Raw genomic sequence first — 55,135 nt, forward strand, 5'->3', positions numbered from 1 at the left:
TTCCTGCGGGTGAACCCGGACGCATGCGGATGGAACTAGCGGCGCAAACTGGCCCAGACGCCACCCAAAATCAGCAAACCGCCGAGAAGATGGATCAGCTGCGGCGGTTCGCCGAGGATGGCGAAAGACAATAGCGCGCTGGCGATCGGCCCAAGATAGAGCACGAGCGAGGTCCGCACCGAGCCGAACTTGCCGCCGAGCCAGGCAAAGCCGGCATAGGCGAGCAGGCCGGGAACGATCCCGGCGAAGACATAGGCCGACAGCGCCTTGGTGCTGAAGACCTCCCCCGGCGTCGCCCACATCTCCATGGCCGCGAGCGGCAGCGAGAACAGGGCGCCGGCGCCCGAGAACAGGCTGATGCGTGCCAGCAGCGACGCCTTTGGCGCGGCGCGCGATTGCAGCAGCGTGTAGCCGGACCAACCGAGCATCGCGATCACGACGAGGCCGTCGCCCGCTGCAGTCTGAAGTTCGATCAGTGTCTGGGGATGGCCGCCGGAGATGATGAGCAGCGCGCCGGCGAGCGCCAGCGCCGTGCCGAGCCATTGCAAGGGGCCGACATGCTCCATGCCGCGCAGGGCCGAGATCAGCAGCACCGTGATCGGCGACAGCGCCATGATCAGCGCGATGTGGATCGCCGTCGTCGAGACGCCCGCGGCGTAGACCGGACCGCCGCACAGGAACATGCCCATGAAGCCGGCGGCGAGGATCGACCAGATGTTCCCGGCCAGCGGCACGCGGCCATCGAGAATCTCCTTGAGCGCGATCGGCGCGAGCCCGATTGCGACGATGCTCCAGCGGAAGAAGGCGAGCGCGAAGGGCGGGACGGAGCCGGCCAGTCCGCGCGCCAGAATCTGATTGGAGGCCTGCGCGGTCGCCACCAGGATGAAGCCGACCAGCGCAATCACGCCGAGCCAGACATTCGTGGACGGCGATACGCCGGTCACCGCATCATGACCGCCGTCAGAGGTTTCCTTGCCCGTTTCCTTGCCCATGGATCAATCGGATATCCGATGACGGCCGCGGTGAGAACCCCGACGACGGCTCACTGGCATGCATATGCGGCACGCGCAGCATTCCGGGAGGCGCGGCGATGCTCGCGAGCAGCACCGGCACGACAGGGGTGCGGCTGAGCGAGACCGAGAACACCGCCAGCAGCGCGCACAGCATGCAGAGCCTCATCCGCACCGTCCGGCGATCGGTGATCGGCAGAAAGAGGAAGAACAACATCGCCAGGATCAGCAGCGCATCGACCAGAAACATGGGGCTCTCCTTCAAGACTGGAGAGAGCATGACGCGACGGCACCGGTCGGTATGTGGAGGGCGTCACACCCCCATGGCTGACGCGGGTCACGCTGGGAGAGGACGAAGCGGCGCGCGCTCGTGACCCGTTAACGCGCCGGACTGCGGCCCGGGAACCTCGATCTTTCACGCGTCCGTCGGTTGTATTCAGGAGCGTGGAGTCCTATGCGTAGGCGCCATGGACACCCAGATGATCACCGCCGTAAAGCCGCTGATGGCCCGGGCGCAGCCGCGCAAGCCTGCACCGTTCCTCCCGATGAGCCGCGCCGAGATGGATGCGCTCGGCTGGGACGCCTGCGACATCGTGCTGGTGACCGGGGACGCCTATGTCGACCATCCGAGCTTCGGCATGGCCATCATCGGCCGGCTGCTGGAGGCGCAAGGCTTCCGGGTCGGCATCATCTCGCAGCCCGACTGGCATTCGGCCGAGCCGTTCAGGGCATTAGGCAAGCCAAAAGTGTTCTTCGGCGTCACCGGCGGCAACATGGATTCCATGGTGAACCGCTACACCGCGGACCGCCGCCTGCGCAGCGACGACGCCTATACGGCGGGCGGCGAAGGCGGCAAGCGGCCGGACCGCTGCACGGTCGTCTATGCGCAACGCTGCCGCGAGGCGTTCAAGGACGTGCCGATCGTGCTCGGCGGCATCGAGGCCTCGCTGCGCCGGATCGCGCATTACGATTACTGGTCGGACAAGGTGCGTCGCTCGGTGCTGGCCGACGCCAAGGCGGACCTGCTCCTCTACGGCAATGCCGAGCGTGCGGTGGTCGAGGTGGCGCAGCGGCTCGCCGCGGGCGAAGCGCCGCGCGCGCTCGACGACATCAGGGGCGTCGCGCTGTTCCGCAAGGTGCCCGAGGACTACACCGAGCTGCACGCCGACGATCTCGATTCCGCCGACGAGGGCGCGACGCGCCAGAAGGGTGCGACCGTGATCCGGCTGCCGGCGCTCGAGCAGGTCGAACAGGACAAGGAAGCCTATGCCCGCGCATCGCGCGTGCTGCACCGGGAGAGCAATCCCGGCAATGCGCGGCCGCTGGTGCAGCGTCACGGCGATCGCGACCTCTGGCTCAACCCGCCGCCGATCCCGCTGACCAGCGAAGAGATGGACGCGGTCTACGACCTCCCCTACGCGCGCGCGCCGCATCCGTCCTACGGCGAAGCAAAAATCCCCGCCTGGGACATGATCAAGTTCTCGGTGACGATCATGCGCGGCTGCTTTGGCGGCTGCACCTTCTGCTCCATCACCGAGCACGAAGGCCGCATCATCCAGAACCGCTCGGAAGGCTCGATCCTGCGCGAGATCGAAAAGATCCGCGACAAGACCCCGGGCTTCACCGGCGTGATCTCCGACATCGGCGGCCCCACCGCCAACATGTACCGGATGGCCTGCAAGGACCCGAAGGTCGAAGCGGCGTGCCGGCGGCCGTCCTGCGTCTTCCCCGAGATCTGCCCGAACCTCAACACCTCGCATGACGACCTGATCCGGCTCTATCGCAAGGTGCGCGAGACCAAGGGCATCAAGAAGGTGATGGTCGCATCCGGCGTGCGCTACGACCTTGCGGTCGAGAGCCCGGAATACATCAAGGAGCTCGTCACCCATCACGTCGGCGGCTACTTGAAGATCGCCCCCGAGCATACCGAGCGCGGTCCGCTCGACAAGATGATGAAGCCGGGCATCGGCGCCTACAACAAGTTCAAGCGGATGTTCGACGAAGCGGCCGAACGGGCCGGCAAGAAATATTACCTGATCCCCTATTTCATCGCGGCGCATCCGGGCACGACCGACGAGGACATGATGAACCTCGCGCTGTGGCTCAAGAAGAACCGCTATCGCGCCGATCAGGTGCAGACCTTCCTGCCCTCGCCGATGGCGACCGCGACCGCGATGTACCACACCGGCGTCAACCCGCTGCGCGGCGTCCGCCACGGCGGCAGCGACAAGGTCGAGGCGATCAAGGGCCTGCGCCAGCGCCGCCTGCACAAGGCGTTCCTGCGCTACCACGATCCCGACAATTGGCCGGTGCTGCGCGAGGCTTTGATCGAGATGGGCCGCCGCGACCTGATCGGCTCGCAGCCGCACCAGCTCGTCCCCGCGCACCAGCCGCCCGGCACCGGCAAGGCCGCCGGCACGCGGCGCCCGGTCCGGCCGGGCGAGAAGACGCAGCGCTTCACGACCAAGGGCCTGCGGGTGATGAAGTAGCGGGCGCCGCTTGCCTGCTACAGCGCGAGCACCACTGCCCCTGACACGGCATCAGTCACACCGCGTCCGTTGCCCTGGTCTTCGAGCACCGACCTGAAACTGTCGAGCGTCTTGATCATCGCCGATCGCGCCCCGGCCAGCGCGTCCTGACTGGCCCATGTGCCGATGAGGCAGAAGGTCTGCTCGCCGGTCTTGAGGATAACGCCGTGCTCCAGCCCCGGCCATTTCGCCTTGCCGTTCCGGTGCGCGTCGAGGAAGGCGGCTTCCTCACCCGGCTTCACCTTGAACCTGACCACATTATAGACGTGCATGATGCGCCTCCAAAAATGGACTGATGAAAAACGGCGCCGCGCGAGGGACGGGACGAAAAATCCTACGGTCGCCCGGGCCAGATGGTGCTCCTCGCGCGCAGGGGCGTCACCGTGACAAATCGGCATGGCGACCTCGGTTGTTTGGGACTGCCAGAGCAAAAATGTCGAAAACAACCCCATGCACAGTAGACGGCATGAGCGGGATCAATGGCTTAGGAGACGTGCAAACGCTCGATGTGCGGAGCAAGGACAGGTTGCTCCGTCGGGCAAAACAGGGGCATGGCGGGATCATCGGGGAGCTACGTGCGTCGGCGTCAGCAGAGTCGCTTGACCTTTTCGTCATCACGTAACATATAAAGTTACATGAAACGAGATTCCCGACTCTCCGGCGTGCTGCACGTGCTGCTGCACATGGCGCAGCAGCCTGGGCCGTTCACGTCCGAGACCCTGGCCAAGGCCATGGACACCAACCCGGTGGTGATCCGCCGCATCATGGCGGGCCTGCGGGAGATCGGTTACGTGCGCTCCGAGAAGGGGCATGGCGGCGGCTGGACCATCGCCTGCGACCTGTCGAAGGTGACGCTGCGCGACGTCTACGCCGCGCTCGGCAATCCTCCGCTTCTGGCGATGGGCAACCGGACCGAGGCGCCCGGCTGCCTGGTCGAGCAGGCCGTCAATGCCGCGCTCGATCAGGCCTTTGACGATGCCGAGGCGCTGCTGCTGGCGCGGCTCGGCGAGGTGACGCTGGCGATGCTGGGCGAGGACCTGCGCAAGCGGATCGGGTCTCGAAAGATCCACGACATCAGCGCGCATCGCGCCTGAACGGCTCCATTCACGGGGACAACATCATGACCGACATTCAAGCCGCATTCTCTGATCCGCAATTCGTGGCGAGATACACCGAGGGGCCGCGGCGCTTCGTGCCGGGCTATGACGCCATGCAGTCCATGACGGCGATTCTGCTCGCCGAAAGCGTCCCCAGCGATGGGCAGGTGCTCGTCCTCGGCGCGGGTGGCGGCCTGGAGCTCAAAGCGTTTGCGCAAGCGCATCCCGGTTGGCGCTTCGACGGCGTCGATCCGTCCGCGGCGATGCTGGCGCTGGCCGGGCAAACCCTGGGATCGCTGGCACCACGTGCACGCCTTCATCAAGGCTATGTCGACGATGCGCCGGAGGGACCGTTCGACGGTGCCACCTGCCTGCTGACCCTGCACTTCGTCGATGTCGCCGAGCGGCGCCGCATCGCCTCGGAGGTCCGCCGCCGGCTCAAGCCGCGCGCACCGTTCGTGGTCGCGCATCTGAGCGCGCCCGACGGCGAGCAGGAGCGCCCGCTGTGGCTGTCGCGCTACTCCGCGTTCCTGGCTGCGTCCGGCGTCGAGCCCGAGCAGGCGGCAGCCGCGCGGAACGCCGTCACCAACCATCTGGAGATTCTCGCACCCGCACAGGATGAGGTGATCCTGCTCGAGGCCGGCTTCACCGATCCCACGCTGTTCTACACCGGCTTCGCCTTCCGCGGCTGGGTGGCCTACGCGTGAGGTCGCAATTCGTCGTTCGGCACCACGGGATGCTTCAACCGCGCTTGGCTCTCGATACGTAACCGGCGGTGACCTCATCTTTGTGGCTGGCGAACGCAGCCAGCACTTCGGTCTTCTCGCGCTTCGGGACCTTGGCGAAGTCAAGTGTCCGCCCGAGTTCAGCAGCGACCTCGTCGAATTCCGCCGGGGAGATCCGCAAGGCCCGGTGCGCCTCCTCAAGGCCAAGGGGCGTCGTCCCCGGCCTGGTGGCCTTGAACTGGAACGGCCCACCCGAAACGTCACAGACCCAAAGTGTTCGCATGAACTTGAGACCAGGCAAGCGTTTCAGATTTTTGGTGTGCCATTCCCTCAACTGCGGATTTTTTGACTTCTGACCGACGACGGCGTTCTTTACGACAGCGTCGCTGAAGTGATCCACGACCGCTGCAATGGCGAAGACGCCGCCAAGTCGTTCATACAGGCTTTGATCCGGAGTGGTTTGCTGGGCCTGCGCACGCGCTTGATTGGCTCCAGCCAAAGCGACGGGGGCGGCTGTCAGCGCCAGTCCTGCGACCACACTTCGTCTGCTGATGGAAGTCGAACGAGGCCTTGCCATGGGTACCTCCTTACATCGGTTTCCTGAGGCATTGCAGCCAACATCCCGCGCAACTGCCGCCGTGCGCGCGTTGCCGTCCGGAGGCGCTGCCGGTGATTGCGGCGCTCCCGTTGGATGGGTCGGAACGGAAATGGTTCCCGGAAATTTTGAGCTAGACGCAGACCCATGCGCACCAAACTGCGAAGAACTTGGTATGAGCAAATCTAGTCCGCCATGCCCCTGAGAGCTGACGTCGAGCCAAGCGTCGAACGCGGACGAAAAGGGCCAGGAGCAGACTCATGCACCGCAGCGAACGGCATCTCTATTCGATGACGTGGTCGGCGCGAACGCGCAACGAGGGCGGCACGGTGAGGCCGAGCGCCTTTGCCGTCTTCAAGTTGATCACCAGCGCGAATTTTGTCGGCTGTTCTACCGGCAGATCGGCGGGCTTGGCGCCTCTGAGGATTTTATCGACATATCCGGTTGCACGGCGGTACAGATCGACAAAGTCGGGGCCGTAGACGATCAACCCCCCGAGGTCGGCGCATCGTCGGAACAAGTAGCTTGTCGGCAGATGATACTTCGCGGCGAGCGCGACCACTCGGGGAGCTTGGAAAAAGGTCAGACTGTCACCCATATCCAGCACGGCGTCGGCATGTTGGGCGGCGGCCGACGCAAATCCAACGTCAAGTTCGTCGGGCGCCGTAGCCTCAACTGTCAGCAAAGTGACACCGAGCCTCTGGGCGGTGCGAGCCAAAAATTCTCCGAAGTTAAGTCTGTGCATCGGGTTGTTCGGGTTGATCAAGATAGCAATTTTCGAGGCACTGGGGACGAGCTCGCGGAGGATTTCGAGGCGTTTCGCGCCGAAGTCATCGGGAACCATGGTCGCAACACCCGTGATGTTGCCGCCTGGTCGCGCAAGGCTTTGCACGAGGCCCAGCCCCAGGGGATCGGCGACAGCCACGAAAACAATCGGAATGGTGGAGGTTACTGATTTCAGGACTTGCACTGCCAGCGGCCCAGGGGCGACGAGCACATCGGGAGTTAAGCCGACCAGCTCGGCGGCTAAAGCTGGCAAACGATCCGGGGCGTAACGATATTCTACAAGCAGGTTCTTGCCCTCGATCCAACCCTTCTCCCGCAACCCGCTGAGCCATGCGGCGTGAATGGGGTCGCGAGTCGGATCATCCGCCCAGAGGCCAAGGAAACCCATCCGCCGAGGCTTCCCTTGCGCGTGCAAATGTCCCGGCTGAACGAGCAGCGCCCCAGTGCCCGCCAGGAACTCTAGCCGCTTCATTCAATCCTCATCGCAGATTGAGGACGACGGGACGCAGAGTATCACGTCTCGATGGTTGTTGCACTTGCAGGGGATCGATTAGGCGGTATGGGCGCAGGTCCGCTAATGGGATGGTCCGGCCGTGCTCCTGCCCCGCCAGCGATAAGCTGGCCAGGGGCGCCAAGACAAGGAGCACGCCATGTCCCAGACACCCAGTACTGCGATCGCCGTGATCGGCATCGATATCGGCAAAAACTCGTTCCACGTCGTGGGCCACGATACGCGCGGCGCCATCGTGCTGCGGCAAAAGTGGTCGCGTGGCCAGGTGGAGGCGCGGCTCGCCAATATGCAGCCTTGCCTGATCGGCATGGAAGCCTGCGTCGGCGCACATCATTTGAGCCGCAAACTCGCATCGCTAGGTCACGATGCCAGGTTGATGCCGGCCAAATATGTCCGCCCTTATAGCAAAGGACCGAAGAACGACTTCAATGATGCCGAAGCGATTGCCGAAGCCGTGCAACGCCCGACGATGAAGTTCGTGGCGACCAAGACCGCGGAGCAACTGGATCTGCAGGCGCTGCATCGGGTGCGCGAGCGGCTGGTGTCGCAACGCACCGGCATCATCAACCAGATTCGCGCCTTCATGCTGGAACGCGGGATCGCGGTGCGCCAGGGTATCGGCTTCCTGCGCACAGAACTGCCCACCATCCTTGCCACGCGCACCGATGCCCTGTCGCCACGCATGTTGCGTGTCATCGAGGAGTTGGCAGGCGACTGGCGCCGGCTGGATCAGCGCATCGATAGCCTCTCCGGCGAGATCGAAGCACTGGCCCGTCAAGATCAGGCATGTTCGCGCCTGATGACGGTGCCTGGCATCGGGCCGATCATTTCGAGCGCCATGGTAGCCGCGATCGGCACTGGAGACGTCTTCTCCAAAGGCCGTGACTTCGGCGCCTGGCTCGGACTGGTGCCCAAGCAGATCTCGACGGGAGACCGCACGATCCTCGGCAAAATCTCAAGGCGCGGCAATCGCTACCTGCGCGTTCTGTTCGTGCAGGCGGCATGGGTGGTGCTGGTCAGGATCAAGAACTGGGAACGTTACGGACTCAGATCCTGGATCGAAGCCGCCAAGAAGCGATTGCACCACAACGTGCTAGCGATCGCACTCGCCAACAAGCTTGCCCGCATCGCCTGGGCGGTGCTGGCTAAAGGACGCGCCTTCGAGCTGACAAGGACCAACGATGCAGACGTCCAATCCGCTTGATCGTCGCGCCGTGCTCGGGGCGGTCAAGGCGCGGCCTGGCAACGCCGGAGCCAGCCGCAAGCAAAGCGCAACGGCCGGCCTTGACCGCCCGTGCGCGCGACGCGACGCACGTCCTGCGGGCCGGGACGAAGGAACGGCCCCCGGCTCGAACACAGGAACTGCGAGGTAGGAGGAGCAAGCGATGACGTAACCCCATCAACAGGTTCCAGCCAAGGTCTGCGAGAGGATGAGACGAGATGGAGGTTCGGTCTTCCCGGCGCATGCGAACACTGGTGACCCAAATGGCCCAATCGAGGCCTGTCCGCTAATGAGAACGCACGCGCGCTGATATCCATGATGGCCCGGAGAGAATGCTCCAATCAAAGGCCGGATACATTGATGCAAGACCACTCACCACCTGATCGACGAACCTCTTGCTACGCACGGCCGGACCATACATTAGGGTCAAAACGCGAAGAACTCAGGTTGAGCAAATCTGGTCCGCTCTGGCTCAACGAGCGGACTACCGACCGCCGAGGCGCAACTTCGCCGATGGGCCATCACCGGAAGTCGCAGGTCTTCGCCTTTCACGTGAGTTCCTCGAGCAGGGCCTTCGCTTCCTTCAAATCGCGGGTATCGAAGCCTTCGGTGAACCAGTCGTAGATCGGCGCGAGCAGTTCGCGAGCCTCGTTTCGCTTGCCTCGATCGCGCCAGAGCCGCGCCATGCTCATAGCGACGCGCAGCTCGAACGATCTTCCCCGCTGCTTGCGGGCGAGTTCGAGAGCTTGAACAAGGATTGCTTCCGCTTCCATGGATGCTCCGAAAAGCAATCGGAGTTCGCCTTCAATTCTGAGCACGTCGGCCTGCCAGAGATATTCGCCTGTGTCGGCTATCAGCTCGGTGGCTTTTCTGATCGCGCTCAGGCTACCCTGCATATCTCCTGCGCGTGCTTGCAGGACCGCAAGGAGTGAATGGTAGTGCGGAGAATGAAACCGAACCTGTTGTTCGGCGGCATGTATTCCGTGTTTCATTAGAGCAATGCCGTCTTCCAGCCGCTCTGCACACCCGATTGCCCAACCGCTCAGTATTTGACCGCAACTAATGGCCCAGAGCGGCACGCGCGATCCAAGTTGTGCGTTCAGGTTTTCAACGTAGTTCTTGACGTCGGCCATCTTGCCGAGCAACACGGACAACTGTGCGCCAGCATAGATGCCAACGATACCGCTCGTATTCGCGTGGTTTGCGTCAAGGGCATGTTTAATTGCCTTCTGGCGTGCTGCGACTGCCTGGTCGGGGTATCCCAAGGCCCATAGGCTCAGTGCCAGATAGGCAAGGCCTGACGAGTGCGGATCCGCGAGGTAAAGCACCGAAAGAGCTTGGTCCATTTCGATCCTGTCGATTGCAAGGATCTGTTCCAGCTGTGCTTTCGCGGCCTCGAACTCGCCCATTTCAAGCAGCGACGCGCCCATGGCGCGGTGCGCGATCAGTCGCGCCGCGCGGTCACCGGTGTGCGCGGCCAGCGATTGGCAGCGCTGCGAATACTCAAGTGCCTTCGGGATCCTGCCGCTCGCTATGCAATAGGCATACTGCCCGTAGAGGCTCGGCAACAGGTGCTCCGTGTCGCCCAACTTTTCACACAAGGCGATCGCGCGATCGCGTGCAGCCCCCACGAGTGGGTTGCCATAGCCATGCTGAGCCGCCAAGGGCGTGCCCAAGGCGAGCTGGAATTCGAGTTCCTGCTGATCCTTCTGTGTCGAATGCGGCAGCATCATTAACATCTCCAGGCCCCGTCTGAGATGACGCACGGCCTCCTCGTCGGCGGAGCGCCCCGCCGCACGCCGCCCGGCCTTCAACCAATATGAAATCGCGATCTCTGCCTCTCCGGCCTCCGTGAAATGGTGCGCCAGCAGCTCGGGTTCGATGCTGCCAAGCTCAGGAAAGAGCTGTTCGAGCGCTTTGCCAATCCGTGCATGCAGCTTGTGACGGGCTCCGCGCAGCAATGTGCTATAGGCCGCATCCTGCACTAAGGCGTGCTTAAAGCTGTATTCCGCGTCTGGTGGCATTCCGCGCCGGAAAATCAATTCGGCAGATACCAGCTGATGTAGCGCTTTATCCAGTTCAGCTGAGTTCCGCTGCGCTACGGCCTGTAATAGTTCGTAGGAGAACTCTCGACCGATGGCAGCACTCACCTGCGCCACCTCTTTCACGGGTGATCCGAGTCGATCAAGGCGCGCCATCAGCGAGGCGTGCAGAGTGGCCGGAATTGCAAGCGCCGTCGCTGAAACACGCGAGAGTGCGGTTTTGGCGCCGCGGTCATCTGCCTCCAGCACCGCCTTCGTCAGCTCCTCGAGAAATAGCGGCACCCCATCCGTGCGCGCGACAATCTCCGAAACGACATCACTCGTTAGCGTCCCTTCGCCGATGAGCTGCTGAACCAACGCAGCGCCCTCGCGCCGGTCGAGCCGGTCGAGGGACAGCATTGTGACGTGCGCCTGCCCCGCCCAGATGCGCTCGAACTCGGGACGGAATGTAATAACCAGCAACACCGGTAGATGCTGGACCCGCTCGACTACAAGGTCGAGCAGTTCGCGCGAGCTGGGATCGATCCAGTGCACGTCCTCAAAGAGCATCAACACCGGTCGTTGCAGCGCTAGACCATGGAGCTGCCGAAGCAGCGCCTCGAAAGTTTTTTCCTTTTTGCCCCTAGGCGTTAACTGGAAAGGCAGAAAACGGCCTTTGAACGGGATCGATAGCAGCTCAGCCAGCAAGGCCTGATCCTCTTGCGGAGGTGAGGCCGGCGCTAACAGCGCCGCCAATTTGTCAAGCTGCTCCTCCGGCGTATGTTCGCGCAAAAATCCGGCAGCGCGCTCCAGCTGTGTAACGATCGGATAGAACGCACTGTCGACGCGCTGCGGTGAGCAAAAGTACCTAAGGCTGGTGTGCAGCTCGATTTGAAGGCGCTCCTGAAGCGCCGCTATCAATCGCGACTTGCCGATACCTGGCTCACCAGCAAGCAGTACGACCTGACCTTCACCGCTCGCCGCCCGCCGCCATCGCCGTAGCAGAAAATCGAGTTCTTCTTGCCGTCCGACTAGCTCGGTCAGCCCACTTCCGTGGAACGCCTCGAAACGGCTTTCCACCGAACTCACTTGTAGCACTGCCCAGGCTCGCGTCGGCGCATCGATGCCCTTGAGATCGTGCAATCCGAGGTCCGCCAAATCGAACAGGTTCCCTAGCAGTCTCCGCGTGCTCTCAGCTATGACCACCGCGTTCGCTTTGGCGACGCTCTGAAGCCGTGCAGCAAGATTTGGGGTCTCGCCGACGATCGCCCGCTCCTGTGCCGATCCCGTGCCGATCAAGTCGCCGACGACGACCAGGCCCGTCGCGATACCGATGCGGGTTTGCAGCGGAACTGAAAACTCGAGCGCACCAACCGCGCCAATCGCTTCCAATCCTGCGCGAACGGCTCGCTCAGCGTCGTCCTCGTGAGCCTGCGGGTAGCCGAAATAGATCAGCACGCCGTCGCCCATATACTTCGCAACGAAGCCCCCGAAGCGGCGTACCGTATCGGCGATGCACGTTTGATACGCCGAAATGATCTCGCGCAGGTCCTCTGGGTCCATACGTGCGGAGAGCGACGTCGAACCGACTAGGTCCGAGAACATCACGGTGACTTGGCGGCGCTCGGCGGTGTCCTTAGTGGTTTTACAGGTTGCCGAAGAAGCGTCGGATAGGGGCGCCCGTGCGCCCGCTTCAGCACGCAAGGCGGCGATGGCGTCGAGCAGCTTGCGGCGATGCCCGACAATTCCGACACCAAGGTCCTTCAAGTCCTCCGCCGTCAGGTTCGGCAGGACCGTATCGTCGATCTCATTCTCGCGGAATGCCGCCTCATATTGTTCGAGGCCAAGCCTCCGTAGCCAACCTCCCAGGTCCATGACGGCGGCCCCAGTTCGCCTAGAGCTCCATCATTCCCCCGGCGAGGCAGCCTGTCTAGGGAAATGACCGGTTTGGGTCAAACTGCGAAGAACTCTGGCCGAGCAAATCCCGTCCGCTGTGCCAACATGAACTGACCTCAGCGCCCAGCGGCGTCACTTCGCTTTCAGGGTCAAAGCTACCATCGGACCACCATGGCCCATCGGTCCAGTCTGACTCGGGAAGCGGACCCCCGCGCGCTGGGCTGAAGTCATGCACTGGCCACTTCCGGACGCCCGCATCGCAAAAGGAAACCCTATGCGGTCCTCAGCGGTGCGGCGAGCGCCAGCGCAGCCACGGCATCCGCTATTCCCGGCGAATCTGCATAGGTAACCATGTGACCGGCATCCTCGACCAGATGTAGCAAGGAGCGGGGCAACGCCTCGTGCAGGCGGCGCGACTGGTCGGCCTCGATGAGCCGGTCACCCTTTCCGTGCAGGATCCTAACGGGACACCGGATGCCCTGATACTGAAGCTGCAATTGCGCGGCAGCAGGAATAAGGAACGCGCTCTCCTCGGCGGCCGCCCTCAACTGCTTGGGCCGGAGAGCCAACGAGATCGGAAATTCATTCTTGAATTTCGGCGGAATGGCACGCGGCGCGAACAGCGTGCGCATCAGCTTCGGCGCAATAGCCCACGATATGATCGGCGAGATCGTGTAGCGCATCAGATCCCCGAGCAGCGGCAGTGCCGGACCTGACATGAGCCAAAAGTCCATCCGTGAGGTTGGAAAATAGTAGCCGGACACAAGCACGAGCCCACTCACGGCATAACCGCTTCGCAGCGCCAGCGCGATTGCCACCAGCGTTCCCCAGGAGTGGCCGAGCACCACGGGATTGCGCACTCCAAGCTGATCAAGAGCCTTCGCGAACAAGGAAGCTTGCGTCGTAGGCGTCCAGATGCGCGTGCGCGGACGGTCGCTGTAGCCAAACCCTGGCCGGTCGAAGCAAACGACGCGATGGTCGTGGGCCAGGCGGTCGACCAAACCGCTCAGGACGAGATCCTGAATCATGGTGCCGTTCCCGTGAAACAGGACCACGCAAGGCGCAGCGGCATCGCCCCGTTCGATATAGTGAAGGCGCACTCCGTCGCAATCGGTAAAGACGCCGATAGGCGGATTCTTTCGCTCCGCTGTCACCTGAAACGCGATGTTGCCGAGGATCAGAACGACAAGTCCCGCCAAAACGATCAGCAGAACGGCTTCTGTTGTGGACATCGTGTCAACCTACATTCCTGATCGCGGGTCCCTCGGATCGGCGGCACCGAGCCCGCTCTGGGTTGTTGTGAGCCGCGCTCCCCAGCCGAAAGCAAGCAACCGTGATCGGCGCGTGCGTGATTCGCGTTTGCGTCCATCCTTTGCCGCAGCGGGTACGGCTTGCAGTTATCGTCCCGGCAGAGCCGCGAGCTCTGGGGCCGGCTTGATGCGCCAGAACGGATATGCCGCCAATTCTTTCGAATGCTGCCCGAACATCTCGGCCCGTCTGCTTGTAAACTCGGTAATGACGGCGAAAAATTCAGTTGGTGACCCGATCGTCGCAAGTCTCAGGCCGAAATCAAAAGTGAACTGCACGTTGGCCTGGGCTATCTCAAGAAGCTTTGCTTGGTACGCCTGCATGTTTGCCGTGGCTAAAGCGAAGCCTTTCATTGGATCGCTGCCGATCATTCTCTGACTGAGGTCACCTGGCAAGGCATCCACCCGAGGCTCAATGACAGGAACCTCGTGTCCAGGATCATCATGAAGCTTAAGAGGCGGTTCAATTGAGGCTGCCGCAGCAGAGCGAAGAAATTCCTCTTTCGGGCTTCTAACAATGGCCTGCTTGTTCCGTTGGGCCCGCGCGGCCATTTTCGGATTGCGGGCGCGCTTTGACGCTGGTGCCGGTTTGCGTTTGCTCATCTGGCGCTCCAAGAACATGAGGGTGCGACCACAACGGTCATTTCTGAACGGACAACAGGCTTCGTGATGTGGCGTTCCAAACCCGCGCATTGTTGGAGACCCGCATGAACTGAGATCAATCGCACGTTCTGCGACTGGACGATGATTTCAGGTAGCAACTCCAACCAACAAACGTCTAGCTGGCGATCTTCCAGACCTATGCTCGACGGGCGTTGGCCTGAGAACAATTAGCTCTTCGCTCGTTGTGCTCTCCAAAGACCGCTTTAAGTTGCGGCAACTACGCAAGCAGTCATGCCTTGATCGCGAGACTTCCTCGAAGCGAGCCTTCGGAGGTCAGCATCGGCCCTTGATAGACCGCATCGCTGGAGCAATTTGAATGCTCTGGTCACAGCAGTTCGTGGTGAAGGCGAGAGGAAGGGCACGACGTCATCCGTGTGACTGACGGCGAGGGCATGGTGCGCGCGGCGAGTCGCCGACGTCTCATCACGGACCTCAAGCTAAACGGGGCATTGACGGATGGCAGATCGCCGAACGTTGCCGGGAGGATGATCCCAAACTCCCGGTGATCGTTGAGACCGATTTCTCGCCCGTCGCGCCCCGCCCGGTACCCCCTGATGTTGCAGCAGCCCTATCGTCCGGAGGACGTTGTCGGTGCCGGTAGCTTCGGATCGGGCGATGAAGCCAGATTACCCACCGAGCGAATGCTCGAGGAAGAAGCGCAGCATTTCCCTCGTCGCATCCGGCCCTTGCGGATCAGTGTAGGTCCCGGCGGGACTGCCGCCTGACCACGCGTGTCCAGCGCCATCGATGTTCCAGTGTTCGGAGATCGCCCGACCGGCCCCGTCGATCAGGACGGTGCGAGTATAGGCATGGCCGTTGGGTACGCGTCCGCGAAGTACCTTCGTCGTCGGCCTCGTTGCCCTGGTGGACTGCTCGATTATCTGATCGCCATTCTTTGGATGCACCGTGGTGTCGCGATCGCCATGGAAAACGATGGTCGGCACAGAAGTTTTACCGTCCGCAATTGCCTTGGAGCCGCCTCCCTGCCGCATGGCGAGGAACGCGGAGGGAAGATCGCTCGCGGCTCCGCACGCGAGGCCTGAATGAATACCGACCGCCGCGTACAGGTCGCTATACGTTGCGCCCATGATGGCGGCGGCGGCCCCGCCGGCCGACAGACCCGCGACGTATACGCGCTTCGGATCGATCGCATGGTCGCGCATGATCTGGCGGGTAATGCCCGCGATCATCGAGGGCTCGCCCCCGCCGCGGCGCTGGTCGCCCGCGCGAAACCAGTTCCAGCACTTCGATGGGTTGGCTCCGTTCGGTTGCTCAGGATAGACCACGAAGCAATTCTGCTCTTCCGCCAGGAAGTTCATCCGGGTGCCGGCCGCGAAATCGTCGGGCGACTGGGTGCATCCATGAAGCATGACGATCAGCGGAAGCCGTCGTCCCTCACAGCGGCTTGGGATGAACAGCTTGTAGGTCCGGCTTCCCGCGGCGTTACTGAAGGTACCGGCGATAAACCGTGTGCCCTCGGGCACCATGTCCGACGGGGACAGAGGAGCGCGTGCGATCGGACTTCGCAGGCCGAGCCCGGAAAAATCCCGCATGCCGTCGAGCGGTGAGGAGCGCCTGCGTCGCTGATCAGAGCGGGCCGGCGAGATCTGCGGAGCTTCCCGCTCCTCGACGACGTCGGCCGTAGCGTCGATGGTAAGCGGATCGAGCCGCGGGAGCCGAGCCTGAGCGGCGTTGCGATGCTCTGGTTTTGGAGCGCTACCGCCGTGGAGCATGCGCTGCAGGAGCGCGGTGGCCTCGACCAGTTGGCCGGCACGCGTGAGGCGGGTTGCTTCGCGGATTATGACTTGATTCAGCATCGTTCACCTCGTTCTGTCGGCGAGAGCGGCCTTGACCGCGGGAGTGGCGTGAAGGGCCCCCAGCACCGAGACCGACGCGATTGTGGCGCGAGCCAACTCGGGAGTGACGTCCTGGGCGATGGTGGCTAGGCCTAAAACATTGATCTGCAGCATTTCGCCGGCGCGCCGCGCCGCTTCGAGATCCTCGCGAGTGTAGTTGCGCAGCCCGAGGTCCAGGTTCTTCCGGGCCGTGGATCGTCTGACGACCTCTCCGTGGCGCTCGAGCTGGTTCCGGATTGCTGTCCGGATAAAATCGGTCCGGTTCGAATAGAACCCTTCCTGCACCATGAGATCGACATGACCGAGGTCGACATAGCCAAGGTTGATCGTGATCTTCTCGGTGTCGGGGACCTTGGGTCGCAGCTCATGCACATTATCGGCCATGGGTACATCCATTGTTACCATCCCCCTGGATGGTATATGGACGTTATCTAGATGCTCCCGGGCGCCTTTCAAGGGCGTGGCGAAGGACCGCTTTGGGTCACAAGCAGCGCCCGCCTATTCGGTCAGGCGGCGTCCGGCTTCCCTCAAACAGGAGACATGACGATGGCTCTCTTTGTGCTCAGGTCGCGGCCGCGAACACACCATTTTCCGACGACGACGTACGGTCTGCAGAAGCAGCACCGACGTTAACCCTGTCGGCAAATGATTCGCCGTAGGTCGGCAATCGCCGACAAGTTGCCTTATTGCAGGGGAGAATTTTCAGCGGCACTAACCCCGGGTTAGAGGCGCTTTATGCTGAAAATGGCGTTGTTGGGCCTCCTCATCCTGTTGAGTGCAGGGGTGCTGTCCGCAATGGAGCTGAGCGCTCCACCGCGTCGCGCCGTCGCGATCGCCCCGCCCCTTGCCGAGCAGAGCGCAACCGTCTCTGCGTCACCTGACGCGTTGCCGAAGGCCGATCGCCTCGAGGTTGCCGCTGTGAGCAGCGCGATGCCGACACAAATTGCTCCGGTCGAGAACCCCGTTGCTCCGCAAGACATCCAAGTCGATTCGACCGCGCCGAAACCGATCGTCCGTCATCGGCGCGATGCGAAGACGATCGCGACCGACGAACGTCCCAAGCCGAAGCCAAAGGCAATTGTTGCCAAGCGAGCTGCCAATGCTCAGCGTGCAAAGGCCGCCAGCGAGACCGAGCCCTGTCGACTGAAGGCGTTCGGTGGCCTACTCAAGGCATTGAATTTGACCGGTTGCGAAATCTGAGGCCGCTTCCGGGCACGTCAGATCAAAGTCGAACGACCTGACGTCGTGGTGCGAACCCGGGCCTGCTTCCTCCCAGCACTTACGGCCACACGCCTCGCCGCCATTTTTCCCTCGGGCCAACGTCTCGCAAATTCTTCCGGTCATGCATACCTAGCCCTCATGAAGAAAATCGGCTTTCTCTCCTTCGGACACTGGACCCCCTCGTCGCAATCGCAGACCCGCTCGGCCGCAGACACCCTGCTGCAATCGATCGAGCTTGCGGTCGCGGCCGAGCAACTGGGCGCGGACGGCGCCTATTTCCGGGTGCATCATTTCGCGCGCCAGCTCGCCTCGCCCTTTCCGCTGCTCGCGGCGGTCGGCGCCAGGACGAGCAGGATCGAGATCGGCACGGCCGTGATCGACATGCGCTATGAGAACCCGCTCTACATGGTGGAGGACGCAGGCAGCGCCGATCTCATCGCCGGCGGCCGGCTGCAGCTCGGCATCAGCCGCGGCTCGCCCGAGCAGGTGATCGACGGATGGCGCTACTTCGGCTATCGGCCCGCTGACGGCCAGAGCGATGCCGACATGGGCCGGCGCCACGCGGAAGTCTTTCTCGACCTGCTCCGTGGTGAAGGCTTTGCCGAGCCCAATCCGCAGCCGATGTTTCCCAACCCGCCGGGGCTCTTGCGGATCGAGCCGCATGCGCAACGCCTGCGCGAGCGGATCTGGTGGGGCGCCGGCTCCAACGCCACCGCGGTGTGGGCGGCGAAGCTCGGCATGAATCTGCAGAGCTCGACGCTGAAGAACGACGAGACCGGCGAGGCCTTTCACGTGCAGCAGGCCGCGCAGATTCGCGCCTATCGCGCGGCGTGGAAGGAGGCCGGCCACACCCGTGAGCCCCGCGTCTCCGTCAGCCGCAGCATCTTTGCGCTGATGGACGATCGCGATCGTGCCTATTTTGGCCGGGGCGGCGAAGGCGAGGACCAGATCGGCTTCATCGACCCGCAGACCCGGGCGATCTTCGGCCGGAGTTATGCTGCCGAGCCCGATGCGCTGATCGAGCAGCTGCGCCAGGACGAGGCGATCGCGGAGGCAGACACGCTGCTGTTGACGATCCCGAACCAGTTAGGGGTCGATTACTGCGCGCATGCGATCGAGGCGATCCTGAAACATGTCGCACCGGCGCTGGGGTGGCGGTGAGTCGGGCGGCAGTCTAACCATCAGGACGATTCACAAGAGCCGGGCCGATCAGAGCGCGTCAAGCTGGCGCCTCGTGACTTGGGCACGAGCTCGTTTCGGGCAGCTCTTTTCCAGATGAGTTCAACCGCCGCTGAGGCTGTGGCTGATCCGCGTGACAACGCGGTCCCATTGCCGCTTTTCGGCCGCGGGATAATTGATCAGCACGCAGTGCACATAGCCGCGCGAAAAGTTGCAGCGGTCGTACCAGATCTTGTCGCGCTTGATGCTGGAGACGACGAAGAAATTCGGGGCGACACGCTTGTAGATGATGCCGGACGGCGGACTCTTCGTGGCCAGGAATGCAGCCGGCGAAAGACCCTGGCTGTTGGAAACGGCCTGTACGGTGAGATCAGCTCTGCCGTCGGAGGTGCGAAATTGCTGGCCGAAGCCGTCGGGCTTGCCTGCCAACTCCGTGAAGAGCGAAACGGGAATGTCCACCGATGTTCCGGACTCGGCGATGCGGTAGGCCGTCCAGCTCTCTGCCTGGGCGGCAGACAGCGTGGCAAGGAGCGCTGCGACAGCTGCGAATGTCGTCTTCATGTCCACCTCATCACTCGCGCGGCACCAGTTGCAGCTCCATCAAGGCGATCCTTTGCAGGTTGGCGACGTTGCGCTCGCCCGCGGCGGCCGTGCGCAGGATGGATTCGGCGAGCATGTTGACGTGCGAAGCTTGCACGGGCTCCGGCAGGCTCGCAACCGCGGCTTCCAGGGCGCCCGTCATGATCGCGATCACCTCGGGTGAAAATTCAGCGTTGGAGAAGTTCTTCATCGTGCGGAGCCGGCCGTTTGTGCGACCCGCGAGACCAACGCCGGGAAAAAGTGGAAGTTCCTGCGTCGGAGCGTTCAGGTGTGCGCGCCTGACGCTGAGCTACGCCACGGACTGGTAGCCGGTGAGCTGCTCGACTGCCGCATCCTCGCGGCGACGGCCTGCATTCTCACATGGCTGCCGATGACGAGGCCCGTGAGCGAGAGCATGAGCCCGAGCGCGAGTGGCGCGAACAAGGCCTCTTCCTGGAACAATCCGTTGAGCAGCACGACCATGACGCCGAAGCCGGCGAGCCCCTGCGTCAGATAGCCCGATGAGGCGTAGAGGCGCCATGCCCTAAGCGCCATCGCGAAATAGAAGGCCAGCAGCACGAAGGCGCCAACGCCCATCTGGTACAACAGCACGCCGATCGCGCTCTCGACCGCGCCGTCGATCGTCCCGGCGGCCTGTGCGGCACTCCAGTCGATGGAAAAGTAGCTCTCCGACAAATTGCCACCAATGCCGAGGCCCCGGCCGAAAGGTCTCTGCACGAATCCATCCAGACCACCCATCAGTCCAATGACGTGATAGTCGCCGATCTGCAGCCCGAGGCGGATCGCCAGAACCGCGAAGGCGGCCATGCCGAGGAGGCCAAGCAACAACGTCACCACGGCGCCGATCAGACGGGTCGCGATCCAGGCCGCGACCACGAAGATCACCACGATGAGCGCGCCCTTCACGCTGCAAAAGATCAGCAGCGGCAATGCTGCGAGGGCCAGCAGCGGCCGTCCCACCGAGAACAGGAACAGGGCGAGAAAGCCGACGCCGTAAGCGAAGCTGATCGGGTGCATGTTCGGACCGTTGATGCGCAGCATCTTCGACAGGCCGAACCCTTCGAGCAAGGGCGTGTTCAGAAAATCGAAGCTGAAGCGGTCCTTGAGGTCGACGGGCACGTTGCCGGTGGCCCGCATCTGGGCTTCCCAGACACCCGAATGGGTCGCCTTGAGCTCGTCGAACCCCCAGAACGTATAGCTGTTGGTGATGGCCAGCCAGAGATCGCGGAAGACGAGTTCGACATACCCGCACAGCAGAAGGATGACCGCGAGCGTCACCAGGAACGGCGTGATGCGCACCTCATAGGTCGCGGCGGTCAGAAGCGAGAGCTGGAACAGGAACAGCGGCAGCACGATATTGCGCAGATAGACCGCAGCCGGCTGTCCGTCCTGGATGAAGCCGATCGCGAAATACAGCGACACCACGGCGAGGGTGACGACACCCCAGCGCATGATCTGGTTCACCTCAGCCGAATGATTCCTCTGGCCCAGCACGTAAAGGCCGAACGTCGCCAGCCACATCACGGAGCAAACGAGGAAATTGTAGCCCTTGATGAAGTCGAGATCGGACGGCAGCGGGACCAGCGGCGACAGGATCGAGACGAACAGGTTCTGGAAGAACAGGACGAAGATGGCGATGGCCGGCGCGTAGGTCGGGACCGCCAGCACGATGGCGATACCGATGAGGACCTCGACCACGATGGCCAGGGCCGGATAGGCCAAATGCAGGACCGGAGCAAAGCCGATCGCCGCCACGGCGATACAGAGTGTCGGAACCAGCTCGCGCCAGGCCGGCGGCGATGGCTCGGCCGGCACGGTCTGAACCTGGGTTAAGTCACCGGCCCCCATCAATCGTCCTTTGGCAGCGCGCGTCGAGCACGATAGCGGGGCGATGTGAAAGGATTCCTTAACGATAGCGAACCGGTGCGATGTCAGCGCCGGCCGGGCCGGGGCGCGCCGAGCAGCGCCCGCATCACGTCGGGATCGGGCCTGCCGGTGCTGCGATCGACGAGGCCAAAGCCCTGCGCCAGCTCCCAATGCGTCCAGCCCCAGCAATGCTCCCTGGCATAAGCGGTGACGTCCGCCAGCCAGCGCAGCCGGCTTTGTCTCGGCGCGCCGGCTTTCAGCACGCCGAACTCGTTGACGATGATCGGCCGCTTGAACTGCTGCTGCCATGCGAGCGCCGGTGTGAGCCAGCGATCGGCCTGCGGCTTGTCCTTGGCGGCGGCGATTGCGACGTCGAGCATGCCGAGCGCCTTGGTCGCGCCCCTCGCCTGCAGATCCTGGCGCAGCGTTTGCACTTTGGGATCGCCGGCGTTGATCGGATAAGGCAGGTCCATGATGTCGTGCAGCGGATCCTGCGCATCCCAGTGGGCCTGATGGGTGAACACCATGGGATCATAGAAGTGGATGGCATAGACGATGTCGGGATCGTCCAGCGGACGAAACCGCGGCAGCGAATCCGCGCGCTGCCAGTTGACGGGGCCGACGACGAGGGTCGTGGCAGGAAGCAATTTGCGGACGAAGCCGGCGAGCGTCTCGACCTGCCTTTGCCATGTGTCGGCGTCGATATCGGGCTCGTTGAGCAGCTCGGCGAAGACGCGGTCGGCCGGATAGGAGCGAATGACCTCTGCAAGACCGCTCCAGGCGTCCTGCATCTCGCGCAGCGCCGCGTCCGGATCCTGCTTGTGCAGGCGATTGAAGCGCTCGCCGGGATGAAGATCGACTGACGTAGCATAGCCGAGTGCGGTGAGCTGCTTCAGCGCCTTGTCGAGCACACGCAGCGTCTCGTCGCGCTCGGCCTTTGCAGCGAAACGAGGCATCACGCGCTCGGCCGGCACCGGCAACCGGACGTGAGTCATTCCAGCGCGGCGCAATTGCTGCAGCAATTCGCGGCTTGGCACCTCACCGTTGATCCAGCCGTCGGCATTGAAGCCGCGCGACAATGCGGCGAGCCTCGCCGGCGCGACCGTCTGCGGCACGGGCACGCAAGTGTCGGCGAAGGCCGGCGCTCCGAATGAGATCGACAGCAGCATCGCAGCAGTCAGCCAACGACGGCGCGACGCTGTCATCGTCAAACCGCAAGACCCAATGCGGCGCCCTCGGGGTGCGGCGCCTGCGAACCCGCAGGCGCGTGATTGACGACCAGACCCGTCGGCACGGCCTCATACCGCGACAACGCCGCGGTCACCCGGCGCATCGCCGCCGAACCGAGCTCGCCGGCGCGCGCCACGAGGACGATCAGGTCCGCATGCGCCGCCAGCGCGATGGCGTCGGGCTGCAAGGCGAGATTGCCGGCATGGACGATGATCAGATCGAACTCCGAACGAATATCGTCCTCGGGCCTCGCGTCTGCCTTTCGGCCGGCACTGAGAAGCTCGTCGATCGACTGAAGTCCCGCCGTGGTCGAGCCGTCGTTCCATTCGGTCACCGGCGGCTGGTGACCTGCGAATTCCGGCTGCAGCCGGATCAATACGCTCATCATGCCGCGGTTCACGGCGGCGCGATTGAGCGAGCGCGCAACGGTGTTGCCGCCGGCACTCTTGCCGACCGACAGCACGAGGGCGACCTTGCAACCGCGCACCGGCACGCGATCGATCCGCTCGAGCAGCGGCCGCAGATAGGCGCCGAGATCGAGCTCGACCGAGGCGGCGATCGGTCTTTGCCAGACGGTGTTGGTCGCAGTCCCGGACGCCAGATCAGGAATGCGGGCCCAGACGGGAAGGCGCGGCATCGCCTCGGGCCGGGGCGCGGCAGCGGCGGAAGGCTGGACTTGAGTTTGGGCTTGCTGCTGGACTTGCGTGTCCTGCGCCCCCGCATGCACGGCGGCCTCGGCAGGCCCAGGCCCGCCGGACATGCTCGTCATCGCCGCTGTGGCGGCGGTCGATGTCAGCAGCGAGCCGATCCCCAGCGCCGCCAGCAGCAAAGCGAGCGGCGGACGGGTCGAGCGCAACGGCGGAATGGCGGGCGAAGCGATCTTGGTCTGGGAGTTTTGCAGCTGACGCTGCTCATTGGTCGTCTTGAACCGCGACAGGAACTGTTCGTAAATGTTCCTGTTGGCATCGGCGTCCCGCTGCAGCTCCTGCAGCTTCACCAGCGCCTGGCCGTCGACCAGCATCTGCGTCTCGACCGCCTTGAGCTGCTTTTCCAGCGCGTTCTGCTGCTCCAGCTGAGCCTCATATTCGGACTTGGCGGTGTCGATGTTCTTCTTCCGCTCGACCTCGATCTGCCGGTTGATATCGGCCAGCTGGCTGTAGGAGATCGCGAGGTCGGGATGGCGCTCGCCGTACACCGCCTTCTTCTGCGCGATCTGGTCATTTAGGGTCGAGCGCTGCGCGCGCAGCATGCTCAGCAGGTCCTGCTTCACGGGACCTTCGACATTGGCCTTGAGATCGCGTTGCACCTGCTCGTAGCGCGCCTTGGCTTCCTCGGTGCGAAGACGGGCGGCGGAGACCTGCTGATTGAGATCGGTCACCCGCAATTGCTGCGTGGTTGAATCCTTGCCGGCATTGAGGATCTTGTGCTCGAGCCTGAAGGCGGCGACGGCGTCTTCCGATGCGCGCAGCCGCTCGTTCAGCGTCTTCAGCCGGTCCTTGAGCCAATCGGCCGCCTCGTCCGTGGCCTCGGTGCGGACGCGGCCCTGGCTGGCAACGAACGCCGCGGCGATGGCGTTGGCGTAGTAAGCGGCCCGCTCGGAGCGGTTCGAGGTGAAGGAAATGGCAATGACGTAAGTGAGCCCGCGCCGCGTGATCTCGAGGCGGTTACGGAATTTCTCGAGCAGGCGCGTCATGTCGGTATGACCGCCCGCGATGTCATCGTCATCGGCGATCTTGAGCTGCTCGATCAGGGGGCGGAGAAAGCCGTCCGATTTGGCGATCTCGATCTGGCTCTGAAGCGCCGCGGCGTCCTGGCCGATGCCCGGCAGCACCTCCTGATCCGAGGTCACGCGCAGCTCCCGGGGATCGAGCACGACCAGGGCGGTCGCGGCGTACCGGACCGGCAGAATCATCAGAACGACGACGCCGAGGGCGAACAGCGCCACCGCCAGCGTCAGAATGCGCCGGCCGTTCTCGCGCAGGAAAGACAGCACACCGGTGACGGTCAGCGATCCCTTGATCAGCGCCGGCGCGGCGCCGTCAGGTTTCATCCGCGCAGCCCGCGGCGCTTCCCACGAAGCCGCAGGCTCCGTCGGGGCGATGCTTCGCGGAGTTGCGCGGCTACCGAACGCCATGGGCTCGACTCGAAATCAACTGACAGTCACAGTTCAGAGGCTTTCGACACCGTAAATATCCATGGTTAACCGGCGGTTACGGCCGGCGCGCGAAGCCGTCATGGCAAATGCCTGCGAACCGGCCCGTTCAGGCGGAAAAGAACGGCTTGGATGGTCTGCGTGCCGGGCCTGCCGCACTGGCAGCCAGCGGCGCCCTCGGCGCGGCCGGCCGCGCGCGCTCGACATCGCCAAGCAGGCAGGACCGCAAGGTTTCGATCTCCGGACAATCGGCAGTGCCAAGCGGCCCGATCAGGAAGCCGCTCTGCAGGGGCTCGCACCTGTAGCCGGGACAGCGCTGCACCCTGTCCGCAATCACGACGTCGACCTTGCCTTCGAGCAGCTCGTGCAGCCCCGCCGGCTGGCTGATGCGAATGGCGAGCTGGGGCTCGGCCCGGCGGAACTGCGCCAGGCGCGTCCGCAACGCATCGATCGCAAAACTGGCGTGGAGGCCGATATGCAGCAGGCTTGTGACGCCCTCGGGCTTGAGCTCGGCGGTGGCCTCGGCAAGACAGCGAAACGCCTCCCGGACCCGCGCCAGATAGGTTTCGCCGGCAGCGGTCAGAATGATCTGCCGTGTCCGTCGCTCGAACAGCTGCACCCCCAGCCGCTCCTCCAAGAGGCGGACTTGCTGGCTGACGGCACCGGCCGTGACGTGCAGCTCGTGAGCGGCCTGCTTGAAGCTGAGATGGCGGGCGGCGGCCTCGAAGGCGCGCAGGGCATTGAGTGGCGGCAGCAGATACGTCATGGCCGGCTCCGGGCGATGCGGGAAGCCGGCAGGATGCATGAGTTTCGCTCGCTCGACAAAAGAGAAATCCTGCTTTGTCGCCGCTGACGGCGAGCGATACCCCAGGGCCGATCCTAGCCCAGCCCGAGGAAACCTGTCGCAGTGCCACCCGAAACGCCGTCGATCGAAAACTTCTATTCCTGGATTCGCCTCACCGTCTCCATGGCACTCACCACCCTCGGCTGCGTCGGCATGTGGTCGCTGGTCGTGGCATTGCCGGCGGTGCAGGCCGATTTCAACGCGCCCCGCGCCGAGGCAACGCTGCCCTACACGCTCGCCATCATCGGCTTCATGATCGGCGGCATCGTCATCGGCCGCCTGACAGATCGCTTCGGCATCCTGCCGCCGCTGGCCGGGGGCACGGTCCTGATGAGTCTCGGCTACGTCCTCACCGCCTTCGCGCCAAGCCTGTTCGTGTTCGCGCTGATCTCAGGTCTCACGATCGGCCTCGGCGGCGCGGCCAGCTTCGCGCCTTTGGTCGCCGACGTCTCGCTGTGGTTCGACAAGCACCGCGGCCTTGCCATTTCCCTGGCGATGGCCGGCAGCTCTCTGGCCGGCGTGGTCTGGCCACCGATCGTCCAGCACGCCATCGCCGCGTATGGCTGGCGGCAGACCCATATCGGCATCGGCCTGTTCTGCCTGGCGACCATGCTGCCGCTGTCACTGGTTTTGCTGCGGCGACCCGTCGTCCGCATGGCCGCACGCGAAGCGGCGGGCAGCGGCAGCACGATGCAGACCATCGGCCTGCCCCCTTCCGTCACCCAGGGCCTGCTGGCGTTAGCCGGCATCTGCTGCTGCGTCGCCATGGCGATGCCGCAGGTCCATCTGGTCGCCTATTGCGGCGACCTCGGCTACGGCTCTGCGCGCGGCGCCGAAATGCTGGCGGTCATGCTCGGCTTCAGCGTGGCGAGCCGCTTTGTTTTCGGCTGGCTGTTGAACCGCATCGGCGGCCTGCCGACCTTGCTGCTGGGCTCGGCGATGCAGGCCATGGCACTCGCGCTCTATCTGCCGTTCAACGGGCTGGTCTCACTCTACGTCGTATCCGCCATTTTCGGCCTGGCGCAGGGCGGCATCGTGCCGAGCTATGCGGTGATCGTCCGCGAGCTGTTCCCGGCGCGGGAAGCCGGCTTCCGCGTCAGCCTCGCCATCTCGGTCACGCTCGCCGGCATGGCGCTGGGGGCCTGGATGGCCGGGGCGACCTACGACTGGACCGGCTCCTACGCTTCGGCGCTGGTCAATGGCATCGCCTGGAACATCGTGAACATGGCGATAGCAGCCTGGCTGCTGCAGCGCCAGCGTCGGCATGTTGTCGGCGTCGTCGCCGCCGCGCTCAGCTGATGTTCAGCAGGATCCGCCCCGATGTGCCGCTGCGCATCAAATCCAGCGCGTCGTTGACGTCGTCGAGCGCGAACTCGTGGGTCACGATCCCGCGGTAGCTCACCTTGCCGGCGTCGCTCAGGCGAACGAGACGCGGGATGTCGCGCGCGGGCTGGCACTGCCCGCCTTCCGAGCCCTTCAGCACCTTCTCGAAATGTAACGGCAGCGTGTAGATCTCGGCCTTCTCGCGGGGAACGCCGACCAGGATACAACGGCCTTTCTTGGCCGTGATCTCGTAGGCGAGCTCGATCAGATTCTTGACGCCCGTCGTCTCTACCACCTTGTCGGGCCCGTCCGAACCGGTGATGGCGCGAACCGCGGCAGCGACATCCTTGACCGCTTCGGAGTTGATGGTGTGGGTGGCGCCGAAATCCTTCGCCATCGCCAGCTTGTTGTCGAGGCGGTCGATCGCAATGACCGGATAGGCGCCGACCATCGCGGCGAATTGCACGATGTTCAACCCGACGCCGCCGACGCCGAACACGACGACGGCTTCGCCGATGGCGATCTGCGCGTCGTTGTTGACGACGCCGAGTGCGGTCGTCACCGCGCAGCCGAGCAGCGGCGCGCTGGTGCGGTCGATCGAGGCGGGAACGGGCGTGACACGGTTCTCCGAGACCACGGCATATTCATTGAAGGTGGTGACCCAGCCCGCATTGAGGCGCTTGCCGCGCCAGGAATAGGCCGGCGTATTGGACTGGATGCCCTTGCCGGGCCGCCAATGCATGACGACGGTGTCGCCCTGCTTGCAGGAGACCACGCCGGGTCCGGTTTCGACGATCGTGGCGAGCGCTTCGTGTCCCAAAAGATGCGGCAGGAACTTGTCGACGCCTTTGACGGCGTCGATCTCGTTGATCTGCGCGCCGCAGATGCTCGACGTGTGCACGTGCGCGAGCACCTGGCCGTGTTCGAGCCTGTCGGGCAAGGTGAACTCGTCGACGATCAGCGGCTTGCCGGATTCGACGAGAATGGCCGCCTTGGCAGTCTTGATGTCCATGAGAGCGCCCGATCACTCGAAATAGATGAATTCGTAATCGCCGGTGTAACCGAGCTTGCCGTAGAGCCAGATCCATTCCGACGTATGCAGGATCGACTCCGCCGTCAGCGCCCAGCATTCGAGGTTGTGCAATTCGGCGACGTTCCGGTAGCCCTCGACCATGACGTATTTGTTCTTGCCGACCCGCTCGACCTCCTTGAGCGCCGCTTCGAGCTCGTACAGCCGAAGATTGTGCAGGGTGCCGAGCGAGATGACGAGATCGAAACTGTCGTCGCCATAGGGGTAGATGTCCTGGGCGCGATAGTTGAAGAGGTAGGGCTTCACCTGCTCGTGTGCATTTTCGAGGCCGTGCTTGGAGATATCGAAGCCGACGACCTTCAAACCCGGCAGGATCTTCTGCATCTCGTACAGCAGAAAGCCCTTGCCGCAGCCGACGTCGAGCACGCTGGAGCCGTTCTTCAGGCCATAGGTCTCGATCAGCGCCTTGGCGACCGGCGCCCAGCGCCCCTCGATGAAGCGGTAGCCGCCATAGCCGAAGCGGCGGTCGCCGTCCCAATAGTCGGCCTCGTATTCCCGCGCTTTCAGCGAGCAGCCGATCTTGTCGTCGTTCATGCGGCCCATGTAGTCGCGCTTCGTCGCCGTATGCAGCGGCGTCACGATATTCAGTAGTCGTCCCATTGAGCCCTCAGATTCCAACACGCGCTGCGATTGCCGCGACTGGCCGGGGAGCCCTGAGTCGCGACTTGCGAGTCATTCTAGCATTGGTGGTCGAGATCATCATTGCTTCAGATCAATGATGGGGAATCCTGAGACGAGACCGTCAGCCGCCGGCGGAGGTTCCGTTGCTGGCAGCAGAGCCGTGGACTCTGAAGCTCGCATCGCCGCCAAATCCAAATCATAGACTGCCGGCGACGGTTCGATCGCTCGCGACTGTGCGGTTTCGCCGCAATGGTCGCCGTGAAATGAATCACTATAGTCAGGATGTCATGGCATATGTCGTCGACATAGATGCGCGCACCGCGCGCTTTGGTCTTCACGCCGGCCGCCTCCAAGCAGGCGGTTAGCCGGACGGTGCTTGCGCCGTCCGGGCTCTTTTCCAGCTTTCGTGACCTCGCCCTGAGAGGTCGTCTTGAAGCAGAAGGAGTGTGCCGTGCTGCCTCTTCCAAAAATCGCGCTCACCGCATCGGACTATCCGCGACTCGAACGGCTTGCCCGCCTTGCCGCCCAAAAAGGCGACCTGGACGGGATATTCCTCATCAGTGAGATCAACCGCGCCGACATCGTGCCGAACGATTGGGACGATCTCCGTTCGCGCGTGACCGTGGGATCATGGGTCACCTGTTGCACGAACTGGGGCGTTCCGCGTCGCATCGTGCAATTGGCCTGGCCCGAGGAGTGTTGGTCGGATCCCGCCCGCATTTCGGTCCTGACACCATTGGGGGCAGCCTTGATCGGCCTGCAGGTCGGCGACCAAATGCCATACATCCTCGCCGGCTGCCTGAACGTCGTCAGGGTTCAGAACGTCACCCAATCAAGCCCCAACGTCGTCCCGCTCTTCCGGGCTCATCGGCGCAGCAAGCCGCGCGATGACGATCCCGGACCAACTGCAGCATAGGAGACATCAAATGCACAACTTCGAAACCGAGATTCGGCGAGACCAGCCGGCGTTGCCGCCGATCAAGATCACGGAAGACGAATCGCGACGTCTCAGCTCGCTGGCGAATTCGACCATGGATCTGTTTCCCCGTGTCGCGCAGTTTCTGGCGCGCGAACTGGAGCGCGCGTCGGTCGCCGCAGAGAACGATTTGCGCGGCGTAGTCAGGATGGGCTCCAAAGTAACCTATCGCGATGACGAGAAAGGTGCCAGCCGGGAGATCGTGCTGGTCTATCCGCACGAGGCGAACATCGAACTCAACCGGGTCTCGATTCTGACGCCTGTTGGCGCGGCCCTGATCGGCCTCTCGGTGGGGCAGCGGATCGAGTTCGAGACGCCGGACAAGCGCACCAGGGGGCTGACCGTTCTGGCCGTCTCCGAATGAGGGCTGTCATCCGACCGAGCAGAACACTCTAGCGAGGCCAGATAGAAGCGGAGCGTGCTTGCGCAATGTTTCGCAATGCGCAGGCACCCTCCTGCTGTCCTACTGCACCTCGATGTTGGCATCCTTGATCAGCTTGCGCCAGCGTTCCTCCTCCTGCGCGACATAGCGATCGAGCTGTTCCGGAGCGCCGCCGACCATGATGAGGCCTTCGTTGGCCTCCAGCTTCTTGAAAGCGCCGGACTGAACCGCCTTTGCGATGGCCTGATTGAGACGCGCAATCACCGGAGCGGGCGTCTTGGCCGGAGCGTACAATCCGTACCAGGATTCGGCGGCGTAGCCGGGCACTCCGGCCTCGGCGACAGCAGGCAATTGCGGAAATGCCGCCGAACGTTCGGCTGACGTGACAGCCAGCGCCCGGAGCTGGCCTGTAGCTACCAGCGACGCCGCGCTCGCCACCGTGGTGAACATCACGTCGATCTGTCCGCCTAAGAGATCGCTGATCGCAGGCGCCGCGCCCTTGTAGGGCACCGCCGTCATCTTGACCTTCGCCATCGCATTGAACAGCTCGCCCGCGAGATGGGCCGAGGTGCCGGTGCCGAACGTCCCGAAATTGAGCTTGCCGGGATTGGCCTTGGCTTCAGTGATCAAATCGGAGATCGAGTTGATCTTGGATGCGGGGTTGACGACGACGATATTGAAGGATCGCGCGATCAGCGAGACCGCCGCGAAATCCTTGTGCGGATCGAACGGCAGCTTCTTGTACAGGCTCGGATTGACCGCGTGCGCGAAGGTCGCCATCAGCAGCGAATAGCCGTCGGGCTCGCTGGTCGCCACCGTCTGGGTCCCGATGATGGTCCCGGCGCCCGGCTTGTTCTCGATGATGACGGACTTGCCGAGATCCGTCTGGATTTCCTGCGCCGTCGTTCGCGCCATGATGTCGGTCCCGCCGCCGGCTGCGAAGGGCACCACGATCTTGATGATCTTGTCGGGATATTCCGCGCGCGCCGGCGAGGCGCCCAGCCCGGCGACCGCCAGCACGACGGCACAAGCGAGGATGGCGAGGTTCAGCCAGCGCCGCACGGCGAAGCCTTTCCTGCGCGCGCCGTCGTGATTGATGATTCCGCCGCTGGCCATCTGGAGCTCCATCCGATTTTGTTCAGACATCGAGAACAACCAATCCGTCTGCTGCCTTCACGCCCCGGCCCGCCGGCAGCACGAAGACCGGGTTGATTTCGGCCTCGACGAGGTGATCGCCGAATTGCGCAACCATGCGCGAGAAAGCGACGACCGCTTCCGCGAGCGCTTCGACATCGCATTTCGGCCGGCCGCGAAAACCGTCCAGCAATGGCCATGTGACGAGATCGCGCGCCATCGCGAGGGCGTCGGCATGGCTGAGGCCGGCACCCGTTGGCAGCAGGCGCATCGTCGTGTCCTTGAACAGTTCGGCGGTGACGCCGCCCATTCCGAGGAGGATGGCCGTTCCCAGGGGATCGCGATGCATTCCGAGAATGATCTCGACGCCGCCTGAAATCATCTCCTGAACCAGGAATTGGGCGGGCCGCGTCCCGACCTTGGCCTCGACCTCGTCCGCCATCTTCATCAGGCGGCTGCCGATGGCTTCGGCGGTCAGGTTGACCGCGACGCCGCCGAGATCGCTCTTGTGCGCGATCTCGCGCGAGAGGATCTTGAGCACGACCCGGCCGCCGAGGTCGCGCGCCGCCTGCTCGGCTTCGCGCGCCGTCGCGACCACTTTCTCTGCCACGACCGGAACACCAAAGCGGGCGAACAGCGCTTTGGCCTGTGCTTCGTCGAGCGATCCCGCCGGGAAGTCGCTGACATCGACCGCCGTCAGGGGCGAGGTGGGTGTCTGGACCTGCTCCGGCGCTCCGGCCCGCAAGAGCCCGTCGAGCGCAGCCGTGCAGCTCTCGGCGGAGGTGTAGGCCGGGACGCCTCGGCGGGTGAGGACGGAAACCACCTTGGGCGCGTAGGGGCTCACATAGGCAATGACGGGCTTGTCGCTGAGCGGCAGGCAGTCGTGGATGGCATCGGCCATCAGGCCCGGCGATCCCACCGCTGACGAGCCGGCAATGACGACCAGCGCATCGTAGGAGGGACTTGCGAGCAGGATGCGGATCGCGGCACGAAGCAGATCCGGCTGCAGACCGGCCAAGGTCACATCGATCGGATTGCGATCGAGATTGGCTTGCGGTCCCGACTGCAGGGCGCGCAATTGCGCGGCAGTCTCAGGGTCGGGGGCGGGCGTTGCAAAGCCGGCGACGCCGAGACTGTCTGATACGATCGTGCCGGCGCCGCCGGTCGAGGTGAGAATCGCAACACGCCGGCCGGACAGCTTCCGTCCCGCACCAAGGGCTGCGGGAATGTCGAGCAGGTCTTCGAAGGTTTTGGCGCGGATCACGCCGAGTTGCCTGAACAAGGCGTCATACATGCGGTCCGAGCCGGCAAGCGCGCCGGTGTGCGAGACGGCCGCTTGTGCGCCTGCCTCCGATCGACCGATCTTGAAAGCGACGATTGGCTTGCCGGCGCGTCGCGCTTTCAGAACCGACTCGCGAAAGCGAGATGGATTGCGGATCGCCTCGACATAGAGCGCAATGACGCTGGTTGCGCTGTCGCCGGCGAGAAAGTCGATGAAATCAGCGAGTTCGAGATCGGCTTCGTTGCTGGTCGACACCAGCTTCGACAGCCCGACCCCGCGCGCCGCAGCGCGCGACAGCAAGGCTCCGAGAATGCCCCCGCTCTGCGAGATCAACCCGATGGATCCCGCCGGGAAGTCATCCATCGCCAGCGCGCCCGACGCCGACAGCACGATATTGTCGGTGAGGTTGACGAGGCCGATCGTGTTCGGCCCGAGGATCCGCATGGAGCCGGCGGCTTGCATGAGCTGTTGCTGGCGCGCGGCGCCTTCCGCCCCGGCTTCGGTGAAACCGCTGGCGAGAACGATCGCGGCGGCAGCCCCCCGCTCGGACAATTCGCGCACCGCGATGTGCGCGCGCTCGGCGCCAAGCAGGACAAGACCGACATCAGGCACATCGGGCAGCGAGGCGACGTCGGGGTAGCAGGTCAGACCGCCGATGTTCTCGACCTTCGGATTGACGGGATAGATCGCACCCGCAAAGCCATGCTTCCGGAGATAGGACACCGGGCGCCCCGACGTCTTGCTCGGGTCCGCCGATGCACCGATGACAGCGACGCTACGCGGCCGGATCAGGCGTTCGATCGCATCCATGGCTCAATCCTTCGACGCGGATTGCGCAAGGAACGCCGTCACGGCGTCGCGATGCTCCGCGCTGGTGTAGCAGATGGCCTGCGCCTGGCTGCCGAGACTGAAAATGTCGTGCGCGGAATGCTCGAACGTCTCGTTCAGAATCTTCTTGCCCAACGCCAACGCGGTGGGAGAGCCCTGAGCCAGTTCGACCGCCCAGGCCTGCGCGGCCGACAGGAGCTCGCTCGAGGTCACCTTGCGATCGACGATGCCGAGCGCGAGCGCTTCGTCGGCCTCGACGACGCGTCCAGTGAAGATCAGCTCCTTCGCCTTGGGAAGCCCGACCCGGCGCGGCAGAAAATACAGGCCGCCGCCGTCGGGGATCAAACCGCGCTTGATGTAGGACCAGGTGAACTTCGATCGCTCCGTGCCCATGACGAAGTCGCAGGCCAGCGCGGTGTCCGCACCGAGGCCCGCCGCAGCGCCGTTGACGGCGGCGATCGTCGGCTTCGGCAGCCCGAGCAGGAACGATTGCACGTGATGCACGCCCTGCTGACGGCTCCATCCGTTGAATGCAACTTCGCCCTGCGGCGCCGCGAGCCGGCGCTTCATTCCGCTGATATCGCCGCCGGCGCAGAACGCACTGCCGCGCCCCGTCAGCACCAGAGCCTTGATGGCCCTCTCGCGAGCCACGGTTTCGAGCGCAGCGACGAACTCGGCGCGCATGTCGTCGCTCATGGCGTTGCGCCGGTCCGGCCGGTTGAATGCAATCGTCGCGACACCGGCCTCGACGGAAAATTCGATGAGCTGATAGGACATGGCAAGCTCCCTGGCTGGAGTCGGATCGATCGCCGCGACGCATTGCGGATGTCGAATGCCGATTTCAGGCCGTGCCGTTTCCTCGTTGAGCCCCAGCACGGCCGGGCGTTCTTCTTCGCTGGGCTGATAGCGGCTTGCGCCCGCCGTAACATCCCCCTAATTCCACTTAGTGGAAACGCTGAGCGGAGGCTGATGTGCCGCAGGTACGCAGATATGCGGGCGGGGTTGACGGCAACCGGTCGCTCGAACGGGGCATCGAGATCCTCCGGTCGTTCCGGCCCGGCGTCGACACGCTTGGCAACGGCGAGATTTCGGAGCGAACAGGATTGCCGCGATCGACGGTCAGCCGGCTGACGCGAACGCTGGTCAATTCCGGGATGCTCGACGAGGTCCGTAACCAGCGGACCTACCGGCTTGCCGCATCCGTCATCAGCATCGGTCACGCGATGCGGACGGGATCACCGGTGCTCAACGCGATCGGACCGATGATGCGGGCCGAATCGGCCAAGCGCCGGCTCAACGTCGGGCTCGCGACCGCGGATCGCACCATGATGGTTTACCTGGAGTCGATCCGCTACAGCCCGCGCGCGGCACTGCGCAACGTCGTCGCCGGCCAGCAGGTCCCGATGGAGTTAACGTCGCTCGGTCGCGCTTATCTCGCCGGCATTGCCGAGGCCGAGCGCGAGCGATTGCTGAAACTGTTCAAGCGGCGCAGCACTGCGGCCACGAAGGCGCTGCTTGCGGACGTCAGGACATCGATACGCTCGGTCGAACGCAACGGCTATTGCGCGGTGTCGTGGCAACCCGGCGTTCTCGCCGTTGCCACGCCCATCGTGCTGGCCGGGCTTCCGGTCTACGCGCTCAACATGAGCCTGCAGAATGTCGATCGGTCCGAGGCGCTGGCCAGCGAGATCGGCGCCTACCTCAACGCCTTCGCGGCCAAGTGCAAGGAGGTGCTGGCGGGCGGTTGAAGCCGGCCGGCGCCGTTACAATTTCCCGTAGACCCGCCCGGCGACCGCCTTCAGGCGCTCGACCGAGCCGGACTCCGGATGCGGCTTGACCGGCGCGAACAGGATCGAAGCCTGCCTGCCGTTCTTCCAGACATAGATGGTGACGGCGTTGCCGTTGCCCTTGGTGCAGGAATACTCGCCGAACGCTTCACTGCCGAGCTCTTGTATCGCCGTGTGCTTGCAGGGGCCTGCGCGTTTCATCATGCCGATGGCGGTGTCGCGCGAGGTCGCGATCACCGCGACGGTCATGGTGTTGGCCTCGCGATCGAACATCATGCAGCTGCCCGCGCCGGTCCGCTGCACCGTCAGCGTGCCCGTGTCGAGAAAGCCGTCGGCATCCGCGGCCGTGAGCCACTCGCAATTGCCGAACCGTTCGCTGCTCTTGCTCACGCTGCCTATGGCCACGCGCGCGGCTTCGGTGACCGGCCCGAGCAGCGCTTCATCAGCGCGCCGGCCGATCGGATAGACGGTGATCTGCAGAATGTAATCGCCGGACAAGGCGACGACCGAGGCTTCCTGGCGCTCGGCGCCGGCCGCGCTCGTTCCGCCCTGGCCTTCGTCGCCGATCCCCGCGACTGCGTTGAGCGGCATGCGCTCGCCAAGCGTCTTGACGAAGGTCGCGTACAATTCCCTGGCGCGGTCCTTGTCGGGATTGCGGAACACGGAGAGCATCATCGTGTCGCCGCGCCCGGCCTGGTAGATGCAGCCGCGGCCGTCCTGATTTGAAATCAGTGACCATTTGAGCGCCGGCATCGCACGGGCGAGCTCCTGGGCGCTGATGAACGGGCAGGTTTCGGCCGCGCGCGCGGGAAGCACCGGGACGGCTGCGATTGCAAGGAACAGAACGAGGCAGGAGAACAGACGACCGATGGTACGCATGGGACGTACTTACTACCGAAACGCCGCGCCCGGAACAATTCGAACGTCCGCCCCTCAGATCCGTCGCCTGATGCTCTATCGAGCCGATGGCCCGGCCAAGTCAGCGCAGGGCCGTCGTCACTGCCCGTTATATTCGGCCCAGCAATCCGCCGTTTCATAGACCCGGACCGCCGACAGCTGTCGAAGGCTCGGCTTCAACCGGTCCCAGATCCAGATCGCGATATTCTCGGCGGTGGGGTTCTCGAGGCCTTTGACCTCGTTCAGGCAGTGGTGATCCAGCGCGCCCAGGATGTCGGCGAAGCATTTTTCGATGTCGAAGAAATCCGCGACGAAGCCGGTGTGCGGATCGACCGGCCCGTCCAGCTGGACCTCGACCCGGTAGGAATGACCGTGCAGCCGGCGGCATCGGTGGGTCTCGGGCACGTTCGGCAGCCGATGCGCCGCCTCGAACTTGAACGCCTGCGATATCTTCATTCCGCTCCTCACACGGCATCGCCATCCGGTCTCGGGCCCGTCTGGCGACCAGATGCTGCTAGGTCCTGACCTTTCGGCGAAGAATGGCGCGCCCGGAACGATTCGAACGTCCGACCCTCAGATTCGTAGTCTGATGCTCTATCCAGCTGAGCTACGGGCGCGTTTTTCGCGAACAGTGCGGACCTAAGCCCGCAGGCAGCCTCCGGACAGCGCCGGAGGGGTGCGAAAGAGCGCTCTGACTAACCGCTCTTGCCCCGATTGGCAAGGTCCGGGATGGGGAGATTTTGCAAGGAAATGACGGGGTCGGTGTCATTCCGGGATGGCCCAATGGGCCAGACCCGAAATCCATAACCCCCGCTGGTGGCTATGGATTTCCGGGCTCGCGACGTCGTCGCGCCCGGGAATGACGGATAGATGAGTGCTCCAGACCCTGCAATGACGGAAGAACTCGGCCTTGGGCCGACTTACGCCCTCTGCCGCTCGTTGCGGATGGAGAGGAGCTCGACGGGGCGGTCGGGGATGACGATACGGAAAGTGGCGCCGATGGTGCCTTCGACCAGGTGGATGTCGCCGCCATGGGCGCGGACCAGCTCGGCGGCGATGGCGAGGCCAAGGCCGCTGCCGCCGGGGCGGCCGGAGGTCTGGAACGCCTCGAACAGGTGCTCCCGGGTCTTCTGGGGGACACCGGGGCCGGTGTCGGAAACCTCGAGAATTGCGACAGCGCCCTCGCGTTTTCCCGTGATCCGGATCTGCTGCACCCCACCCTCGCCGGAGGCGTGACTTTCCAGCGCCTGGGCGGCGTTGCGGACGAGGTTGAGCAGCACCCGGAACAGCTGATCGGGATCGGCATCGACCGCAAGCCCGCGATCGATCGCGGCGACCCAGGCGATCGAGGCGTCGGAGGCGAGGCCCGCGGTCTCCCGCACCTCCAGCACCACAGGCTCGATCAGGATCATGCGACGGTCCGGTGCGGCCTCCTGGGCGCGGCCGTAGGACAGCGTCGACTGGCAGAAGGCGATGGCACGCTCGAGCGAGCGCACCAGCTTTGGCGCAAAGCGCTGCACCCGCGGATCCGGCACGCTGGCGAGCTGATCCGACAGCAGCTGGGCCGAGGCCAGCAGATTGCGCAGATCGTGGTTGATCTTGGACACGGCGAGGCCAAGGGCGGCGAGCCGGCTTTTCTGATGCAGCATCGACATCAAATCGCGCTGCATGTCCGACAATTCGCGCTCGGCGACCCCGATCTCGTCGCTGCGCTGGCTCGGCACGATGATCCCCGCCGAGCTTTCGGGGTTCTCGTGGAAGCCGACCAGGCTCGCGGTCAGCCGCCGCATCGGGCGGACGAAGAGATAATGAAGCGCCAGATAGACGAGGCCCGCGGTCAGCGCGGCGATGATCAGCGCGACCACCACGACGTTGCGGGAGAACCGGTACATCTGCTGCCGCAGCGGCAACTCGTCGGTCACGATCTCGATGAACTGGGCCGTGCCGACGCCGGGGCCGACGATGCGGATGGCCTGGTTGCCGGTCTCCAGCATCATCCGGAACGAGCCGGTGATCGCGTCCCAGGCCGTCATGTCGCGCAGGTCGATGTCATGCTCGATGGCGGCCGGAATGTTGTCGCTGGCGAGCAATCGGCGCTGCTGGCCCATCTTGATGGCGACGGCGCGGGCATTGATGCTTTTCAGGATCTGGCGCGACAGCGAATCGGGAACCATGCCGAGCGGCGCCGCATCCAGCACCAGCGCCGCCGTGTTGGCGGCGGCGACGCGGTCGTTGAGCCGGTTGACCCAGAAGTTGGCAATGGCGGGCACATAGAGCAGCACGGCCGCGATCATCACCAGGGGGACGGTGAGCAGCAACAACTTGCCTGACAGCCCGAGCCCGCGCGTCCCACGGGGGCGCATCGCCGGCGGGTCCGGCTGATCCTGATCCTGGACCGGCTGGAGGTCTGTCGTTGCCACGAAAGTCGCCCTCGCCTTTGGCGGATGAAGGATTGGCAGTATGAAGATGCGGCCCGACCTCGGTCCGGTCAAATTACGGATCGCTAATCTGCCGAGGTGGGATGTAAGCGCTGATATCGCGAGTCGCCACCTCAAGGGTTAAAAACCCCGCACAAACAGCGATATTCACCGGAATCGTGCGCTTGTGCGGCGTTGACGAAAACAAGGCGCTCGCTTATAAGCCGGCCAAATTGTCCGCGATGACCCGGTGCGACACCGGGAGCGGCTCTCTTGGGGCCGGAAACGGCCCGTTTTGGGCCGCATCTTCGGGACTTTACCATCAATTCTACAGGCAAATTGCCCGGTCAGCGGAGAAAAACCCGTGAAGCGGACTTATCAACCCAGCAAACTGGTGCGCAAGCGCCGTCACGGCTTCCGTGCCCGTCTCGCCACTGCCGGCGGCCGCAAGGTTCTCGCCGCCCGCCGCGCTCGCGGCCGCAAGCGTCTGAGCGCCTGAGCCGGACCCCCTTTTCCGGGATTTCATCATGGATCGGCTGAGGCAGCGGGCGGATTTCCTCGCCGTTGCCAATGGCGCGCGGGTGAACAGTCCCGCGTTCGTCCTGCAAAGCCGCCCCCGCGATGACGGCGGCCCGATCCGTATCGGCTTCACCGTTACCAAAAAGAACGGCAACGCCCCCGCGCGCAATCGTATCCGGCGCCGGCTTCGCGAACTGGTGAAGCGGCTCGATCCGGTGTCGATGCAGCCCCATCATGATTATGTCCTGGTCGGACGAAGCGGCGCGCTCTCGCGCGACTTCGCCACCATGCTCGACGATCTGCGCATGGCGTTCACGAAGCCGGCGCGGCATACGGCCAAGGGACCTGCGAATGGACGCAGCCCGAGGACTGACCGTACCGGGCCCCGCCCCGCTCCTGCTGCCAGCCGCAAACCGGAATGATGACGAGACCCCAGAGATGACCGACAATCGCAATACCATCCTCGCCGTCATTCTGTCGGGCCTCGTCCTGATCGCCTGGCAGTATTTCTACAATGTGCCGGCGATGGAGAAGCAGCGCGCCCAGCAGCAGACGCAGGCCGAGCTCCAGAAGACCACGCCGCAGCCGTCGGCCTCCGCGACGCCGGGCGCGGCGCCGCAGCAGCCGGGCAACGCCGCTCAGCCGGCAACGCCGGGCGCGACCCAGCAGGCCCAGCCCGTGGTGGCGCGCGAGGCCGCGATTGCAGCCAGCCCGCGCGTGAAGATCGACACGCCGCGGATTGCCGGCAGCATCGCGCTGAAGGGCGGCCGCATCGACGACATCGCGCTGGTGCAATTCCGCGAAACGGTCGATCCGAAGTCGCCGCCGATCATCCTCTATTCGCCCTCGGGCACCGCGGAGCCCTATTACGCCGAATTCGGCTGGGTGGCGGCGACGGGCGTGACGGCGAAGATGCCTGATGCCCAGACCGTCTGGCAGCAGGACGGCAGCGGCAGCCTGACGCCGACGACGCCGGTGGTGCTGAAATGGGAGAATGGCGATGGTCTCACCTTCCGCCGCACCATTGCGGTCGACGACCATTATCTCTTCACCATCAAGGACGAGGTGAGCAATGTCGGCAATGCGCCGGTTACGCTCTATCCGTTCGCGCTGATCTCGCGCCACGGTGCGCCGCAGGTCTCCGGCTACTACATCCTGCATGAAGGCCTGATCGGCTATCTCGGCGACCAGGGCCTGCAGGAATATGCCTACAAGAAGATCGACGAAAGCAAGAAGGTGGACTTCAAGGTCACCAACGGCTGGCTCGGCATCACCGACAAGTACTGGGCCTCGGCGCTGTTGCCGGATACCAATGCCCAGCTGCAGGCGCGCTTCTCGTCGAACCCATCCGGCAACGTCCACACCTACCAGACCGATTATCTGCTCGACCCCGTCACCGTCGCGATCGGCGGCACTGCGACGGCGAACGCGCGGCTGTTCGCCGGCGCCAAGGAAGCCGGCGTGGTCGGCGTGTTCCCGTTCGCCGGCCTCGGCGGCTACAACAAGGAGCTGGGGCTGAACCATTTCGATCTCTTGATCGACTGGGGCTGGTTCTACTTCATCACCAAGCCGATGTTCCTCGGCCTCGACTTCTTCTACCGCTTCTTCGGCAATTTCGGCATCTCGATCCTGCTCGTGACCGTGATCGTGAAGCTGCTGTTCTTCCCGCTGGCGAACAAGTCCTACGCCTCGATGGCGAAGATGAAGTCGGTTCAGCCGCAGCTGCAGGCGCTCAAGGAGCGTTATCCCGACGACAAGGTGAAGCAGCAGCAGGAGATGATGGAGATCTACCGCAAGGAGAAGATCAATCCGGTCGCCGGCTGTCTCCCCGTGCTGATCCAGATCCCGGTGTTCTTCTCGCTCTACAAGGTGCTGTTCGTCACCATCGAGATGCGGCACGCGCCGTTCTACGGCTGGATCAAGGACCTCTCGGCGCCGGATCCGACCAACCTGTTCAACCTGTTCGGGCTGATCCCGTTCGATCCGACCACGATCCCGGTGTTCGGCCATTACCTCGCGCTCGGCATCTGGCCGATCATCATGGGCATCACGATGTGGTTCCAGATGAAGCTGAACCCGACACCGCCGGACCCGACGCAGCAGATCATCTTCAACTGGATGCCGCTGATCTTCACCTTCATGCTGGCGGGCTTCCCGGCGGGCCTCGTGATCTACTGGGCCTGGAACAACCTGCTCTCGGTGATCCAGCAGAGCTACATCATGCGCCGCAACGGGGTGAAGGTGGAGCTGTTCGATAATCTCAAGGCGACGTTCGCGAAGAAGGCGACGTAGCTGCACACGAAGCGTGCCCGGTCATGCGGGCGCAAATGCCTCCACAGCGTCATGCCCGGGCTTGTCCCGGGCATCCACGTTTTGGAGGGTACCGCGCAGACAGACGTGGATGGCCGGGACATTTGAATGGGAAGACGCGCGTCGCGCTTTTGCCCGGCCAAGACGCGAGGATAGACTTTCCAGATGACCGATAAATCAGACGACAAGCTGATCGAGGCCGGGCGGAAGCTGTTCGCGCGCGACTGGCAGTTCATCTGGGCCTCGCCCTCGATCCAGACGCTGCCGCCGATGGCGGGGCTGGAGGTCGCCTTTGCCGGGCGCTCCAATGTCGGCAAGTCGAGCCTGATCAACGCGCTGACGGGGCGCAACGCGCTGGCGCGCACCTCGCATACGCCGGGACGCACCCAGGAGCTGATCTTCTTCGAGGTCCCCGGCAAGACCGACCTGCGCCTGGTCGACATGCCCGGCTACGGCTATGCCAAGGCGCCCAAGAGCCAGGTGGCGTCCTGGACCGAGCTGATCCACAAATTCCTGCTGGGACGCGCCTCGCTTGCGCGCGTCTACGTGCTGATCGACGCGCGGCATGGCCTCAAGGAGGTCGACCTCGAGGTCCTCAAGACGCTCGACCGCTCCGCGGTCAGCTACCAGATCGTGCTGACCAAGGCCGACCAGGTGAAGGCCTCCGAGCTGCAATCGCGCATCGCCGAAACCGAGGCGGCGCTGGCCAGGCATCCGGCCTCGTTCCCGAACGTGCTCGCGACCTCGTCACGCAGCTCGACCGGCATGGAGAGCTTGCGCGCCGCGATGGCGAAACTGCTGGAAGAGCGCGCTACGTGATGGTGGCGCAGCGCCTGCTGATCGGACTTGCCGGTTTGATGGGCGCCGCCGGCGTCGCGCTGGCCGCCGCCTCGGCGCATGGCGGCGATGCGAGCCGGCTGGCCTCGGCCAGCGCGATGCTGCTGTTTCATGCAACTGCCATACTTGCAGCTGTCGCCCTGCTGGCGCGCGGCCTTCTGCACGGCGGAATTGGCCTCATCGGTGCATTCGGCTTCGTGATCGGCGCCGTGCTGTTCGCGGGCGACCTCACCTTGCGGCAATATGCCGGGCACTCGCTGTTTCCATACGCAGCGCCGACGGGCGGGACGGTGATGATCGCGAGCTGGCTGGCCGTGACGCTGGCCGCGGTGGTGGCGCGGAAATAGGTCTCGTGTCCCGGACGCGGTGCGGCACCTAAAGCGCGTTTACGCGCGTCTTCGACGCGCTATGGTGACGCTCCGCAGAGCCGGGACCCAGCAAGCCGCATGGGCCCCGGCTCTGCAGCGCACCGCTGAAGAAGCGCTGCGCTGCGTCCGGGGCACGAAGACCACTTTGCGCCACGCCCGCCAATCGGATAGAACGCAGGCCGCTCCAGTCCCGCCAGCGAGATCCGCGACATGACCGACATCTCCCCGCTCGACCAGGCCCGCATCCTGTCGGAAGCGCTGCCGCACATGCAGCAGTATGACGAGGAAACCATCGTCATCAAATATGGCGGCCATGCCATGGGCGACGAGGAGACCGCGAAGAATTTTGCCCGCGACATCGTGCTGCTGGAGCAGACCGCCATCAATCCGGTGGTGGTGCATGGCGGCGGCCCGCAGATCGCGACCATGCTCAAGCGCCTCGGCATCGTCTCGGAATTCGCAGCCGGCCTGCGCATCACCGATGCGGCGACCATCGAGATCGTCGAGATGGTGCTCGCCGGCTCCGTCAACAAGCAGATCGTCGGCTACATCAACGAAGCCGGCGGCAAGGCCGTGGGGTTGTCCGGCAAGGACGGCAACATGGTGAAGGCGTCGAAGACGACGCGGACCATCATCGATCCGGGCTCGAACATCGAGAAGGCAATCGATCTCGGCTTCGTCGGCGATCCCGAGAAGGTGGACCTCACGCTGCTCAACCAGCTGATCGGCTACGAGCTGATCCCGGTGCTGGCGCCGCTCGCAACCTCGAAGGAAGGCCAGACGCTGAACGTCAACGCCGACACTTTTGCCGGTGCGGTTGCCGGCGCGCTGAAGGCCAAGCGCCTGTTGCTGCTCACCGACGTGCCTGGCGTGCTCGACAAGTCGAAGAAGCTGATCCCGCAATTGTCGGTCAAGGACGCGCGAAAGCTGATCGCCGACGGCACCATTTCCGGCGGCATGATCCCGAAGGTCGAGACCTGCATCTATGCGCTGGAGCAGGGCGTGGAGGGCGTCGTCATCATCGACGGCAAGATGCAGCACGCGGTGCTGCTTGAACTCTTCACCAACCAGGGCACGGGAACGCTGATCCACAAGTGAGGGACGAGCGGACAAAGAAAACCGTCATGGCCGGGCTTGTCCCGGCCATCCGCGATCTTTCGATCCGCGCCAAGAACGTGGATGCCCGGGCCTTCGCCTCGCCGAAGAGGCTTTGGCCTCGCAGGCGGGACAAGCCCGGGCATGACGGGCGGAGGGCTCAGCGCCCCCGCCGCTCACCCCTGACCCGCTTCCTGATGGCGCTGCCGGCCGCGGCCGTCTCGTTCGTCTTCTCCTCAGTGCCGGCCCTCGCCGATCTGAAGATCTGCAACCGCATGTCCTATGTCGTCGAGGCCGCGATCGGCATCGACGACAAGGCGGCGACCGCGACGCGCGGCTGGTTCAAGGTCGATCCCGCCACCTGCCGCGTGGTGGTGCAGGGCACGCTGACCGCCGATCGCATCCTGCTCAACGCCCGCGCGCTCGGCGTCTATGGCGCCTCCCCGATTCCGCAGAACGGCAGCGACATGCTCTGTGTCGCGCAGGACAATTTCGTCATCGCGGCGGCCCGGCAATGCCGCAGCGGCCAGACCCAGGCTGCGTTTACGCAAGTGACGCCGGCGCAAGGAGCCGACGGCAACCTCATTGCCTATCTCGCCGAGGATTCCGAATATGACGACGAGCAGGCCCGCCTCGCCGGCATCCAGCGGCTGTTGGTGATCGCGGGCTACGACGCCGCGCCGATCGACGGCGTCGACGGGCCGAAGACGCAGGCAGCCCTGGCCGCGTTCCTGAAGAGCCGCGGCTTGTCGTCGGACATCGTGGGCTCGCAAAACTTCTTCAAGACCATGGTCGATGCGGTGCAGACGCCGTCCCCGACCGGCCTCACCTGGTGCAACGACACGCCGCACAAGGTGATGGCGGCGATCGCGACCGACGACGGCAAGTCCGTGACCAGCCGCGGCTGGTATCGCATCGATCCCAAGACCTGCCTGCACCCTGATGTGACCGGCCAGCCCAAGCAGATCTTCAGCTTCGCGGAGGCCGTCGACGCCGACAACCGCGCCGTCAAGCTGAAGGACCGGCCGTTGAACTGGGGCGGCGACAGGCAGCTCTGCACGCGCGAGACCAAGTTCGAGACCGTTGAGCAGACCGATTGCGGCGCGCGCGGATTTGCGATGACGGGATTTGGCGCGGTGGACATGTCGAGCGGCGGCAAGACGCTCCGCTTTGCGCTGCCGTGAAATTGGCGTCATGATCAACACGCAAGCGCCTACAAGCTCCGCTGTCGTCCCCGCGAAGGCGGGGACCCATAACCCCAGGGAGTGGTTGTGGCGCGAAGCTGGCCACCCCGACTCTTCGCCGAACTCCTCCCCGTGGTTATGGGTCCCGGGCTCGCGCTTCGCGCGCCCCGGGACGACGAGCTGAGAATGTTGATATGAACCAACCCCGCACCTTTGCTCATGTCGACACCTGGGTGTTCGACCTCGACAACACGCTGTATCCGCATCACGTCAATCTGTGGCAGCAGGTCGATGTGCGGATCACCGAGTTCGTGTCCAGCTGGCTGCAGGTGACGCCGGCGGAGGCGCGAAAACTGCAGAAGGATTATTACCTGCGCTTCGGCACCACGATGCGCGGCATGATGACCCTGCATGGCGTGTCCGCCGACGACTATCTCGCCTATGTCCACAAGATCGACCATTCACCGCTGCAGCCGAACCCGGCGCTCGGCGAAGCCATCGCAAACTTATCGGGGCGCAAGCTGATCCTGACCAATGGCTCGGTCGACCATGTCGATGCGGTGCTGGCGCGTCTCGGCCTGGCAACGCATTTCGACGGCGTGTTCGACATCATCGCCGCCCAGTTCGAGCCGAAGCCGGCGGCGCAGACCTATCAGAAATTCCTCGCCGACCACGCGGTCGATCCGACCAAAGCCGCGATGTTCGAGGACCTCGCCCGCAACCTCACCGTCCCGCACCAGCTCGGCATGACCACCGTGCTGGTGGTGCCTGACGGAACGAAGGAGGTGGTGCGGGAGGACTGGGAACTGGAAGGCCGGGATGCCGCCCATGTCGACCACGTCACGGATGATCTGACGGGGTTTTTGGCGGGGCTCTCGCCCCTATAACCGCCGTCGTCCCGGGCAAGCGTAAGCGCAGACCCGGGACCCATAGCCACAGGATTTGGTTGTCGCGCCGGATTGGTAACTCCGAATCTTCGTCAAACCACTCCCTGTGGCTATGGGTCCCGGATCGGCGCTCCGCTTCGCTGCGCTTGTCCGGGACGACAGCGGAGTATGGACGACGGCGGAGTATGCCTTGACTCCGCCCGCCCAAATCCCGAAAAAGCGCCCCAATCCGTCAAATTCCTGCTTCCCCAGAGGAAATCCCGATGTCCCTCCAAGCCCTCGAATCCACCATCAACAGCGCCTTCGACGCGCGCGACGGCATCTCGACCTCGACCAAGGGCGAGGTGCGCGAGGCCGTGGACCAAGCACTGGAGATTCTGGACAAGGGCGAGGCGCGCGTTGCCGAGCGCGGCAGCGACGGCAAGTGGAAGGTCAATCAGTGGCTGAAGAAGGCCGTGCTGCTGTCGTTCCGCCTCAACGACATGGGCGTCATTCCCGGCGGATCCGGCAAGGCGACCTGGTGGGACAAGGTGCCCTCGAAGTTCGAAGGCTGGGGCGAGAACCGTTTTCGCGACGCCGGTTTTCGTGCCGTGCCCGGCTCGGTGGTGCGCCGCTCGGCCTTCATCGCCAAGAACGTCGTCTTGATGCCGTCCTTCGTCAATCTCGGCGCCTATGTCGATGAGAGCACCATGGTCGACACCTGGGCCACCGTCGGCTCCTGTGCGCAAATCGGCAAGCGCGTGCACATCTCCGGCGGCGCCGGCATCGGCGGCGTGCTCGAGCCGCTGCAGGCCGAGCCCGTGATCGTCGAGGACGATTGCTTCATCGGCGCGCGCTCCGAGGTCGCCGAGGGCGTGATCGTGCGCAAGGGCGCGGTGCTGGCGATGGGCGTGTTCCTGGGCGCCTCGACCAAGATCGTCGACCGCGAGACCGGCGAGGTCTTCATCGGCGAAGTGCCCGAATATTCCGTCGTGGTGCCCGGCGCGCTGCCCGGCAAGCCGATGAAGAACGGCCAGATCGGCCCGAGCACCGCCTGCGCCGTCATCGTCAAGCGCGTCGACGAGCGCACGCGCTCCAAGACCAGCATCAACGAGTTGCTGCGGGATTGAGTTCGGCGCACACCGCTGTCGTCCCGGCGAAGGCCGGGACCCATACTCCGAGGCCGTGGTTTGGCGAAGACTCGTCGTTCGGTACGACTATCTTCTACTGTCGATAGATCACGCGGTATGGGTCCCGGCCTTCGCCGGGACGACACCGGAGCCCTATCGAACCCACCCCCTCTCCATCGCGACCAAATATCGGGCGGCCTCGACCGCCCGGAGCCGTTCGCATGGACTGGACCTGGTATCTGTTCCGCTTCGACGGCCGCATCAACCGCGCGTTGCTGTGGCAGGCGCTGCTGATCGTCGCGCTGCTGGCGGGCTTGCTGGAGATTGCCGGTCAAGTCATCGGGATCGTCGGAGGGACGAGGTCCACCCTGAAGCTCGGAATTGAGCTCGATTTCGACTTCGGTCTCGACGGCCTCTTCAAGCTGGTCGACCCCCGCGTCTCCCACGCGCTGGCATCGGCCGATCTCGCGGGCTCGATCCTCAAGGCGTCCGGCATGGCGCTGTTCTTCTGGATCTATCTCGCGACGGCGATCAAGCGACTCCATGACCGCGACAAGAGCGGCTGGTGGATCGTTCCGTTCTTCTTCTTGCCCGGCCTGTTCAGCCAGTTCGCGGACCTGCTGCCCAAATCAAGCTGGATATTTTCGCTCAACCTGACTGCCGCACTGCTGTGGCTGTGGGGCCTCGTCGAAATGTTCTGCCGGTCCGGCACCTCGGGCCACAACCGGTTCGGCCCTGATCCGCTCCTCGATATCGAGGACAGTTCGGCATCCGCCGCCTCCCCTGCGAAAGGCTGGGACCAGAGCCGCGAGATCGAAATTGTCCCGCCCCGCGCTAGCCCACCCGGCGGCATGCATGTTAAGCGGGGCGCATGACCGATGCTCTCTCCATTGCCCGCGATCTGATCCGCTGCCCCTCGGTAACCCCTGAAGATGCCGGTGCGCTCGGGGTGCTCGAAAAAGCCCTCACCGCCGCCGGCTTCGCCTGCCACCGCGTGACCTTCAGCGAGCCCGGCACCGCCGACGTCGACAATCTCTATGCGCGGATCGGCACCGAAGGCCCGCACATCACCTTTGCCGGCCATACCGACGTGGTGCCACCCGGTGACGAGAGCGCCTGGAGCATCGGTGCGTTCTCCGGTGAGGTGAAGGACGGCATCCTGCACGGCCGCGGCGCGGTCGACATGAAGGGCGGCATCGCCTGCTCGGTCGCCGCGGTGCTGGAGCATCTCGCCGCCAATGACGGCAAGCCGCGCAACGACGGAAAGGGCTCGATCTCGTTCCTGATTACGGGCGACGAGGAAGACGTCTCCATCAACGGCACCATCAAGCTATTGAAATGGACGGCCGAGCGCGGCGAGAAATTCGACCATTGCGTGCTGGGCGAGCCCTCCAATGTCGAGGCGCTCGGCGACACCATCAAGGTCGGCCGCCGCGGCTCGCAATCCGGCACGCTGTACGTGGACGGCGTGCAGGGCCATGTCGCCTATCCGCATCGCGCCTCCAATCCGGTGCCTGACATCTCCAGGCTGATCGTTGCGATCTCCGACGAGCCGCTCGACCATGGCAGCGCGCAATTCCAGGCCTCCAATCTCGAATTCACCTCGGTCGACGTCGGCAACAAAGCGAGCAACGTCATCCCCGGCGAGGCCCGCGCCAAGTTCAACATCCGCTACAACGACAACCACACCCAGGCCTCGTTGCGCGAGCTGGTCGAGACGCGGCTGACAAAAGCCTGCGGCAACCGCATCAAGGCCCGCATCGTCTGGGAGCCCTCGAACTCCAACGTGTTCGTGACCAAGCCGGGCCCGTTCACCGATCTCGCGGTCTCCGCGATCGAGGAGGTGACGGGCCGCAAGCCCGAGCTGTCGACATCAGGTGGCACGTCGGATGCGCGGTTCATTTCCAGCTACTGCCCGGTGATCGAGTTCGGTCTGGTCGGCCAGACCATGCATCAGGTCGACGAGCGGGTGCCCGTCAAGGATCTGGAGAAGCTGACGCAGGTCTATCGCGGGATTTTGACGCGGTATTTCGGGTAGGTGCGGTCATTGCCAAGTATTCCGCCGTCATGCCCGGGCTTGTCCCGCCTGCGAGGCCAAAGCCTCTTCGGCGAGGCGAAGGCCCGGGCATCCACGTACTTCAGTCCCAGCAAGAAAGATCGTGGATGGCCGGGACAAGCCCGGCCATGACGGAAGTGGCGGCATCACGCGCTAATAGTCCACCTTCATCAGATACAGCCCATCCGGCGGGGCGACGATGCCGCAGGCGGCGCGGTTGCGCGCCTCTAACGCTGCGGAGAGGTCGTCGGCGGTCCAGCGGCCCTCGCCGACCCAGATCAGCGAGCCCACCATCGAGCGCACCTGGCTGTGCAGGAACGAGCGCGCCGAGGTGACGATGGTGATCTCGCGGCCGTCACGCAGCACGTCGAGCTGGTCGAGCGTCTTCTCCGGTGACTTGGCCTGGCACTCGGTGTCGCGGAACGTGGTGAAATCGTGCTTGCCGAGCAGACGCTGTGCCGCCGCATGCATCGCATCCGCATCGAGCCGGCGCGGCACGCGCCAGGCGTGGCCGATGTCGAGCGCGAGGTTGGCGCGGGTGTTGATCACGCGGTAGCGGTAGTGGCGCTTCACCGCGGAGAAGCGCGCCTCGAACGTGTCAGGCACGATCTCCGCCTCCAGCACCGCGATCGGATACGGGCGCAGATGCGCGTTGAGCCCATCGCGAAAACGGCCCGGCGGAAACTGCTTGTCGATATCGACATGCGCGACCTGGCCACGCGCATGCACGCCGGCATCGGTGCGGCCGGCGCCATGCACCCGCAAATCCGCGCCGGTCATCGCCTTCACGGCCGCCTCCAGCGCGCCCTGCACCGAAGGCAGCGTGTCCTGCACCTGCCAGCCGAAAAACGGCGCGCCGTCATACTCGATGGTGAGCTTGTAGCGGGGCATCGCTGATCAGTTGAACCTCGCTCCCGCCTTCAACGGCACGCCGCGCAGGAAATCCGCGGCCTGCATCCGGCCCTTGCCTTCGCGCTGGATCTCGATGATGCGGATGGCGCCCTCACCGCAGGCGATGGTGAGGTTGTCATCGAGCACCTCGCCCGGCGCGCCCGACCCCTTTGCCAATTCACACCGCAGGATCTTGACGCGCGCATTCTCGCTGACGCCGGCAAGCTCGGCCCAGGCGCCGGGGAATGGCGACAGGCCGTGGATGTGACGCAGCACGGCACGCGCCGGCCTGGTCCAGTCGATGCGCGCCTCGGCCTTGTCGATCTTGGCGGCGTAGGTGACACCGTCCTCGCTCTGCTTCTTGAGCTGGAGCCCGCCGCGCCCGAGCGCGGCCATCGCGCGCACCATGAGATCGGCGCCGAGACGGGAGAGACGATCGTGCAAATCGAGTGCAGTCATGTTGTCCGTGATCGCGAGGCGCTCGGCCATGGCGACGTCGCCGGTATCGAGACCGACATCCATCTTCATCACCATCACGCCGCTCTCGGCATCGCCGTCCATGATCGCACGGTTGATCGGCGCTGCGCCGCGCCAGCGCGGCAGCAGCGAAGCGTGCAGATTGTAGCAGCCGAGTTTTGGCGCATCGAGGATCGCCTGCGGCAGGATCATGCCGTAGGCGACGACGACGGCCGCATCCGCATCGAAGGTGCTAAACTCGTCGAGCGCCTCTTGCGTCTTCAGCGTCTTCGGCGTCAGCACGGGAATGCCGAGCTTTCGCGCAGCTTCTTCGACCGGCGTCGGCTGCAATTGCAGGCCGCGCCGCCCGCCGGGCTTCGGCGCGCGGGTGTAGACGGCGACGATCTCGTGGCCATGCGCGACCAGCTCGAGCAGCGTCGGCACGGAGAAATCGGGCGTGCCCATGAAGATCAGGCGGAGGGGCATGTGGCGAGACAATCCTCGGAAACGAGCAACGTACTCGTCATGGCCGGGCTTGTCCCGGCCATCCACGTTCTTCCGGCCTGCGGCGGCACAGAACGTGGATGCCCGGCACAAGGCCGGGCATGACGGCGGAGAACGTGGTTACTCCGCGCGCTTGGCGGCCTTCTCGAACTTCTTCATCACGCGGTCGCGCTTGAGCTTCGACAGATAGTCGACGAACAGCACGCCGTTGAGATGGTCGATCTCGTGCTGGATGCAGGTGGCATAGAGACCTTCGGCGTCCTCCTCGTGCACCTTGCCGTCGAGATCGGTGAAGCGCACGCGCACCTTCGCAGGGCGCTCGACCTCCTCGTAATATTCGGGGATCGAGAGACAGCCTTCCTCGTAGACCGAGAGCTCCTCGGACGAGGCGATGATCTCGGGGTTGATGAAGACGCGCGGAAGTGGCGTGGTCTCGCCGTTCTCGTCGCGTTTGGCGAGGTCCATGGTGATCAGCCGCAGCGGCTGCGCGACCTGGATCGCGGCGAGGCCAATACCGGGCGCGTCGTACATGGTCTCGAACATGTCGTCGGCAAGCTTGCGAATCTCCGGCGTGACCTTCTCGATCGGCTTGGAGACCAGACGCAGCCGCCTGTCGGGCAGGATGATGATTTCTCTGAGGGCCATGGCCGCGATTTAAGCCGCGCGCCGGACGCGGTCAATCCGGCCGGGAACCCCGTTAACCCCTCGCTAACCATAAAACTTGAGGTTTCGTTAACCATAAAAATTAGGGGGCTATTAACCATAACCGTTCCCTCTTCGTTCGCTAAGGTCGGCGAATCGCGCTAGAAGGGCCCATGAACGAGATCATATTCATGCTGGCCGACTGGCCGGTGCGCACGATTGATGCCCTGATCGGCTTCGGCGCCCTTGTCCTCACCCTGCTGGTGACGATCGCCGTCGTGATCGCCCGCTCGGGCCGGCGCGGCGCGGAACTCGCGATGGCGCATGCGATCCGGGCCGACGAGCTCGAGGAGCGCCTGAGCGAGGTGCTGCGCGCCCAGAGCGAATCCTCAGGGAGGGTCGACGCCATGACCCAGGCGCTGGCGGGACGCCAGGCCGAGATGGCGCGCGCGGTCAACGAGCGGCTGGATTCGGTCACCCATCGCGTCGGCCAGTCGATGGAACATTCGACGCGCAACACCATGGAGAGCCTGCGCGCGCTGCACGAGCGGCTCGGCATCATCGACAGCGCCCACAAGAACCTCACCGATCTCACCACCCAGGTGACGACCCTGCGCGACGTGCTCGCCAACAAGCAGTCGCGCGGCGCCTTCGGCCAGGCGCGGATGGAGGCGATCGTCCAGGACGGTCTGCCGAAGGGCGCCTACGAGTTCCAGTTCACGCTCTCGACCGGCAAGCGGCCCGACTGCGTCGTGTTCCTGCCAGACCAGCGCCCGCTCTGCATCGACGCGAAGTTTCCGCTGGAGGCGATGACGGCGCTGCACGACGCCCGCACCGACGAGGAGAAGCGCGTTGCCACGCAGCGGCTGCGCGGCGACGTGATGAAGCATGTCAGCGACATCGCGGAAAAATATCTCGTCACCGGCGAGACCCAGGAGATGGCACTGATGTTCGTGCCGTCGGAATCGGTCTATGCGGAAATCCATGACGGTTTCGACGACGTGATCCAGAAGGCCTATCGCGCCCGCGTGGTGCTGGTGTCGCCCTCGCTCTTGATGCTGGCGATCCAGGTCATGCAGCAGATCATGAAGGACGCGCGCATGCGCGATGCCGCCGACCAGATTCAGACTGAAGTGATCAAGCTCGGCGACGATCTGGGTCGTCTCAGGGATCGCGTGGTCAAATTGCAGAAGCATTTTTCCGATGCGAACGAGGACGTCCGCCAGATCCTGATTTCCGCCGACAAGATCGAGAAGCGCGCAGGACGAATCGAGGAGCTCGATTTCAGCAAGGCGGACGCGCCGGCCGAGGGACCGCGGCTGGTCGCGGGCGCGGGCGAGCTGTTTCCGCGGAAGCTCCAGGCGGGGGAGTGACACCGTTTCGTCATGGCCAGGCTTGTCCCGGCCATCCACGGACTTTTCAACGGCACCAAGAACGTGGATGCCCGGGACAAGCCCGGGCATGACGGGATTTGTGGCAGAGGCATCACCCCCAGAATCTGCTAACACCGCCCCATGACCGCTCCCGACGTGACCTCCCCCGCCGCGACCTCCGTCCCTGCGCCCTCCTGGCGCGACAGCCTTGCCGTGTACCTGCAGCCCCGGGTGCTGATCGTGCTGTTCCTCGGCTTCTCCTCGGGGCTGCCGCTGGCGCTGTCGGGCTCCACGCTGCTGGTGTGGATGCGCGAGGCCGGGGTTGACCTGAAGACGATCGGGCTGTTCGCGCTGGTCGGCACGCCCTACACGCTGAAATTCCTGTGGGCGCCGCTGGTGGATGCGCTGCATGTGCCGCTGTTCACCCGCGCGTTCGGGCGGCGGCGCGGCTGGCTGCTGTTCTCGCAATTGCTGCTGATCGTCGCGATCCTGCTGCTGGCGATGACCGACCCCGCGCGCTCGCCGTTCTACGTCGCGCTGGGCGCGCTGCTGGTGGCGACGACATCGTCGACACAGGACATCGTGGTCGATGCCTTCCGCGTCGAGAGCCTGCCGGAGAGCGAGCAGGCCGCCGGTATGGCGGCTTACGTTGCGGCCTACCGCATCGGAATGCTGGTCTCGACCGCGGGCGCGCTGTTCATCGTCTCGGGCTTCGAAGGCACCGGCATACCCCGCACCTCGGCGTGGATGTGGGGCTATGTGGTGATGGCCGCGATGGTGCTGATCGGCACGATCACCGCGCTGGCCGCGACCGAGCCGGCGCAATCCGCACAGGCGGAAGCTGCGACACAAACCGAGACCGCATTTGCGCGTGTGTTGAGCGCGGCGATCGGCGCGTTCTCCGAATTCCTGTCGCGCAAGGATGCTCTCGCCGCGCTCGCCTTCGTCGTGCTATTCAAGTTCACCGATGCCTTCTCGGGCACGATGACGGCGCCGTTCGTGATCGACCTCGGCTTCACCCGCAACGATTATGCGGCGATCGTGAAGGGCGTCGGCCTCGCCGCCACCCTGATCGGCGGGTTTGCCGGTGGTTTCGTCGCGCGGCGCTATCCGCTGGCAATGTCGCTCTGGATCGGTGGCGTGGTGCAGGCGCTGGCCAATTTGTCCTTTGCCTGGCTCGCAGTGGTCGGCACCAATCAATGGGCGCTGGCGCTCGCGATCTGTGCCGAGAACTTCACCAGCGCCATCGGCACCGTGATCTTCGTGGCCTACCTCTCGGCGCTCTGCCAGAACCCGCTGCACACGGCGACGCAATATGCGCTGCTCACCGCGCTCGCGGCGGTGGGGCGAACATATCTGTCGTCGAGCGCGGGCTATGTCGCGGACACCACGGGCTGGCCGCTGTTCTTCGTGATCTGCGTGCTGGTGGCAGTCCCGAGCCTGGTGCTGCTCGCGTGGCTGCAGAAGCGCGGACATTTCGAAGCGCTGGGGCCGGTGAGGGTGTGATGCTCTCGTAGGGTGGGCAAAGGCGCACTTGCGCCGTGCCCATCATCGCTCCAAGCATTCGACAGAGGCGGTGGGCACGCTTCGCTCTGCCCACCCTACGGCATCTCGATCTGATCCCCCTACTGCTTCTTGATCAAGCTCCACTTCGTGATCACGGCTTCGCTCATCTGGCCGGGATCGCTGGCGCAGGCGACTTCGTCGACCTTGACCGAGATTTCCTTGCCGACGAACGTCTTCAGCTGCGCGGCCTGCGCATCGCCGCTCGGAACGAGCTGGAACGTCTCGGGCCCGGTCTCGAGATTGCACAGCCCGTTTGGCGGCGGCAGGCGGCGCGGCTCGGACGTGATCTGGTAGGTCGCAACCCGCTTGCCGGCATTCTTGACGTCGCGCACTTTCAAGGCGTTCAACTCGCCGGACAACACCTCGCCGGCGTTGATCGGCTTGCCGGGCTTGGACGGCGGCGGCGCCCCGTCGTCCTGCTGCGCTGAGATGGCCGGGCTCGCCAGCAGCATCATCGTCGCGACCAAAGCCAAGCGTGTGGCGAAAAGTTTCGTCATGTCGTCCGTTCCGTAAAGTCTGGATGGCTAGAACAGGGTACGCTGCCGCATCGCGGCCGATAGCGTACCTTCATCGAGATAATCAAGCTCGCCACCGACAGGCACACCATGGGCCAGCCGGGTTACTTTTACGTTGGCGTCCTGGAGCAGGTCGGTGATGTAGTGCGCCGTGGTCTGGCCGTCCACCGTGGCATTCAGCGCCAGGATGATTTCGTGCACCCGAGAATCATGCGCGCGCGCGACCAGCGCGTCGATGGTCAGATCCTGCGGGCCGACGCCGTCGAGCGGCGACAATGTCGCGCCCAGCACATGATAGCGACCCTGGGTCGCATTGGCCCGCTCCAGCGCCCAGAGATCGGCGACATCGGCGACGACGACGATGATGGCGTCATCGCGCTTGGGATCGGTGCAGACGGTGCAGGGATTTTGCGTATCGATGTTGCCGCAGGTCTTGCAGACCTGGACCTTGTCGAGCGCGACCTGCATGGCCGAGGCCAGCGGCATCATCAGCGCTTCGCGCTTCTTGATCAGATGCAGCGCGGCGCGCCGCGCCGAGCGCGGACCGAGGCCCGGCAGCCGCGCGAGAAGCTGCACCAGCCGCTCGATTTCGGGACCTGCAACCGCGCCCATCTTACTGGCCGAACAACCCCGGCGGCAGGCCGAGCCCGCCGGTCAGCGACTGCATCTTCTCCTGCATCGCGGTCTCCGCCTTGCGGCGGGCATCACCGAGCGCGGTGACGAGCAGATCTTCCAGCACTTCGCGCTCTTCCGGCTTCATCAGCGAGGGGTCGATCT

53 protein-coding genes and 1 tRNA gene (1 of these 54 running past the window's edge) are annotated in these 55,135 nt (G+C 64.3%); 23 read left to right on the plus strand and 31 right to left on the minus strand.

Annotated features, from left to right (window positions below; all coding sequences use genetic code 11):
- Nucleotides 1-35: 35 nt before the first annotated feature.
- Both CIT37_RS38135 and CIT37_RS38140 read right to left on the minus strand, forming a co-directional pair.
- Entirely contained in the window at nt 36-992 is a 957-nt protein-coding gene (locus CIT37_RS38135; protein ID WP_174719446.1) for a DMT family transporter, read from the minus strand.
- Nucleotides 961-1,260 carry a hypothetical protein gene (locus tag CIT37_RS38140; RefSeq protein ID WP_028140795.1) on the minus strand — a complete coding sequence of 100 codons (300 nt, stop codon included), beginning with the start codon at nt 1,258-1,260 and terminating at the stop codon, nt 961-963. The genes CIT37_RS38135 and CIT37_RS38140 overlap by 32 nt, the downstream gene beginning before the upstream one ends.
- A 217-nt stretch (nt 1,261-1,477) precedes the next feature.
- Here CIT37_RS38140 and CIT37_RS38145 point away from each other — a divergent pair, with 217 nt between their 5' ends.
- Nucleotides 1,478-3,499: a YgiQ family radical SAM protein gene (locus CIT37_RS38145; protein WP_038947375.1), complete on the plus strand. Its 2,022-nt coding sequence runs from the start codon at nt 1,478-1,480 to the stop codon at nt 3,497-3,499.
- Nucleotides 3,500-3,516: 17 nt separating this feature from the next.
- Here CIT37_RS38145 and CIT37_RS38150 read toward each other — a convergent pair whose 3' ends face one another.
- Nucleotides 3,517-3,810, minus strand: a complete 294-nt coding sequence (locus CIT37_RS38150; RefSeq protein WP_038947374.1) for an NIPSNAP family protein — start codon at nt 3,808-3,810, stop codon at nt 3,517-3,519.
- Between the two features lie 363 nt (nt 3,811-4,173).
- On the opposite strand from CIT37_RS38150, the gene CIT37_RS38155 reads away from it, so the two are divergent.
- On the plus strand, nt 4,174-4,632 hold the full coding sequence (locus CIT37_RS38155) for an Rrf2 family transcriptional regulator (protein ID WP_038947373.1): 459 nt from the start codon (nt 4,174-4,176) through the stop codon (nt 4,630-4,632).
- A gap of 26 nt (nt 4,633-4,658) precedes the next feature.
- Complete coding sequence (locus CIT37_RS38160; protein ID WP_028140799.1) at nt 4,659-5,342, plus strand: class I SAM-dependent methyltransferase; 684 nt, start codon at nt 4,659-4,661, stop codon at nt 5,340-5,342.
- 34 nt (nt 5,343-5,376) lie between these two features.
- On the opposite strand, the gene CIT37_RS38165 is transcribed toward CIT37_RS38160, so the two are convergent.
- Nucleotides 5,377-5,937, minus strand: a complete 561-nt coding sequence (locus CIT37_RS38165; RefSeq protein ID WP_038947372.1) for a group I truncated hemoglobin — start codon at nt 5,935-5,937, stop codon at nt 5,377-5,379.
- Nucleotides 5,938-6,238: 301 nt separating this feature from the next.
- Entirely contained in the window at nt 6,239-7,129 is an 891-nt protein-coding gene (locus CIT37_RS38170; protein ID WP_244429097.1) for an ABC transporter substrate-binding protein, read from the minus strand.
- A gap of 262 nt (nt 7,130-7,391) precedes the next feature.
- Here CIT37_RS38170 and CIT37_RS38175 point away from each other — a divergent pair, with 262 nt between their 5' ends.
- Nucleotides 7,392-8,456 (plus strand): IS110 family RNA-guided transposase, encoded by a 1,065-nt coding sequence (locus tag CIT37_RS38175; RefSeq protein ID WP_011088795.1) that lies wholly within the window; start codon nt 7,392-7,394, stop codon nt 8,454-8,456.
- Between the two features lie 566 nt (nt 8,457-9,022).
- Here the strand turns inward: CIT37_RS38175 and CIT37_RS38180 are convergent.
- The 5 genes from CIT37_RS38180 to CIT37_RS38200 form a co-directional block, all read right to left on the minus strand.
- Nucleotides 9,023-12,370, minus strand: coding sequence for an adenylate/guanylate cyclase domain-containing protein (locus CIT37_RS38180; RefSeq protein WP_095425083.1), 3,348 nt, complete (start codon nt 12,368-12,370; stop codon nt 9,023-9,025).
- Between the two features lie 293 nt (nt 12,371-12,663).
- The gene (locus tag CIT37_RS38185) at nt 12,664-13,623 is read right to left on the minus strand and encodes an alpha/beta fold hydrolase (protein WP_038947369.1); all 960 of its coding nucleotides are present in this window, start codon (nt 13,621-13,623) and stop codon (nt 12,664-12,666) included.
- A 165-nt stretch (nt 13,624-13,788) separates the two neighbouring features.
- Nucleotides 13,789-14,301 (minus strand): phasin family protein, encoded by a 513-nt coding sequence (locus tag CIT37_RS38190; protein ID WP_161966286.1) that lies wholly within the window; start codon nt 14,299-14,301, stop codon nt 13,789-13,791.
- Between the two features lie 686 nt (nt 14,302-14,987).
- Entirely contained in the window at nt 14,988-16,178 is a 1,191-nt protein-coding gene (locus CIT37_RS38195; protein WP_095425081.1) for an extracellular catalytic domain type 1 short-chain-length polyhydroxyalkanoate depolymerase, read from the minus strand.
- Between the two features lie 3 nt (nt 16,179-16,181).
- Entirely contained in the window at nt 16,182-16,601 is a 420-nt protein-coding gene (locus CIT37_RS38200) for a ribbon-helix-helix domain-containing protein (protein WP_095425095.1), read from the minus strand.
- A 351-nt stretch (nt 16,602-16,952) separates the two neighbouring features.
- Here CIT37_RS38200 and CIT37_RS38205 point away from each other — a divergent pair, with 351 nt between their 5' ends.
- The gene (locus tag CIT37_RS38205) at nt 16,953-17,417 is read left to right on the plus strand and encodes a hypothetical protein (RefSeq protein WP_095425080.1); all 465 of its coding nucleotides are present in this window, start codon (nt 16,953-16,955) and stop codon (nt 17,415-17,417) included.
- A gap of 159 nt (nt 17,418-17,576) precedes the next feature.
- Nucleotides 17,577-18,599, plus strand: coding sequence for an LLM class flavin-dependent oxidoreductase (locus CIT37_RS38210; protein WP_095425079.1), 1,023 nt, complete (start codon nt 17,577-17,579; stop codon nt 18,597-18,599).
- A 120-nt stretch (nt 18,600-18,719) separates the two neighbouring features.
- On the opposite strand, the gene CIT37_RS38215 is transcribed toward CIT37_RS38210, so the two are convergent.
- From CIT37_RS38215 to CIT37_RS38240, 6 genes are all read right to left on the minus strand, one after another.
- Complete coding sequence (locus CIT37_RS38215) at nt 18,720-19,178, minus strand: hypothetical protein (RefSeq protein ID WP_038972252.1); 459 nt, start codon at nt 19,176-19,178, stop codon at nt 18,720-18,722.
- 10 nt (nt 19,179-19,188) lie between these two features.
- On the minus strand, nt 19,189-19,407 hold the full coding sequence (locus CIT37_RS38220) for a hypothetical protein (protein ID WP_028140810.1): 219 nt from the start codon (nt 19,405-19,407) through the stop codon (nt 19,189-19,191).
- Between the two features lie 74 nt (nt 19,408-19,481).
- Nucleotides 19,482-21,065 carry a hypothetical protein gene (locus CIT37_RS38225; RefSeq protein WP_081494346.1) on the minus strand — a complete coding sequence of 528 codons (1,584 nt, stop codon included), beginning with the start codon at nt 21,063-21,065 and terminating at the stop codon, nt 19,482-19,484.
- Nucleotides 21,066-21,148: 83 nt separating this feature from the next.
- Nucleotides 21,149-22,288, minus strand: coding sequence for a glycoside hydrolase family 5 protein (locus tag CIT37_RS38230; protein ID WP_038972253.1), 1,140 nt, complete (start codon nt 22,286-22,288; stop codon nt 21,149-21,151).
- Between the two features lie 2 nt (nt 22,289-22,290).
- A complete protein-coding gene (locus CIT37_RS38235; protein ID WP_095425078.1) occupies nt 22,291-24,447 on the minus strand; it encodes an exopolysaccharide transport family protein in 2,157 nt (718 codons plus the stop codon).
- Nucleotides 24,448-24,574: 127 nt separating this feature from the next.
- Nucleotides 24,575-25,231, minus strand: coding sequence for a LysR family transcriptional regulator (locus CIT37_RS38240; RefSeq protein ID WP_095425094.1), 657 nt, complete (start codon nt 25,229-25,231; stop codon nt 24,575-24,577).
- 201 nt (nt 25,232-25,432) lie between these two features.
- On the opposite strand from CIT37_RS38240, the gene CIT37_RS38245 reads away from it, so the two are divergent.
- Complete coding sequence (locus CIT37_RS38245) at nt 25,433-26,608, plus strand: MFS transporter (protein ID WP_095425093.1); 1,176 nt, start codon at nt 25,433-25,435, stop codon at nt 26,606-26,608.
- On the opposite strand, the gene CIT37_RS38250 is transcribed toward CIT37_RS38245, so the two are convergent.
- Both CIT37_RS38250 and CIT37_RS38255 read right to left on the minus strand, forming a co-directional pair.
- A complete protein-coding gene (locus tag CIT37_RS38250; protein WP_038947359.1) occupies nt 26,601-27,644 on the minus strand; it encodes a zinc-binding dehydrogenase in 1,044 nt (347 codons plus the stop codon). The genes CIT37_RS38245 and CIT37_RS38250 overlap by 8 nt on opposite strands.
- A 12-nt stretch (nt 27,645-27,656) precedes the next feature.
- A complete protein-coding gene (locus tag CIT37_RS38255; RefSeq protein WP_028140817.1) occupies nt 27,657-28,322 on the minus strand; it encodes a class I SAM-dependent methyltransferase in 666 nt (221 codons plus the stop codon).
- 472 nt (nt 28,323-28,794) lie between these two features.
- Between CIT37_RS38255 and CIT37_RS38260 the strand changes: the two genes are divergently transcribed.
- Entirely contained in the window at nt 28,795-29,259 is a 465-nt protein-coding gene (locus CIT37_RS38260; RefSeq protein WP_244611336.1) for a GreA/GreB family elongation factor, read from the plus strand.
- Between the two features lie 10 nt (nt 29,260-29,269).
- A complete protein-coding gene (gene rnk, locus CIT37_RS38265; RefSeq protein WP_095425076.1) occupies nt 29,270-29,683 on the plus strand; it encodes a nucleoside diphosphate kinase regulator in 414 nt (137 codons plus the stop codon).
- Between the two features lie 99 nt (nt 29,684-29,782).
- Here the strand turns inward: rnk and CIT37_RS38270 are convergent, their stop codons facing one another.
- The 3 genes from CIT37_RS38270 to CIT37_RS38280 are packed head-to-tail and all read right to left on the minus strand — an operon-like array spanning nt 29,783 to nt 33,722.
- A complete protein-coding gene (locus tag CIT37_RS38270; RefSeq protein WP_095425092.1) occupies nt 29,783-30,817 on the minus strand; it encodes a tripartite tricarboxylate transporter substrate binding protein in 1,035 nt (344 codons plus the stop codon).
- 22 nt (nt 30,818-30,839) lie between these two features.
- Nucleotides 30,840-32,927, minus strand: coding sequence for an acetate--CoA ligase family protein (locus CIT37_RS38275; RefSeq protein ID WP_095425075.1), 2,088 nt, complete (start codon nt 32,925-32,927; stop codon nt 30,840-30,842).
- 3 nt (nt 32,928-32,930) lie between these two features.
- Entirely contained in the window at nt 32,931-33,722 is a 792-nt protein-coding gene (locus tag CIT37_RS38280; RefSeq protein ID WP_095425074.1) for an enoyl-CoA hydratase/isomerase family protein, read from the minus strand.
- A gap of 194 nt (nt 33,723-33,916) precedes the next feature.
- Here CIT37_RS38280 and CIT37_RS38285 point away from each other — a divergent pair, with 194 nt between their 5' ends.
- Nucleotides 33,917-34,693, plus strand: a complete 777-nt coding sequence (locus CIT37_RS38285; RefSeq protein ID WP_095425073.1) for an IclR family transcriptional regulator — start codon at nt 33,917-33,919, stop codon at nt 34,691-34,693.
- A gap of 15 nt (nt 34,694-34,708) precedes the next feature.
- Here the strand turns inward: CIT37_RS38285 and CIT37_RS38290 are convergent, their stop codons facing one another.
- The 4 genes from CIT37_RS38290 to CIT37_RS38305 form a co-directional block, all read right to left on the minus strand.
- Complete coding sequence (locus CIT37_RS38290) at nt 34,709-35,611, minus strand: hypothetical protein (protein WP_095425072.1); 903 nt, start codon at nt 35,609-35,611, stop codon at nt 34,709-34,711.
- A gap of 117 nt (nt 35,612-35,728) precedes the next feature.
- Nucleotides 35,729-36,085 (minus strand): 6-carboxytetrahydropterin synthase QueD, encoded by a 357-nt coding sequence (gene queD, locus CIT37_RS38295; protein WP_028140825.1) that lies wholly within the window; start codon nt 36,083-36,085, stop codon nt 35,729-35,731.
- An 84-nt stretch (nt 36,086-36,169) separates the two neighbouring features.
- Nucleotides 36,170-36,246, minus strand: a tRNA-Arg gene (locus tag CIT37_RS38300).
- A 303-nt stretch (nt 36,247-36,549) separates the two neighbouring features.
- Nucleotides 36,550-38,049 (minus strand): ATP-binding protein, encoded by a 1,500-nt coding sequence (locus CIT37_RS38305; RefSeq protein WP_038947352.1) that lies wholly within the window; start codon nt 38,047-38,049, stop codon nt 36,550-36,552.
- 361 nt (nt 38,050-38,410) lie between these two features.
- On the opposite strand from CIT37_RS38305, the gene rpmH reads away from it, so the two are divergent.
- The 11 genes from rpmH (at nt 38,411) to dapE (ending at nt 48,393) form a co-directional block, all read left to right on the plus strand.
- Nucleotides 38,411-38,545, plus strand: a complete 135-nt coding sequence (rpmH, locus tag CIT37_RS38310) for a 50S ribosomal protein L34 (protein WP_008542748.1) — start codon at nt 38,411-38,413, stop codon at nt 38,543-38,545.
- Nucleotides 38,546-38,573: 28 nt separating this feature from the next.
- On the plus strand, nt 38,574-38,987 hold the full coding sequence (gene rnpA, locus CIT37_RS38315) for a ribonuclease P protein component (RefSeq protein ID WP_028140828.1): 414 nt from the start codon (nt 38,574-38,576) through the stop codon (nt 38,985-38,987).
- 16 nt (nt 38,988-39,003) lie between these two features.
- Nucleotides 39,004-40,857: a membrane protein insertase YidC gene (gene yidC, locus CIT37_RS38320; protein WP_038947350.1), complete on the plus strand. Its 1,854-nt coding sequence runs from the start codon at nt 39,004-39,006 to the stop codon at nt 40,855-40,857.
- A 183-nt stretch (nt 40,858-41,040) separates the two neighbouring features.
- Entirely contained in the window at nt 41,041-41,694 is a 654-nt protein-coding gene (yihA, locus tag CIT37_RS38325; protein WP_038947348.1) for a ribosome biogenesis GTP-binding protein YihA/YsxC, read from the plus strand.
- Nucleotides 41,694-42,059 (plus strand): DUF423 domain-containing protein, encoded by a 366-nt coding sequence (locus CIT37_RS38330; RefSeq protein WP_038974805.1) that lies wholly within the window; start codon nt 41,694-41,696, stop codon nt 42,057-42,059. Before yihA ends, CIT37_RS38330 begins: the two co-directional genes overlap by 1 nt.
- 231 nt (nt 42,060-42,290) lie before the next feature.
- Nucleotides 42,291-43,178, plus strand: a complete 888-nt coding sequence (gene argB, locus CIT37_RS38335; protein ID WP_028140832.1) for an acetylglutamate kinase — start codon at nt 42,291-42,293, stop codon at nt 43,176-43,178.
- Between the two features lie 194 nt (nt 43,179-43,372).
- On the plus strand, nt 43,373-44,359 hold the full coding sequence (locus CIT37_RS38340; protein ID WP_095425071.1) for a DUF1036 domain-containing protein: 987 nt from the start codon (nt 43,373-43,375) through the stop codon (nt 44,357-44,359).
- Nucleotides 44,360-44,553: 194 nt separating this feature from the next.
- A complete protein-coding gene (locus tag CIT37_RS38345; protein WP_028140834.1) occupies nt 44,554-45,246 on the plus strand; it encodes a pyrimidine 5'-nucleotidase in 693 nt (230 codons plus the stop codon).
- Between the two features lie 263 nt (nt 45,247-45,509).
- On the plus strand, nt 45,510-46,355 hold the full coding sequence (gene dapD, locus CIT37_RS38350; protein WP_028140835.1) for a 2,3,4,5-tetrahydropyridine-2,6-dicarboxylate N-succinyltransferase: 846 nt from the start codon (nt 45,510-45,512) through the stop codon (nt 46,353-46,355).
- A 221-nt stretch (nt 46,356-46,576) separates the two neighbouring features.
- On the plus strand, nt 46,577-47,230 hold the full coding sequence (locus tag CIT37_RS38355) for a DUF805 domain-containing protein (protein WP_038972270.1): 654 nt from the start codon (nt 46,577-46,579) through the stop codon (nt 47,228-47,230).
- Entirely contained in the window at nt 47,227-48,393 is a 1,167-nt protein-coding gene (gene dapE, locus CIT37_RS38360) for a succinyl-diaminopimelate desuccinylase (RefSeq protein ID WP_095425070.1), read from the plus strand. The genes CIT37_RS38355 and dapE overlap by 4 nt, the downstream gene beginning before the upstream one ends.
- A gap of 171 nt (nt 48,394-48,564) precedes the next feature.
- Here dapE and truA read toward each other — a convergent pair whose 3' ends face one another.
- The 3 genes from truA to def all read right to left on the minus strand — a co-directional run bounded on the left by truA (nt 48,565) and on the right by def (nt 50,907).
- Complete coding sequence (gene truA, locus CIT37_RS38365; RefSeq protein WP_038947340.1) at nt 48,565-49,302, minus strand: tRNA pseudouridine(38-40) synthase TruA; 738 nt, start codon at nt 49,300-49,302, stop codon at nt 48,565-48,567.
- A 6-nt stretch (nt 49,303-49,308) separates the two neighbouring features.
- Nucleotides 49,309-50,244, minus strand: a complete 936-nt coding sequence (gene fmt / locus CIT37_RS38370; RefSeq protein ID WP_095425069.1) for a methionyl-tRNA formyltransferase — start codon at nt 50,242-50,244, stop codon at nt 49,309-49,311.
- A 138-nt stretch (nt 50,245-50,382) separates the two neighbouring features.
- Nucleotides 50,383-50,907 carry a peptide deformylase gene (def, locus tag CIT37_RS38375; RefSeq protein ID WP_095425068.1) on the minus strand — a complete coding sequence of 175 codons (525 nt, stop codon included), beginning with the start codon at nt 50,905-50,907 and terminating at the stop codon, nt 50,383-50,385.
- Nucleotides 50,908-51,077: 170 nt separating this feature from the next.
- Between def and CIT37_RS38380 the strand changes: the two genes are divergently transcribed.
- Together CIT37_RS38380 and CIT37_RS38385 are read left to right on the plus strand one after the other, a co-directional pair.
- Complete coding sequence (locus CIT37_RS38380; protein WP_095425067.1) at nt 51,078-52,277, plus strand: DNA recombination protein RmuC; 1,200 nt, start codon at nt 51,078-51,080, stop codon at nt 52,275-52,277.
- A 141-nt stretch (nt 52,278-52,418) separates the two neighbouring features.
- Entirely contained in the window at nt 52,419-53,783 is a 1,365-nt protein-coding gene (locus tag CIT37_RS38385) for an AmpG family muropeptide MFS transporter (RefSeq protein WP_095425066.1), read from the plus strand.
- 119 nt (nt 53,784-53,902) lie between these two features.
- Here the strand turns inward: CIT37_RS38385 and CIT37_RS38390 are convergent, their stop codons facing one another.
- The 3 genes in view from CIT37_RS38390 to CIT37_RS38400 are tightly spaced (at most 27 nt apart) and all read right to left on the minus strand, a layout consistent with a single transcriptional unit that may run on beyond the window.
- Nucleotides 53,903-54,340, minus strand: coding sequence for a hypothetical protein (locus CIT37_RS38390; protein ID WP_018320787.1), 438 nt, complete (start codon nt 54,338-54,340; stop codon nt 53,903-53,905).
- Between the two features lie 27 nt (nt 54,341-54,367).
- Nucleotides 54,368-54,970 carry a recombination mediator RecR gene (gene recR / locus CIT37_RS38395; protein WP_018320788.1) on the minus strand — a complete coding sequence of 201 codons (603 nt, stop codon included), beginning with the start codon at nt 54,968-54,970 and terminating at the stop codon, nt 54,368-54,370.
- A 1-nt stretch (nt 54,971) separates the two neighbouring features.
- On the minus strand, nt 54,972-55,135 hold the 3' portion of the coding sequence (locus CIT37_RS38400; protein WP_028140843.1) for a YbaB/EbfC family nucleoid-associated protein. It continues 157 nt past the right edge of the window; the window shows 164 of its 321 coding nt (coding positions 158-321); its start codon lies beyond the right edge, outside the window — the gene reads right to left on this strand; it ends in the stop codon at nt 54,972-54,974.

Origin of the sequence: Bradyrhizobium ottawaense (assembly GCF_002278135.3) — a bacterium.
Lineage (GTDB): Bacteria > Pseudomonadota > Alphaproteobacteria > Rhizobiales > Xanthobacteraceae > Bradyrhizobium > Bradyrhizobium ottawaense.

What these genes read in the sequence shown, in the direction of transcription:
- fmt (WP_095425069.1), bottom strand. Translation starts at nt 50,244, where the DNA reads ATGCCCCTCCGCCTGATCTTCATGGGCACGCCCGATTTCTCCGTGCCG.
- CIT37_RS38160 (WP_028140799.1), top strand. Translation starts at nt 4,659, where the DNA reads ATGACCGACATTCAAGCCGCATTCTCTGATCCGCAATTCGTGGCGAGA.
- dapE (WP_095425070.1), top strand. Translation starts at nt 47,227, where the DNA reads ATGACCGATGCTCTCTCCATTGCCCGCGATCTGATCCGCTGCCCCTCG.
- queD (WP_028140825.1), bottom strand. Translation starts at nt 36,085, where the DNA reads ATGAAGATATCGCAGGCGTTCAAGTTCGAGGCGGCGCATCGGCTGCCG.
- CIT37_RS38145 (WP_038947375.1), top strand. Translation starts at nt 1,478, where the DNA reads ATGGACACCCAGATGATCACCGCCGTAAAGCCGCTGATGGCCCGGGCG.
- CIT37_RS38255 (WP_028140817.1), bottom strand. Translation starts at nt 28,322, where the DNA reads ATGGGACGACTACTGAATATCGTGACGCCGCTGCATACGGCGACGAAG.
- CIT37_RS38280 (WP_095425074.1), bottom strand. Translation starts at nt 33,722, where the DNA reads ATGTCCTATCAGCTCATCGAATTTTCCGTCGAGGCCGGTGTCGCGACG.
- CIT37_RS38345 (WP_028140834.1), top strand. Translation starts at nt 44,554, where the DNA reads ATGAACCAACCCCGCACCTTTGCTCATGTCGACACCTGGGTGTTCGAC.
- CIT37_RS38140 (WP_028140795.1), bottom strand. Translation starts at nt 1,260, where the DNA reads ATGTTTCTGGTCGATGCGCTGCTGATCCTGGCGATGTTGTTCTTCCTC.
- truA (WP_038947340.1), bottom strand. Translation starts at nt 49,302, where the DNA reads ATGCCCCGCTACAAGCTCACCATCGAGTATGACGGCGCGCCGTTTTTC.
- CIT37_RS38155 (WP_038947373.1), top strand. Translation starts at nt 4,174, where the DNA reads ATGAAACGAGATTCCCGACTCTCCGGCGTGCTGCACGTGCTGCTGCAC.
- CIT37_RS38215 (WP_038972252.1), bottom strand. Translation starts at nt 19,178, where the DNA reads ATGAAGACGACATTCGCAGCTGTCGCAGCGCTCCTTGCCACGCTGTCT.
- CIT37_RS38340 (WP_095425071.1), top strand. Translation starts at nt 43,373, where the DNA reads ATGGCGCTGCCGGCCGCGGCCGTCTCGTTCGTCTTCTCCTCAGTGCCG.
- CIT37_RS38270 (WP_095425092.1), bottom strand. Translation starts at nt 30,817, where the DNA reads ATGGCCAGCGGCGGAATCATCAATCACGACGGCGCGCGCAGGAAAGGC.
- CIT37_RS38380 (WP_095425067.1), top strand. Translation starts at nt 51,078, where the DNA reads ATGAACGAGATCATATTCATGCTGGCCGACTGGCCGGTGCGCACGATT.
- CIT37_RS38180 (WP_095425083.1), bottom strand. Translation starts at nt 12,370, where the DNA reads ATGGACCTGGGAGGTTGGCTACGGAGGCTTGGCCTCGAACAATATGAG.
- CIT37_RS38390 (WP_018320787.1), bottom strand. Translation starts at nt 54,340, where the DNA reads ATGACGAAACTTTTCGCCACACGCTTGGCTTTGGTCGCGACGATGATG.
- CIT37_RS38330 (WP_038974805.1), top strand. Translation starts at nt 41,694, where the DNA reads ATGGTGGCGCAGCGCCTGCTGATCGGACTTGCCGGTTTGATGGGCGCC.
- CIT37_RS38175 (WP_011088795.1), top strand. Translation starts at nt 7,392, where the DNA reads ATGTCCCAGACACCCAGTACTGCGATCGCCGTGATCGGCATCGATATC.
- CIT37_RS38245 (WP_095425093.1), top strand. Translation starts at nt 25,433, where the DNA reads ATGGCACTCACCACCCTCGGCTGCGTCGGCATGTGGTCGCTGGTCGTG.
- def (WP_095425068.1), bottom strand. Translation starts at nt 50,907, where the DNA reads ATGGCCCTCAGAGAAATCATCATCCTGCCCGACAGGCGGCTGCGTCTG.
- CIT37_RS38195 (WP_095425081.1), bottom strand. Translation starts at nt 16,178, where the DNA reads ATGCTGAATCAAGTCATAATCCGCGAAGCAACCCGCCTCACGCGTGCC.
- argB (WP_028140832.1), top strand. Translation starts at nt 42,291, where the DNA reads ATGACCGACATCTCCCCGCTCGACCAGGCCCGCATCCTGTCGGAAGCG.
- CIT37_RS38225 (WP_081494346.1), bottom strand. Translation starts at nt 21,065, where the DNA reads ATGGGGGCCGGTGACTTAACCCAGGTTCAGACCGTGCCGGCCGAGCCA.
- CIT37_RS38290 (WP_095425072.1), bottom strand. Translation starts at nt 35,611, where the DNA reads ATGCGTACCATCGGTCGTCTGTTCTCCTGCCTCGTTCTGTTCCTTGCA.
- recR (WP_018320788.1), bottom strand. Translation starts at nt 54,970, where the DNA reads ATGGGCGCGGTTGCAGGTCCCGAAATCGAGCGGCTGGTGCAGCTTCTC.
- CIT37_RS38235 (WP_095425078.1), bottom strand. Translation starts at nt 24,447, where the DNA reads ATGGCGTTCGGTAGCCGCGCAACTCCGCGAAGCATCGCCCCGACGGAG.
- CIT37_RS38220 (WP_028140810.1), bottom strand. Translation starts at nt 19,407, where the DNA reads ATGAAGAACTTCTCCAACGCTGAATTTTCACCCGAGGTGATCGCGATC.
- yihA (WP_038947348.1), top strand. Translation starts at nt 41,041, where the DNA reads ATGACCGATAAATCAGACGACAAGCTGATCGAGGCCGGGCGGAAGCTG.
- CIT37_RS38190 (WP_161966286.1), bottom strand. Translation starts at nt 14,301, where the DNA reads ATGAGCAAACGCAAACCGGCACCAGCGTCAAAGCGCGCCCGCAATCCG.
- CIT37_RS38385 (WP_095425066.1), top strand. Translation starts at nt 52,419, where the DNA reads ATGACCGCTCCCGACGTGACCTCCCCCGCCGCGACCTCCGTCCCTGCG.
- CIT37_RS38185 (WP_038947369.1), bottom strand. Translation starts at nt 13,623, where the DNA reads ATGTCCACAACAGAAGCCGTTCTGCTGATCGTTTTGGCGGGACTTGTC.
- CIT37_RS38355 (WP_038972270.1), top strand. Translation starts at nt 46,577, where the DNA reads ATGGACTGGACCTGGTATCTGTTCCGCTTCGACGGCCGCATCAACCGC.
- CIT37_RS38135 (WP_174719446.1), bottom strand. Translation starts at nt 992, where the DNA reads ATGGGCAAGGAAACGGGCAAGGAAACCTCTGACGGCGGTCATGATGCG.
- CIT37_RS38165 (WP_038947372.1), bottom strand. Translation starts at nt 5,937, where the DNA reads ATGGCAAGGCCTCGTTCGACTTCCATCAGCAGACGAAGTGTGGTCGCA.
- CIT37_RS38205 (WP_095425080.1), top strand. Translation starts at nt 16,953, where the DNA reads ATGCTGAAAATGGCGTTGTTGGGCCTCCTCATCCTGTTGAGTGCAGGG.
- CIT37_RS38150 (WP_038947374.1), bottom strand. Translation starts at nt 3,810, where the DNA reads ATGCACGTCTATAATGTGGTCAGGTTCAAGGTGAAGCCGGGTGAGGAA.
- yidC (WP_038947350.1), top strand. Translation starts at nt 39,004, where the DNA reads ATGACCGACAATCGCAATACCATCCTCGCCGTCATTCTGTCGGGCCTC.
- CIT37_RS38210 (WP_095425079.1), top strand. Translation starts at nt 17,577, where the DNA reads ATGAAGAAAATCGGCTTTCTCTCCTTCGGACACTGGACCCCCTCGTCG.
- CIT37_RS38170 (WP_244429097.1), bottom strand. Translation starts at nt 7,129, where the DNA reads ATGGGTTTCCTTGGCCTCTGGGCGGATGATCCGACTCGCGACCCCATT.
- CIT37_RS38200 (WP_095425095.1), bottom strand. Translation starts at nt 16,601, where the DNA reads ATGGCCGATAATGTGCATGAGCTGCGACCCAAGGTCCCCGACACCGAG.
- dapD (WP_028140835.1), top strand. Translation starts at nt 45,510, where the DNA reads ATGTCCCTCCAAGCCCTCGAATCCACCATCAACAGCGCCTTCGACGCG.
- CIT37_RS38240 (WP_095425094.1), bottom strand. Translation starts at nt 25,231, where the DNA reads ATGACGTATCTGCTGCCGCCACTCAATGCCCTGCGCGCCTTCGAGGCC.
- rnk (WP_095425076.1), top strand. Translation starts at nt 29,270, where the DNA reads ATGCACAACTTCGAAACCGAGATTCGGCGAGACCAGCCGGCGTTGCCG.
- CIT37_RS38275 (WP_095425075.1), bottom strand. Translation starts at nt 32,927, where the DNA reads ATGGATGCGATCGAACGCCTGATCCGGCCGCGTAGCGTCGCTGTCATC.
- rnpA (WP_028140828.1), top strand. Translation starts at nt 38,574, where the DNA reads ATGGATCGGCTGAGGCAGCGGGCGGATTTCCTCGCCGTTGCCAATGGC.
- CIT37_RS38230 (WP_038972253.1), bottom strand. Translation starts at nt 22,288, where the DNA reads ATGACAGCGTCGCGCCGTCGTTGGCTGACTGCTGCGATGCTGCTGTCG.
- CIT37_RS38250 (WP_038947359.1), bottom strand. Translation starts at nt 27,644, where the DNA reads ATGGACATCAAGACTGCCAAGGCGGCCATTCTCGTCGAATCCGGCAAG.